Source organism: Enterococcus sp. LJL99 (genome assembly GCF_054871725.1).
In genome coordinates, this window is sequence record NZ_JBTXLT010000007.1 from 57,672 (window position 1) to 115,342 (window position 57,671).

Annotated in this window: 55 protein-coding genes (2 of these 55 cut by a window edge); 12 read left to right on the forward strand and 43 right to left on the reverse strand. The window is 33.6% G+C overall.

The window, feature by feature from the left end; all coding sequences use genetic code 11:
* A protein-coding gene (locus ACYSNW_RS11660; protein ID WP_461744682.1) for an ABC transporter ATP-binding protein crosses the window boundary here: on the reverse strand, window positions 1–238 show its 5' portion. 1,499 nt of this gene lie to the left of the window's left edge; 238 of the gene's 1,737 nt are visible here — the first part of the coding sequence; the start codon lies at window positions 236–238; its stop codon lies beyond the left edge, outside the window.
* Window positions 235–696, reverse strand: coding sequence for a MarR family winged helix-turn-helix transcriptional regulator (locus ACYSNW_RS11665; RefSeq protein ID WP_461744683.1), 462 nt, complete (start codon window positions 694–696; stop codon window positions 235–237). Before ACYSNW_RS11665 ends, ACYSNW_RS11660 begins: the two co-directional genes overlap by 4 nt.
* Window positions 697–859: 163 nt before the next feature.
* Here ACYSNW_RS11665 and ACYSNW_RS11670 point away from each other — a divergent pair, with 163 nt between their 5' ends.
* Together ACYSNW_RS11670 and ACYSNW_RS11675 are read left to right on the forward strand one after the other, a co-directional pair.
* Window positions 860–1,183 carry a winged helix-turn-helix transcriptional regulator gene (locus tag ACYSNW_RS11670; RefSeq protein WP_461744684.1) on the forward strand — a complete coding sequence of 108 codons (324 nt, stop codon included), beginning with the start codon at window positions 860–862 and terminating at the stop codon, window positions 1,181–1,183.
* A 172-nt stretch (window positions 1,184–1,355) separates the two neighbouring features.
* Entirely contained in the window at window positions 1,356–1,760 is a 405-nt protein-coding gene (locus ACYSNW_RS11675; protein ID WP_461744685.1) for a pyridoxamine 5'-phosphate oxidase family protein, read from the forward strand.
* 91 nt (window positions 1,761–1,851) lie between these two features.
* Here ACYSNW_RS11675 and ACYSNW_RS11680 read toward each other — a convergent pair whose 3' ends face one another.
* The 6 genes from ACYSNW_RS11680 to ACYSNW_RS11705 form a co-directional block, all read right to left on the reverse strand.
* A complete protein-coding gene (locus ACYSNW_RS11680; RefSeq protein WP_461744686.1) occupies window positions 1,852–3,189 on the reverse strand; it encodes a dihydrolipoyl dehydrogenase family protein in 1,338 nt (445 codons plus the stop codon).
* A gap of 15 nt (window positions 3,190–3,204) precedes the next feature.
* On the reverse strand, window positions 3,205–3,906 hold the full coding sequence (locus tag ACYSNW_RS11685) for a YoaK family protein (protein ID WP_461744687.1): 702 nt from the start codon (window positions 3,904–3,906) through the stop codon (window positions 3,205–3,207).
* 171 nt (window positions 3,907–4,077) lie between these two features.
* Complete coding sequence (locus ACYSNW_RS11690; RefSeq protein ID WP_461744688.1) at window positions 4,078–5,241, reverse strand: oxalate decarboxylase family bicupin; 1,164 nt, start codon at window positions 5,239–5,241, stop codon at window positions 4,078–4,080.
* Between the two features lie 214 nt (window positions 5,242–5,455).
* On the reverse strand, window positions 5,456–6,739 hold the full coding sequence (locus tag ACYSNW_RS11695; RefSeq protein ID WP_461744689.1) for a PTS sugar transporter subunit IIC: 1,284 nt from the start codon (window positions 6,737–6,739) through the stop codon (window positions 5,456–5,458).
* Between the two features lie 34 nt (window positions 6,740–6,773).
* A complete protein-coding gene (locus ACYSNW_RS11700; protein WP_461744690.1) occupies window positions 6,774–7,790 on the reverse strand; it encodes a Gfo/Idh/MocA family oxidoreductase in 1,017 nt (338 codons plus the stop codon).
* Window positions 7,787–9,127: a 6-phospho-beta-glucosidase gene (locus tag ACYSNW_RS11705; protein WP_461744691.1), complete on the reverse strand. Its 1,341-nt coding sequence runs from the start codon at window positions 9,125–9,127 to the stop codon at window positions 7,787–7,789. The genes ACYSNW_RS11700 and ACYSNW_RS11705 overlap by 4 nt, the downstream gene beginning before the upstream one ends.
* A 148-nt stretch (window positions 9,128–9,275) precedes the next feature.
* On the opposite strand from ACYSNW_RS11705, the gene ACYSNW_RS11710 reads away from it, so the two are divergent.
* On the forward strand, window positions 9,276–10,019 hold the full coding sequence (locus ACYSNW_RS11710; protein ID WP_461744692.1) for a MurR/RpiR family transcriptional regulator: 744 nt from the start codon (window positions 9,276–9,278) through the stop codon (window positions 10,017–10,019).
* Between the two features lie 142 nt (window positions 10,020–10,161).
* On the opposite strand, the gene ACYSNW_RS11715 is transcribed toward ACYSNW_RS11710, so the two are convergent.
* The 3 genes from ACYSNW_RS11715 to ACYSNW_RS11725 all read right to left on the reverse strand — a co-directional run bounded on the left by ACYSNW_RS11715 (window position 10,162) and on the right by ACYSNW_RS11725 (window position 13,636).
* On the reverse strand, window positions 10,162–11,436 hold the full coding sequence (locus ACYSNW_RS11715) for a PTS sugar transporter subunit IIC (protein ID WP_461744693.1): 1,275 nt from the start codon (window positions 11,434–11,436) through the stop codon (window positions 10,162–10,164).
* A gap of 139 nt (window positions 11,437–11,575) precedes the next feature.
* Entirely contained in the window at window positions 11,576–12,298 is a 723-nt protein-coding gene (locus tag ACYSNW_RS11720) for a glucosamine-6-phosphate deaminase (protein ID WP_461744694.1), read from the reverse strand.
* A gap of 18 nt (window positions 12,299–12,316) precedes the next feature.
* Window positions 12,317–13,636, reverse strand: coding sequence for a 6-phospho-beta-glucosidase (locus ACYSNW_RS11725; RefSeq protein ID WP_461744695.1), 1,320 nt, complete (start codon window positions 13,634–13,636; stop codon window positions 12,317–12,319).
* Window positions 13,637–13,826: 190 nt separating this feature from the next.
* On the opposite strand from ACYSNW_RS11725, the gene ACYSNW_RS11730 reads away from it, so the two are divergent.
* Window positions 13,827–14,576: a MurR/RpiR family transcriptional regulator gene (locus tag ACYSNW_RS11730; protein ID WP_461744696.1), complete on the forward strand. Its 750-nt coding sequence runs from the start codon at window positions 13,827–13,829 to the stop codon at window positions 14,574–14,576.
* A gap of 58 nt (window positions 14,577–14,634) precedes the next feature.
* Here the strand turns inward: ACYSNW_RS11730 and ACYSNW_RS11735 are convergent, their stop codons facing one another.
* From ACYSNW_RS11735 to ACYSNW_RS11750, 4 genes are all read right to left on the reverse strand, one after another.
* The gene (locus ACYSNW_RS11735) at window positions 14,635–15,363 is read right to left on the reverse strand and encodes a DUF554 domain-containing protein (protein ID WP_461744697.1); all 729 of its coding nucleotides are present in this window, start codon (window positions 15,361–15,363) and stop codon (window positions 14,635–14,637) included.
* 146 nt (window positions 15,364–15,509) lie between these two features.
* The gene (locus tag ACYSNW_RS11740; protein ID WP_461744698.1) at window positions 15,510–16,127 is read right to left on the reverse strand and encodes an NAD(P)H-binding protein; all 618 of its coding nucleotides are present in this window, start codon (window positions 16,125–16,127) and stop codon (window positions 15,510–15,512) included.
* Window positions 16,128–16,160: 33 nt separating this feature from the next.
* Window positions 16,161–17,210 carry an ATP-binding protein gene (locus tag ACYSNW_RS11745; protein WP_461744699.1) on the reverse strand — a complete coding sequence of 350 codons (1,050 nt, stop codon included), beginning with the start codon at window positions 17,208–17,210 and terminating at the stop codon, window positions 16,161–16,163.
* Window positions 17,200–17,880: a response regulator transcription factor gene (locus ACYSNW_RS11750; protein ID WP_461744700.1), complete on the reverse strand. Its 681-nt coding sequence runs from the start codon at window positions 17,878–17,880 to the stop codon at window positions 17,200–17,202. Before ACYSNW_RS11750 ends, ACYSNW_RS11745 begins: the two co-directional genes overlap by 11 nt.
* Before the next feature lie 144 nt (window positions 17,881–18,024).
* On the opposite strand from ACYSNW_RS11750, the gene ACYSNW_RS11755 reads away from it, so the two are divergent.
* The 4 genes from ACYSNW_RS11755 to ACYSNW_RS11770 all read left to right on the forward strand — a co-directional run bounded on the left by ACYSNW_RS11755 (window position 18,025) and on the right by ACYSNW_RS11770 (window position 22,065).
* On the forward strand, window positions 18,025–20,373 hold the full coding sequence (locus tag ACYSNW_RS11755) for an ABC transporter ATP-binding protein/permease (RefSeq protein ID WP_461744701.1): 2,349 nt from the start codon (window positions 18,025–18,027) through the stop codon (window positions 20,371–20,373).
* 509 nt (window positions 20,374–20,882) lie between these two features.
* Entirely contained in the window at window positions 20,883–21,185 is a 303-nt protein-coding gene (locus ACYSNW_RS11760) for a hypothetical protein (protein ID WP_461744702.1), read from the forward strand.
* A gap of 353 nt (window positions 21,186–21,538) precedes the next feature.
* The gene (locus tag ACYSNW_RS11765; protein ID WP_461744703.1) at window positions 21,539–21,640 is read left to right on the forward strand and encodes a putative holin-like toxin; all 102 of its coding nucleotides are present in this window, start codon (window positions 21,539–21,541) and stop codon (window positions 21,638–21,640) included.
* 323 nt (window positions 21,641–21,963) lie between these two features.
* Window positions 21,964–22,065, forward strand: a complete 102-nt coding sequence (locus ACYSNW_RS11770; RefSeq protein ID WP_461744703.1) for a putative holin-like toxin — start codon at window positions 21,964–21,966, stop codon at window positions 22,063–22,065.
* A gap of 1,016 nt (window positions 22,066–23,081) precedes the next feature.
* Here the strand turns inward: ACYSNW_RS11770 and ACYSNW_RS11775 are convergent.
* From ACYSNW_RS11775 to ACYSNW_RS11785, 3 genes are all read right to left on the reverse strand, one after another.
* A complete protein-coding gene (locus ACYSNW_RS11775; RefSeq protein WP_461744704.1) occupies window positions 23,082–24,842 on the reverse strand; it encodes a DUF2075 domain-containing protein in 1,761 nt (586 codons plus the stop codon).
* A gap of 278 nt (window positions 24,843–25,120) precedes the next feature.
* A complete protein-coding gene (locus tag ACYSNW_RS11780) occupies window positions 25,121–25,345 on the reverse strand; it encodes a type II toxin-antitoxin system death-on-curing family toxin (RefSeq protein WP_461744705.1) in 225 nt (74 codons plus the stop codon).
* A gap of 52 nt (window positions 25,346–25,397) precedes the next feature.
* The gene (locus ACYSNW_RS11785; RefSeq protein ID WP_461744706.1) at window positions 25,398–25,655 is read right to left on the reverse strand and encodes a hypothetical protein; all 258 of its coding nucleotides are present in this window, start codon (window positions 25,653–25,655) and stop codon (window positions 25,398–25,400) included.
* 558 nt (window positions 25,656–26,213) lie between these two features.
* On the opposite strand from ACYSNW_RS11785, the gene ACYSNW_RS11790 reads away from it, so the two are divergent.
* Window positions 26,214–26,624, forward strand: a complete 411-nt coding sequence (locus tag ACYSNW_RS11790; protein ID WP_461744707.1) for a YybH family protein — start codon at window positions 26,214–26,216, stop codon at window positions 26,622–26,624.
* Window positions 26,625–26,742: 118 nt separating this feature from the next.
* On the opposite strand, the gene ACYSNW_RS11795 is transcribed toward ACYSNW_RS11790, so the two are convergent.
* The gene (locus ACYSNW_RS11795; RefSeq protein ID WP_461744890.1) at window positions 26,743–26,835 is read right to left on the reverse strand and encodes an IS3 family transposase; all 93 of its coding nucleotides are present in this window, start codon (window positions 26,833–26,835) and stop codon (window positions 26,743–26,745) included.
* On the opposite strand from ACYSNW_RS11795, the gene ACYSNW_RS11800 reads away from it, so the two are divergent.
* A complete protein-coding gene (locus ACYSNW_RS11800; protein ID WP_461744708.1) occupies window positions 26,831–26,962 on the forward strand; it encodes a hypothetical protein in 132 nt (43 codons plus the stop codon). The genes ACYSNW_RS11795 and ACYSNW_RS11800 overlap by 5 nt on opposite strands.
* 341 nt (window positions 26,963–27,303) lie before the next feature.
* Here ACYSNW_RS11800 and ACYSNW_RS11805 read toward each other — a convergent pair whose 3' ends face one another.
* The 4 genes from ACYSNW_RS11805 to ACYSNW_RS11820 all read right to left on the reverse strand — a co-directional run bounded on the left by ACYSNW_RS11805 (window position 27,304) and on the right by ACYSNW_RS11820 (window position 32,595).
* The gene (locus ACYSNW_RS11805) at window positions 27,304–28,632 is read right to left on the reverse strand and encodes a PTS sugar transporter subunit IIC (protein ID WP_461744709.1); all 1,329 of its coding nucleotides are present in this window, start codon (window positions 28,630–28,632) and stop codon (window positions 27,304–27,306) included.
* Between the two features lie 123 nt (window positions 28,633–28,755).
* Window positions 28,756–30,195, reverse strand: a complete 1,440-nt coding sequence (locus tag ACYSNW_RS11810; RefSeq protein WP_461744710.1) for a glycoside hydrolase family 1 protein — start codon at window positions 30,193–30,195, stop codon at window positions 28,756–28,758.
* A 24-nt stretch (window positions 30,196–30,219) separates the two neighbouring features.
* A complete protein-coding gene (locus ACYSNW_RS11815; protein ID WP_461744711.1) occupies window positions 30,220–31,122 on the reverse strand; it encodes an ROK family protein in 903 nt (300 codons plus the stop codon).
* Window positions 31,123–31,557: 435 nt separating this feature from the next.
* Window positions 31,558–32,595, reverse strand: a complete 1,038-nt coding sequence (locus tag ACYSNW_RS11820) for a LacI family DNA-binding transcriptional regulator (RefSeq protein ID WP_461744712.1) — start codon at window positions 32,593–32,595, stop codon at window positions 31,558–31,560.
* A gap of 837 nt (window positions 32,596–33,432) precedes the next feature.
* On the opposite strand from ACYSNW_RS11820, the gene ACYSNW_RS11825 reads away from it, so the two are divergent.
* Together ACYSNW_RS11825 and ACYSNW_RS11830 are read left to right on the forward strand one after the other, a co-directional pair.
* Window positions 33,433–33,744 (forward strand): heavy metal-binding domain-containing protein, encoded by a 312-nt coding sequence (locus tag ACYSNW_RS11825; RefSeq protein ID WP_461744713.1) that lies wholly within the window; start codon window positions 33,433–33,435, stop codon window positions 33,742–33,744.
* A gap of 104 nt (window positions 33,745–33,848) precedes the next feature.
* Window positions 33,849–34,133 (forward strand): bacteriocin immunity protein, encoded by a 285-nt coding sequence (locus tag ACYSNW_RS11830; RefSeq protein WP_461744714.1) that lies wholly within the window; start codon window positions 33,849–33,851, stop codon window positions 34,131–34,133.
* A 114-nt stretch (window positions 34,134–34,247) separates the two neighbouring features.
* Here ACYSNW_RS11830 and ACYSNW_RS11835 read toward each other — a convergent pair whose 3' ends face one another.
* The 20 genes from ACYSNW_RS11835 to ACYSNW_RS11930 form a co-directional block, all read right to left on the reverse strand.
* Complete coding sequence (locus ACYSNW_RS11835) at window positions 34,248–35,708, reverse strand: glycoside hydrolase family 1 protein (protein ID WP_461744715.1); 1,461 nt, start codon at window positions 35,706–35,708, stop codon at window positions 34,248–34,250.
* A 6-nt stretch (window positions 35,709–35,714) separates the two neighbouring features.
* On the reverse strand, window positions 35,715–37,094 hold the full coding sequence (locus tag ACYSNW_RS11840; protein WP_461744716.1) for a PTS transporter subunit EIIC: 1,380 nt from the start codon (window positions 37,092–37,094) through the stop codon (window positions 35,715–35,717).
* 96 nt (window positions 37,095–37,190) lie between these two features.
* Complete coding sequence (locus ACYSNW_RS11845) at window positions 37,191–37,970, reverse strand: MurR/RpiR family transcriptional regulator (RefSeq protein ID WP_461744717.1); 780 nt, start codon at window positions 37,968–37,970, stop codon at window positions 37,191–37,193.
* 1,073 nt (window positions 37,971–39,043) lie between these two features.
* The gene (locus tag ACYSNW_RS11850) at window positions 39,044–39,496 is read right to left on the reverse strand and encodes a GNAT family N-acetyltransferase (protein WP_461744718.1); all 453 of its coding nucleotides are present in this window, start codon (window positions 39,494–39,496) and stop codon (window positions 39,044–39,046) included.
* Window positions 39,497–39,751: 255 nt separating this feature from the next.
* Window positions 39,752–39,979 carry an LPXTG cell wall anchor domain-containing protein gene (locus ACYSNW_RS11855; RefSeq protein ID WP_461744720.1) on the reverse strand — a complete coding sequence of 76 codons (228 nt, stop codon included), beginning with the start codon at window positions 39,977–39,979 and terminating at the stop codon, window positions 39,752–39,754.
* Between the two features lie 165 nt (window positions 39,980–40,144).
* On the reverse strand, window positions 40,145–40,606 hold the full coding sequence (locus ACYSNW_RS11860) for a hypothetical protein (RefSeq protein ID WP_461744722.1): 462 nt from the start codon (window positions 40,604–40,606) through the stop codon (window positions 40,145–40,147).
* 116 nt (window positions 40,607–40,722) lie between these two features.
* Complete coding sequence (locus ACYSNW_RS11865; protein WP_461744724.1) at window positions 40,723–41,007, reverse strand: hypothetical protein; 285 nt, start codon at window positions 41,005–41,007, stop codon at window positions 40,723–40,725.
* Window positions 41,008–41,183: 176 nt separating this feature from the next.
* Window positions 41,184–41,324 (reverse strand): hypothetical protein, encoded by a 141-nt coding sequence (locus tag ACYSNW_RS11870; RefSeq protein ID WP_461744726.1) that lies wholly within the window; start codon window positions 41,322–41,324, stop codon window positions 41,184–41,186.
* Between the two features lie 1,875 nt (window positions 41,325–43,199).
* Entirely contained in the window at window positions 43,200–43,562 is a 363-nt protein-coding gene (locus ACYSNW_RS11875; RefSeq protein WP_461744727.1) for a YybH family protein, read from the reverse strand.
* A gap of 671 nt (window positions 43,563–44,233) precedes the next feature.
* The gene (locus ACYSNW_RS11880; protein ID WP_461744729.1) at window positions 44,234–45,292 is read right to left on the reverse strand and encodes a DUF4179 domain-containing protein; all 1,059 of its coding nucleotides are present in this window, start codon (window positions 45,290–45,292) and stop codon (window positions 44,234–44,236) included.
* A complete protein-coding gene (locus ACYSNW_RS11885) occupies window positions 45,292–45,807 on the reverse strand; it encodes an RNA polymerase sigma factor (protein WP_461744730.1) in 516 nt (171 codons plus the stop codon). The genes ACYSNW_RS11880 and ACYSNW_RS11885 overlap by 1 nt, the downstream gene beginning before the upstream one ends.
* 271 nt (window positions 45,808–46,078) lie before the next feature.
* On the reverse strand, window positions 46,079–46,828 hold the full coding sequence (locus tag ACYSNW_RS11890) for an alpha/beta hydrolase (protein ID WP_461744732.1): 750 nt from the start codon (window positions 46,826–46,828) through the stop codon (window positions 46,079–46,081).
* Window positions 46,828–47,802, reverse strand: coding sequence for a LacI family DNA-binding transcriptional regulator (locus tag ACYSNW_RS11895; protein WP_461744734.1), 975 nt, complete (start codon window positions 47,800–47,802; stop codon window positions 46,828–46,830). Before ACYSNW_RS11895 ends, ACYSNW_RS11890 begins: the two co-directional genes overlap by 1 nt.
* A gap of 13 nt (window positions 47,803–47,815) precedes the next feature.
* Window positions 47,816–51,121: a GH36-type glycosyl hydrolase domain-containing protein gene (locus ACYSNW_RS11900; protein WP_461744735.1), complete on the reverse strand. Its 3,306-nt coding sequence runs from the start codon at window positions 51,119–51,121 to the stop codon at window positions 47,816–47,818.
* Window positions 51,122–51,137: 16 nt separating this feature from the next.
* Window positions 51,138–53,288 carry a beta-glucosidase BglX gene (bglX, locus tag ACYSNW_RS11905; protein ID WP_461744737.1) on the reverse strand — a complete coding sequence of 717 codons (2,151 nt, stop codon included), beginning with the start codon at window positions 53,286–53,288 and terminating at the stop codon, window positions 51,138–51,140.
* A 14-nt stretch (window positions 53,289–53,302) separates the two neighbouring features.
* Window positions 53,303–54,067: an endonuclease/exonuclease/phosphatase family protein gene (locus ACYSNW_RS11910; RefSeq protein WP_461744738.1), complete on the reverse strand. Its 765-nt coding sequence runs from the start codon at window positions 54,065–54,067 to the stop codon at window positions 53,303–53,305.
* Window positions 54,068–54,072: 5 nt separating this feature from the next.
* On the reverse strand, window positions 54,073–54,969 hold the full coding sequence (locus ACYSNW_RS11915; RefSeq protein WP_461744892.1) for an acetylxylan esterase: 897 nt from the start codon (window positions 54,967–54,969) through the stop codon (window positions 54,073–54,075).
* Window positions 54,970–54,973: 4 nt separating this feature from the next.
* Window positions 54,974–55,576: a DUF624 domain-containing protein gene (locus ACYSNW_RS11920; RefSeq protein WP_461744739.1), complete on the reverse strand. Its 603-nt coding sequence runs from the start codon at window positions 55,574–55,576 to the stop codon at window positions 54,974–54,976.
* 67 nt (window positions 55,577–55,643) lie between these two features.
* On the reverse strand, window positions 55,644–57,248 hold the full coding sequence (locus ACYSNW_RS11925; RefSeq protein ID WP_461744740.1) for a type 2 periplasmic-binding domain-containing protein: 1,605 nt from the start codon (window positions 57,246–57,248) through the stop codon (window positions 55,644–55,646).
* A 13-nt stretch (window positions 57,249–57,261) separates the two neighbouring features.
* Window positions 57,262–57,671: the 3' portion of a carbohydrate ABC transporter permease gene (locus tag ACYSNW_RS11930; RefSeq protein ID WP_461744742.1), read on the reverse strand. Its footprint extends 472 nt past the window's final position; the window shows 410 of its 882 coding nt (coding positions 473–882); its start codon lies off the right edge, out of view — the gene reads right to left on this strand; its stop codon occupies window positions 57,262–57,264.

A 57,671-nucleotide genomic window follows, 5' to 3' on the forward strand; every position in this document is an offset into this window, starting at 1 on the left:
TAGCTGCATAACGTCCTGACATCGCTCCTAAATAAAGAGCAATTAACGCGCAAACAAATAAAAGAGCACCATACATTAAAATAGCTTTGGTATCTCCTTTTTCAATTCCACGATCAATCATCATAGCCATAATCAATGGGATAATAATATCCAAAATGACTTCTCCAGTTACAAAAGCTGGAGTGATCAAGCTTTCTTTTTTGTATTCCCCTACATTAGCAAGTAGTTTTTTTATCACCCAGGTTTCCCGCCTTTCATCTCAATATTTTTACAATTTTCAGATATTTTATCCAAAACTAATAAAAAATTATCTAGTTCTTCCGTAGATAAGTCTTCAATCAATTTCCGATCGAACCCTTGTAGTTTGCAAAGATTTTCTTGAACCTTTTCATTTCCTAAGTCCGTTAAAAAAATCGCCTTTAAGCGATTGTCTTCTGCGCAATTTTTTCGTTCGATAAATCGCCTTTTTTCAAGTGTTTGCAGGACTCCTGTAGCTGTTGAGCGACGAATATCAAACTCCATTTCAATATCTTTTTGATAGACTGGGACTTGTTTGTTATTTCGCCGATGAATAAAATTCAATAATCTCATTTGCGTACTAGAGGACGGATTATCGTCTTCTTTCAAAAGTTCGGTTACTTTTCGATTGATCTCATTCGAAACAATCTTGATTCGAAGAGCTACTTTTTGTTTCACATTTCAACCCTCCAATATAGTTCGTTCCCTAACTATATTAACGAAAGAATTGAAAATGGTCAAGAAAATTACTTTTGAAAATTAAAAATTACTCATCTTCGTTCCATTTTGAAAACACTATTGAAAGCCATTTTTGTTATAATAAGTCAAACGGAGGGATAAAATGAAAATTCGAAAAACCTACACGTGCCCATTAGAGATCACCCATGACATCATCAGAGGAAAATGGAAACCAATTATTTTATGGCAATTAAGTAAACAACCAGCTTGTTCACTGAGCAAATTAAAAAAGAATATTCATGGAATCAATGAAAAGATGCTTCTTGAACAACTAGACGAGTTACTCAAATTTGAAATTATCGGAAAAAATAAATTTCTTGGCTATCCTTTAAAAGTTGAATATTATTTAAAAGAACGTGGCATAAAATTATTTGAAGCAGTAACTATTATGCAAGAAGTTGGTGAAAATATTCTTAATAAAGACTAGAGAGTGTCGGAAAACGATTGAAGAATTCGAATTTTCCAGAAATTCAGCTAAATCACGAAAATATTCACCACTATCGTTTTCAAGAACTCTCTAAACACATACCTACGAAAAAGTAAGTAATTTACTCATCCTTTCAGCCATGCTATGCTATTGCTAAATAGGAGGTACGCTTATGAAAAATGAACAATTTATCAGAGATTTGATCGATTCAGAGACAATTTGCTTTTTAGCTTCAATAAATGAAGACGGATATCCTGTTATCAGAGCCATGTTAAAACCAATAAAAATCGATGCAGACACATTTTATCTCCATACAAACACATCATCTGCAAAGGTACAACAGTTTATCAATGAACCTAAGGCTTGCTTGTATTTTTGTAATTCAACTAAATTTCAAGGCGTGACTCTTCTCGGCAAAATGGAGGTTCTTTTAGAAGAACGAGAGAAGCGTATGTTTTGGCAAGAAGAATTCAACATATACTACAAAAATGGTGGCGGCATAACTGATTTTACGGTTTTAAAATTTACTATGTACAGCGGGAGCTTCTATCATGACTTTATGACAGAAGACATCTAAAAATAATTTGAATATAAGAAAAAAAATGAACGCCACAAAATAAAGGATCTATTTTTTGCGCCGTTCATTTTTTATCATTCGTTTATTCCTCTTAACCCCAAAATCGTTCCAAATCATTAACAATAGATGGGTATGCATAAATTTGCTTTTTCAGATCAGTTTTTGTCCAATCGGCATGAATGCCCATAGTAATATAATTAATTAAGATATCCGCTTCTTGGCTAATCACGGTAGCACCAACTAACCGTTCATCACTTTTTCTGATTACCGTTTTTAATAACGCTATTTTTTCAGCTTTTCGTTTGCTGTCCATCCATTTACTTATATCGATTAATTCGATTTCAAATCGTGTTGGATCGGCTTCTGCTTGAGCGGTTGTAACACCCGTTTGAGCAATTCTTGGTTCACTAAAAATTGACATCGCACTAATTGGATAGTGAATAGGCGCTAAATTTTGTTTCAACAGATAAGAAACCAAATATTCTGCTTGATACACCGCATAAGTTGCTAATTTAGGAACCGGAGCATTCGTACAATCGCCACAGGCAAAAATATTAGGTTGGTTCGTTGCTAAAAAGTCATTGACCTTGATTCCATGCTCGTCACATTCGATTTGAGCATTTTCTACTTTTAATGAAGTCAGCATCGGTACACGACCAGCAACATTATACACTTTATCCACTTCATATAGATGACCCAAATTGGTTGAAACAACTAATCTTCCGTTAGCAAGTTGGGTGATCTCATTAACTTGCTCATTGAAATGAAAATCGATTCCACGTTTCTTATTGATTTCAAGTAGTTCTCCCACAAAATCTTGATCGAAATTTTTCAAGGCAAGAGCGTCATGTTGTAAAACTGTTACCTTAGCCCCGAATGCGGCAGCAATCGTCATAAAAGCAAAGGAAATAATTCCAGCTCCCACAAACATGATTTCTGCTGGTAATTCTTTTTGCGTTAAAAAGACTGAACTATCAGATAAATATTGACTGCCATTAAATTCAAACGGACGATCTATTCCTCCAGAAGCAATCACAACGTTTTTTGCTGTATAATGAATGCCATCAACAGAAATTTCATTTTTTGAAACAAATTCAGCGGTTCCGTAAATCGTTGTAATTCCAGCTTGTTTTAGCGCCAATTGATGCTTAGAGTCTTCTGAATCTTCCAAACTATCAATCCAATTCATGGTTTCACGCCAATTCAATTTAACTGGCGAGAGGATTCCATGCGCTTCAAATCGTTGGTTTTGTAAGTAATGTTCCGCAATTGTCACTAATTCCTTCTTACGCGTACTACCTACATTATTGACTACCCCGCCAAATTTATCTGCTTCAACGATTGCTACGTTTTGACCCTTTTTTTTAAGTCCATAAGCAACCGTTAATCCTGCTAATCCACTACCAATAACAATACAATCAAACAACATTTTTATCCCTCCAAATTAGGTTGGATCAACAGCGATTACCTTATCTTCAACTTTGATTACTTTAGAGTAAAAAGCAATCCCAATCAATACAACTGCTGTAAACCATAAAGATTTTTCACCATAAGCTGAAGTTAATGCTGTTCCAACTAGACCGCCGCCAGCAAAACCAATTAACACAGAAAAATATAACCAACTATTTTTCCAGGCATCTTTTGCTCCAGCGATTGCTTGAATAATATAGTTAAAGGCTAATTGAACCACTAAAGTTACCGCCACATTTCCATATAGCATCCCATCAATTTTATGAAACGCATTTCCTTGCATCCCAGCTAAAAATGAAATAATCATACAAATATGAGTAACGGTAAAATAACTATTGATTGGTGAAAAACCTACCCCAATCAAAAGGAGTGCTTCCACAAGTAAAATTTCAAACGCCCAAATTTTCTTTTGCTTAATTCCTAAAACTTCAATAATACCAGTTGCCATCGCACCTAAACCAAAACATAAAATAGTTAAAGCCACGACGCTTAGATGTTGCCAATTTTTAGTTGCAATGGTTTGCCCTAAAAGAATAATGTTTCCAGATTGAACCGTACTAAAGGCTTTGCCTACATAATACGTATACCCGTCCATCGAACCTGCAGCAATTGCTAGAAAAAAAGCAATCCATGGTAATTCCATTACAGGATACGTAGGTACCTTACGATTTTCCATAAAAAAGACTCCCTTCTCTATTTCTATAAAAAAAGACTGAGACAAATGCTTTATTATGCTTTGCTTCAGTCTCTCGATTCAAATACAAGATAAGGAAAAAGTAATTTTTGAAAGAGATTGAGACAAACACCCATTCTAAATTACTTGCTCTTTCCTCATCAATCGTTGTGATTATTCAGGTTTTTTATACCAAACAACCGGTTCTGGTTTGCTTGGATTTGGTAAAGATTCAGCAAATTGTTTTGTGACATTCAAATGATCTGCTACCATTTGCGCTGGCGAAGTTCCTAACCATTTATTCAATGAAATATCAGAGTAATCTGGATTTTTAAAGACTTCTACAAAGCGCAATGGTTCATCGCCAATATTTTGAACATAATGACCTGCAACGATTGGTACGACACCCACATCACCGGCTTGAAAATCAAACGTCCGAGCTAAACCAGCCGAATTAAACACAGTCATTTTCGCTTTTCCTTGAATGTAGTATTGCCATTCGGCAGCTTTTGGATGCCAATGTAATTCTCTCATTCCACCAGGTTCTACTTCAACAAAAGCTGCTGAAATTGTCGTTGCTGCTGGAAAAACACTTTGATCAACGATTTTTACTTTTCCTGCTTCTGAAATGATTGGTTCTAATTGATCAATGTGGAAAGTAAATGGCGATGGAACTTCCCCTTCACTACTAGGACGATTCACTTCAGCAATTGATCCTGGTACATTTGCTTTAAAAATATATTTTTCAGATTTAGGGAAACTTTCCAAATCACTAATCTGTTTTTTAAAGTTAGCCGCAACGATATCTTTTGGTGTGTGAGCTAGCCAATCAGATAAAAGGAAGGTATTATTCTCTGAAAAATCTGGTTCACTGAATACTAATAAAAATTCACAACCTTGATCTAATGCTTCAATTGAATGCGGAATCCCAGCTTCAAAGTTCCAAATGTCGCCTTCTTTTACATCATCAATGAAACTACGCCCATGTTCGTCAATCGCAGTTACACGTGCATTTCCATAGAGCATCAAGCCCCACTCAGCTTCTTTATGCCAATGCATTTCACGATAAGCACCTGGTTCTAAACTCATATTTACCCCTGCGACATCTTGGGAAATCGGTAATTCACGGTTAGTAATTTCTCTTGTCCAACCACCTTCTTCTAAACGTTGGTGTGCATCTGAATAACTAAAACGCAAGTTATCTACAGTACCATGATCTGTTGATGGTGGAACTAAAATATCTGGATTTTCTTGATCACGAGATAAATTTCGCGGACCATGATCAATCCATCCTTTTCCATCCGAATCTCTAAATGGCTCAACTCTGTTTTCTGTCATAAAAAACCACTCCTCTCGTTTAAGTACAAGTTAATAGTAGGTGATAAAATAAAAAAATTCAAAACAAATGACTTATTTTTCAAAATAAAAATTGTATTCTAAATTCAACTTTATATAAGTAAAGTTTAGAATACAACTATCTATTAAAAACATAATATTTATTTTTTTATCATTCCAACTCAATTACGTAAACTCTATATTCCTCTAAACCAATTTAATAAACCAATTCTTCTTTATTTTCAGCGATTATTTCAGTATTTTTTACGTTTGCTTCTTTTTCTTTTAACAACTCTTGTTTTTCACAAATTTTGAAGAACGGATAGTAAATAGCCCCACTTAACGCTAATGAAACCACACTCCAAATTACAGCGGGAATATTCCCTCCAGTTGCTAAATAAGCATTGATAAATGGTGGTGTCGTCCATGGCGGATTAAATGCGATTCTGCCGATTAAATTAGTTGCCATTAACACATAGGTTCCAGTACAAAGAATCAACGGTGTTAAAATAAATGGAATCATCATGATTGGATTCATTACAATTGGAAAACCAAAAATAATCGGTTCATTGATACAAAAAATCGCAGAAGGCAGAGCCATTTTTCCTAATGATTTATAGGACTTGCTTTTCGATAACATCATATTGATGACCAAGCCTAACGTTGATCCAGTTCCACCATAGCATAAGAAAGTGATATAAAAACCACCAACAAAAATATTCGGCAATGCTTCTCCTCTTGAAAAAGCTTCAGTATTTGCAGCAAACAAAGCTAGGAAAACAGGGTCACCGATACTGCCCATAACGTTACTTCCATGAATTCCAGCACACCATAATAATAGAATCATAAATATATACAGCAACATTCCTGGCAACGTATTTAGTCCTGTAGCTAATGGTGAGAATAGCCATTGAACAAAACTATTCACATCAAATTCCAATAACACACGAATGATCCAAGCCAAGCTAATAATTACTGCTCCAGGTACTAAACTGGCAAAACTTTTAGCGACTGCTGGTGGTACGCCATCTGGCATTCGAATGATCAAATTTCGACTAACAAAAAAATGAATAATAAGAACAGTAAAAATAGCAGTAACAATTCCTGTAAACAAACCAGATGCGCCCATCGTTGCAATATTTATACTCCAATCTTCTGACGCTTGAAGCATTAAAAAGGCAACCATAGCCAATACAACTGAATTAATTGGATCAACTTTATACGTTTCAGAAAGATAATAAGCAATTCCAGCACAACCAACTAAACCCAAAATACCGAAAGTAAAATTAATTGGAACACCCAATTTAATTCCAAAGTCACCTAAAAAATCACTCCACCCTTCAAAAGGTAGATTTGCGACAATCAAGAAAGCACTCCCAACAATAGTTAGCGGCATAGTAACCGCAACACCATTTCGAATAGCCACTAAAAATCGATTCTCACTTACTTTTAAAACACTTGGCATGATTTTCTCTTGAAAGATAGCAATAAATTTATCCACGTTTTTTCCTCCTTTTACTTGTGTCCCCAGTTTCTTACGGTAGCGCTTCATCCATAATTGTCATCACAGCAAAAATTTCATTTTCTTTAATAAAACTGGCTTTTCCTTTATTAAGTACTTGATAAATTTCATCATAGAATCGACCATAATCACCGAGTTCGGACTTTATGGTCTTCTCAATCCAATCTCCATTCGCATTTTGATACCTGACCGTGCCATACAAATCAGGTACGTCCACACCAAAATCAAAATTTCCTGGTTTTATACCTAATTTCAAATCATTTTCTTGTTGATCTACGCCATATTTCTCATAGACACCATTTAGACCAATCAGTCGATAACGAGGGCCTGACTTAGCTACTATTTGACTAGATTTCAAAATGACTTTCAATCGATCATAAAAAAGTTGCAGTTCATAATAATCATCGACTGTACTTTCAATCGTTTGTACATTTCTAATGTCATAAGTCACCTTATTTGGTTTTCCAAACAACGCAATGGCTTGATCCACCGCATGAATTCCTAAACCATAAAAGCTACCATCAAGCTTAGTCCCTATCCGTTCAGTATGATTAGGACGATAGTAATCAATATGTGCTTCTAACTCGACTAACTCTCCTAAATAATTGCGCTCAATCACTTTTTTCAAGGTTAAAAAATCACTGTCAAAACGTCTATTTTGAAACGGCATGATTACTAGATTTTTTTCTTTGGCTAAAGCTAACAAATGCTCTGTTTCTTGTATATTTTCACAAAATGGTTTTTCAACAACAACATTTTTTCCAGCCAGTAAACAGATTTCAGCTAATGTGAAATGAGTTTTCGGTGGAGTACATAAGGTAACCAGTTTTACTTCTTCATCAGCTAACATTTCGGCTAAATCCAAAGTAGCTTTAATCCCTTCGTTTTTTAGCATAGCAATATCCTCTGAAGTCAGAGCTGGATCACAAATATACTTCACTTGAATTTCCTTGCGCAATTCGATAAACGGCAAATGATACCTTTTGGCACTTTTCCCATACCCAACAATAGCCATTATCATTTTTTTCATTTTTCACTCTCCTTTCCTTTTAGATGAGTCAAATCAAATTGTGGTAAATAGGCTTCATTTGCTAAAAGCATCTCATCTAGAATTTTTTTAGCTTTCGTATCTGAAGAAACCAATGGATTGATGGTCATAGCAACGACTGCTTTCTTATAATCTCCAGTGACAGCCGCTTCACAAGCTACTTTTTCAAATGATTTTATTTGTTGAATAATTCCATTTAGTTGTGTTGGCAAGTTACCAGTAGTCAGTGGGATTGCGCCAGCTTTTGTGATTACACAATTAACTTCAACCACATCCGTCATTTCTAACTCTGCAATTGCTCCGTTATTCCTAGTATTAACGGTTTGAATATCTCTTTTATCGCTATAAATAGATAAAATCAAATCGCAAGCACATTCACTATAGCCCGCGCCGCCTCTTTTAGATAATAATTTAGGAACCTCCGTTAAATCTGCTTTAGCATAAATTTCAAATAGTTCTCTCTCTAATTTTTGCGCAACCACAGCTCTAGATCCCTGTCCGTTTGCCGCTTGCTGTTCTTCTTTCACTACTTCGTCGGTTTTCCAATAATACTGCAAATAACTCATGGGAATTGCCCCAATTCCTTTAAGAAAATCCGGATCCCAATTTGATACACCTGGATTGTCAATAGGAATCTCAGCATTTGCTAATCGACCGACAACAATATCTGTTACTTCTTTTCCATCTAACAGAATTTTTTTAGCAAAAACTAAATGATTCAAACCAACAAATTCAACATAAATTCTTTTTCTTTGGACATTCAACGCATCTGCAATTGCATGTTCAATATTTAGTGGCCCATTACAAATACTGATCATTTTTTCCCAATTCGTATGGTTTAAAATCGCTTCTGCTAACATTCCAGCTGGATTCGCAAAATTAATCAGCCACGCTTTCGGACATAGCGCTTCCATTTCTTTACAAATTTGAATCATCACTGGAATTGTTCGAAAGGCATTTAGTAGTTCTCCTGGACCGTTCGTCTCTTGTCCAACAAATTGGTATTGTAAAGGAATATTTTCATCTTTAACCCGTGACTTCAATTGTCCAGCTCTAATTTGTGTCAAAACAAAATCAGCCTCTTGTAGAGCTTCACGTCGATCTAATGTTGAAATCAATTGAATCGGATAGCCTGATTGATCAATGATTTTTTGAGCTAAATTAGTAATGATGGCTAATTTTTCTGCCCCTTCTTCTACATCGACTAACCAAATTTCTGTAATTGGCATTTCTTCATACCGATCAATAAACCCTTTAATTAATTCTGGTGTATATCCTGAGCCACCACCAATTGTGACGACTTTTAATTTTTTATTCATTCTTTCACTCCGTTCTCCTTATTGCCTATGAGCGAAGTATAACATCTTCTACCTATCGTTTTAATAGTCCTTTACACACTAGATATGTAAGCGCTATAATGATAAGTGTATCAGCTATGATACAAGACGTATTCAAAAGGAGAAAAAGATGCTATTTTTAGAAAAAACACCTGATTTATCTTCCCTTGATTATGATATTTATAACTATATTGTTGAGCATATTGATACTGTCGTTTTTATGAGAATTCGTGAGCTAGCAGAAAATACGCATACTAGTGTGGCGACGATTCAACGGTTTTGTGGTAAGTTTGAATGTGAAGGTTTTTCTGAATTTAGAATTCGATTACGATTGTTCTTAAAAGAAGAAAAAAATAAAGCATCAAATATTTTAATCGATACTTCTAGCCATTTGAATTTTTTGACCAGAGTCAATGAACAACATTTTCAAGAAAAAATCCAAGAAGCAGTTTCTATTCTATTAAATAAGGAATTAATTCTTTTCTTAGGTGTTGGTTCTTCTAATATCATGGCGGAATACGGTGCTTTGTACTTTTCATCCGTTTTTCAAATGGCTCTTCGCATCGAAGATCCCATCACCAATCCTAGAAATTATTTGTCAAAAGAATTATTAGAAAAATCATGTGTCATCGCTCTTTCTGTTTCAGGTGAAACGAAGGAAATCATTCATTATCTCAGCAGCTATAGTTTTAAGGATACGCCAATCATTTACATTACTAATAGCACTAATTCAACGATTTCAAAATTATCTACGGTAAATATTCCTTATTACGTAACTCAAGAAAAACTTTGGGAACAAGACATCACATCCCAAGTCGCCCCTTTATTTATTATTGAATATCTAGCAAAAGTTCTTCATAATTTAAAACAATGAGTACAAGTAAAGCCCCGAAACAAAACGAAAAGTCGATTTTGTTTTGGGGCTAATTATTATTTTCTATTAAGTTCATTTATTTCAAATAAGTTCATTTATTTCAAAAAATCAGTCATTCGAGCAGTCACATTCATCCTTGAGACTAATGAAGCTCTACGGCAGATTCAATTTCATTCATCGCTTCCTGTTCACTCTCTCCAGCTTCCAATAGTAACTGTTTTTTCTCTGCCATTTTAAAGAAAGGAAGATAAATAAAGTAAGCGATTGCAATTGAACATAAAGACCAGATGGCTGCTCCGATTGATCCATTTGTTGCTAAATATGGGCCGATAATCGGTGGGATCGTCCAAGGAACTTGAAAAACAATTTTACCTACTAAACCTATTTTCATTAATATAAAAGTTCCTGTTCCTAAAACCATTGGTGTTGCAATAAAAGGAATCATCATGATTGGATTCATCACGATTGGAAAACCAAAGATTACAGGTTCATTGATACAGAAAATGGCTGACGGTAATGACATTTTCCCCAACGATTTATACATTTTACTTTTCGATCGAAGCATTGCTAAAACTAATCCTAACGTTGCTCCAGTTCCCCCTAGACACATAAACAAAATCCAAAAACCATCTGCGATTTCATACGGAATTGGTTTTCCAGCTTGAAATGCTGCCGTATTAGCAGCCAAATACCCTAAGAAAATCGGCGAAGCAATTCCTGAAAGCACATTATCCCCATGAATACCACAACTCCATAAAAAACAAACCAATAGTGTATACACCAATAAGCCTGGCAATGTACTTAAGCCAAAAACAAGCGGTTTAAAAATAAACTGGATTACTTCGTTAATATCCACGCCAAGTAATACACGAATAATCCATACAACTACAATAATTACACTGGCTGGTATTAGACTAGAAAATGATTGGGCAACAGAGGGCGGAACCCCATCTGGCATTTTGATCACAATATTTTTTTTAACGAATAAACGGAAAACTTCAGTTGTCAATAATGCCACTATAATTGCTGTAAACATTCCCGTTGCGCCCAAAGATTCTAAATCAATTGAAAAATCATCTGTTAACGTTGCCAGTAAAAAAGCAATCGTTGTAATGATTGTATTGGAAATCGGGTCGACATTAAATTCCTTCCCCATGTTGTAACCAATTCCGATGGCTGAAATCAAACCTAAAACACCAAAAGTGACATTAACGGTTGCATTGAGTTGAGGAGCGATTGGTGCCACAAAATCTGTCCAAGCTTCGATAGGCAAGTTTCCAATAATCAAAAAGATACTACCAATAATCGTAAATGGAATCGTCAAGGTAATCCCATTTCGAATGGCAATCAATCGTTTATTCTCCCCAATTTTTAATAGGATAGGCAAAAAGTGCTTTTCTAATTTTTCTAGTATCATGATTGTCTTCTCCCTTATATTAATTTTTTTGTCCGTTAACCAAGTATTGAATCCATAATTGATAGAAAATCAAGCAACAAATGAAAAGCTATTGAGTATTCGTTGCTTGATTTTCATTTCGACTCATTGCTAAGAGTCTTTATAAAGCGGCTTGATCCACGACCACAAAGCAATTTGAATGTTCTCTAACAAATGTGACAGGCCATTTATCTGTGATTGGACCTTTCAACAAAGCTGAAATCGGTTCTTGTTTTTTGGAACCACTCGCTTCAACAATCAACGTTTCAGATTTTAATAATTGATTCAAACCTAACGTAATTCCTTGACTATGCTCCACTTCCCCTGAAAAATACTTTTGACCAACAGTTTGTGTGGATTCATCTAGCGCAACAACATGAGCCAATTCTTCCTTATTCACCCCTGGTTCATTAAAGCCAAGATGTCCATTTTCTCCTACACCTAACAACGTCAATGTTAAGTTCCCATGCGCTTGAATTACTTGATTCGCTTTCTCACATTCTGCTAACAAATCCTCAGCTTTGGCATCAAAATAATGGACATTTTCTAACGAAACTCCTGCTGGATCGAATAACTCTCTTTTTAAATAAGCAATACAACTTCCAGGATTTGTTTGGTCTAATCCGACCCATTCATCTAACTCAATATAATGAAGCTTAGTTAAATCAATTTCACCTTTTTGATGGGCTTCAACTAATAAATTCAATGTCCTTACGGGTGTATCTCCCCCTGCAAAACAATAGAGACCTGTCGGATTTTTTTTAATAACGTCAATGATTAAATCGGCTGCATAGTCACTTAATTCTTGATAATTTTGAGTCACTTCCAAATGAAAAGGATACATCTTATCTAACCTCCAGTTTTAGTTTTTAAATTGCGGTAAAAATTCTTTGTGAGCTTCCAATAACTCATCTAACATTTCTTTAGCTTGTGTATCACTGGCAACAAGTGGATTAACGGTCATCGCAAGTAACGCTGTGGCATAATCACCTGTCACTGCAGCTTTAGCAGCTAATCGTTCAAACGATTTGATTTGTTGCACAAGTCCTTTGATCGGTAAAGGTAATTCACCTGTTACCAATGGAATCGGTCCTTGTTTAGTGATGACACAATTAACTTCAACAGCAGACTCAGGATCAATATCAGAAATTGCCCATCTATTTTGTGTATTTACCGTTTGAATATCCCGTTTATCCGTATATATAGAACAAATCAAGTTACAGGCCGCCTCACTATAGTAAGCACCGCCACGTTGCTCTAATTGGGGTGGTTTGATAGCTAAGTTTTCATCTTTATAAAGTTCAAATAGCTCCTTTTCCACTTGTTGAACGACTTCAGCTCGCGTTCCTTCATTTTTTAATGCCTGTTTTTGTTCCGCCAACATTTTTGATGTTTGATAGTAGTAACGAAGATAACCAATTGGAATCATCCCAAGTTTGTTTAAAAATTCTGGTTCCCAACCTAAATCCTCAATATTTTTTAATGAAAGAGCATTTTCAGTATCTTCTGTCATCAAATGCAGAACCTGTTCTGTCTGATCTTTTCCATCAACGAAAATACGTTTGGCAAAAACCATATGATTTAACCCTGTAAATTCAACATAAATTCTTTTCGCATCGATGTCTAATAGTTGCGCAATTCCTTTTTCAATGCCGATTGGCCCATTACATAACCCGACCACTCGTTTTTGTTTGCTATAGCGCAATACAGCTTCTGTCACCATGCCGGCTGGATTGGTAAAATTGACTAGCCAAGCTTCTGGACATAGTTGCAACATTTCTTCGCAAATTTCTAAGATGATCGGGATCGTACGTAGTCCTTTGAACAATCCTCCAGGCCCATTCGTTTCTTGCCCAATCGTATCATATTTCAATGGAATCCGTTCATCTTTGGCGCGAGCGGCTAATTGACCTACACGAAATTGCGTAGTGACAAAATCAGCATCTTTTAACGCAGCCTTCCGATCTAAAGTTAAAATAATTTCAATCGGTAAATTGGCTTTGGCAACCATCCGTTTCGCTAAAGCTCCTACGATCTCTAATTTTTCTTTTCCGGCTTCAATATCCACCAACCAAATTTCTTTTACTGGTAATTCATCGTATCGTTTAATAAATCCTTCGATCAATTCAGGCGTATAACTTGATCCTCCACCAATCGTTGCAATTTTTAATCCTTGATCCATGTCATTCCCTCCAACTTGATATAGCGCTTTCTTTTCTATATACCGAGTATAGACGACTGAAAATAAAAAAAAAGAGCTTTCGCTCATACAGGTTTTTATCTCTGATTCTGTTTTTCGTGCCATTTCGGTTACAAGGTGTACCTCAACCAAAAAATGTGCTATGATTAAACTTATTTAAGGAGGTTCGACAATGCTTTTTCTTGATCATACACCTGATTTAACGCCTTTTGATTTAGAAATATACAAGTATATTTCTGACAATCTCGCCCAAGTCTCCTATATGAGAATCAGAGATTTAGCCAAAGCCACGCATACTAGTACCACCAGTATTGCTCGTTTTTGCAAAAAATTCGATTGCTCTGGTTTTGCTGAATTTCGTATCAAACTGCAACTTTATCTGAATAATCAGCAACAAAATGAACCAGTGGCAGCAGTTGATGAAACAGCTTATATCGATTTTTTATCACGAACCACTCAACCTCTTTATCGAGATAAAATAAAAGAAGCCGTTGCCTTACTTCAAAATAAAGAATTAGTTTTATTTATTGGCTTAGGCTCTTCAAATATTATGGCAGAATATGGAGCTTTGTATTTTTCTTCAATTTTTAATATTGCTTTACGAATCGAAGATCCATCAAATTATCCAATCGATTATTTGTCAAAAAATCTATCCGACAAAATTTGTATCATCGCTTTATCCGTTTCAGGAGAAACAAAAGAAATTATCAATTATTTGAATCATCTTAATTTTAGTAATAGCTCGATTATTTCCATTACTAACAGCGCTAAATCAACGATTGCACAATTATCTGATGTAAATATCCCCTATTATATCGCTAGAGAGTCTAGCCAAGGAGCGGATATTACTTCTCAGCTTCCTGCTCTTTATACGATTGAAAATTTAGCGAAAGAAGTTCGCCTTTCTTTCCATCAACAATAAAAGGACGCATCGATCACTGCTGAGTTTATAGCTCTGATCGATGCGTCCTTTTATTACTTTATAGCAACGGAATGATCCAATTGATCCAAATAAAACTAAATGGCATCACAAGAATCATTGCTGGAATCATGTCTGGTGTAGGAAACATTTTTACTTTAATCATGCGAAAACCAGTCGCTAACATCAAAAAACCGCCGCAAGCTTTGAAGTCCGCAATCACTTCAGGGGTTGTGTGAGGAAAAATGACTTTTGCCAATAAAAAAAGTAACGAAAAAATCAGAAATTGCGGGATTGCAATCACCGATACAACATACCCTAAGTTACAAGCAAAAATAGCCGCTGTAAAAAAATCCAAAATCGATTTTGAAATTAAAATCGTGCTATCCCCCGTCATTCCAGCATCTAAACTACCATAGATTCCAGTACCACTCGCGCAAAATAAAACAATGATTGTAACTAACTGGGCACTAAATTCTTCATTCGATAAATCCGATTGTTTGGACTTAACGAATGGGTCTATTAGCTTTTGCATCATTGAAGCGCCGTATTCGATTTTTTCTCCAAAATGAAAGAGCAAGCCGAAAATGGTTCCCAAGACAATGGACAATATCACAGCTGGCATATTTTTCATCAACCCAATCGCACTAATTCCCATCCCCATTGAACAAACCCCAAAAATTAACGTGATTTCTTTCTTTATTCGATCTGATAATCGATGCCCTAAAAGACCACCAATCACTCCGCCAAATAAAATAGAACATGTATTGATAATAATACCGATGGACATCCCTATTTCCTTCTTTCCTAACAAATTTCAAGTCCATACTTTTAAAATTTTATCAGGAAAAAATAAGACTGACAATGACTTTTTTGAGGAATAAATAAATTAGCCACTTGAAAGAATAACGTTTTTTTATAAAATTACACGGTTTATTATTTTGTATCTTTATTTTCAAGCAATAAATGAATGATTTCATTTGCCACTGTATCAACTTTTTCAGGTTGTAACTCTCTAAAAAAATAATTAATCAAAGGAATTTTTTTCATTAAACGAATCAACTTAGCGATAGCTGCGGTCCCTTTTCTCTGTTCACCATACATGAAATTCGGTTTAACAATCAAAGCCGATGGAAAATTTTTACGTACGATTTTTTCTGCTCTGATTTTTTGTGTCAAATAGCCACTAAAAAATGGTAGGCCAATTGCCGCCGAAATATAAACCAGCCCACGAGCCTTATTTTTCGCAGCAACTTCTGAAATCAGTTTAGCCGCTTGATAATGAAATTTTTCATACGTGATTCCCTGTGCTTTTTTCTCGAATAAAATACCAATTGAATCAATGACATAATCCTTTGGCTGAATAACTTCTGCCCACTTTTTTGGATCAAATACATCAGCTGAAAGCCATTCTACTTGATCCATCCATGGCTCATTGGATATTGGTTTCCCACTTCGCGAAATACTTACCACTTGAAACTGTTCAACTAACGCTGCCTTTAAAAGCGCTTGTCCCACAAAACCACTACCGCCAAAAACAATAATTCGACTCAAGTTACGCCCTCCTCACATTGCTTTTTGACTGTATCAATGACTGTACTGTTCAGAAATTGGTAATTGAATCACAACCACCGTTCCTACATTTTTTTTACTGTTCACTCTAATCGTTCCTTGATGAAGATCGATAATTTTTTGACAAAGAGAAAGCCCTAAGCCATTCCCTTGTGTTTTACGACTTGTATCTGCTTGATAAAATTTATCAAAGACTCGCTCCACTTCTTCTGTCTCCAAACCAATTCCTTGATCAACAATTTCAATTGTAATATTTTGTGAACTTTCCTTCAGCGAAACGGTGATTGTTCCACCAACTGTACTATATTTAATCGCATTATCAAATATATTTAACCAAACCTGATAAAGCAACTCTTCTTTACCGAAATAATCAACGGTTACTAAATCAATATCTAAATCTAATTCTGCTTTTTCCCATTTTGGTTGTAAAAAAAGAATCACTTCTCTGATTTGCTCATCGATGCGAAAGAATTTTTTCTCCATATCCATCGTTTGGTTTTCAAGTTTCGTTAACTGTAACACATTATCTGTCAATGTAGACAATTGTTGTGTTCCTTCCAAAATACGCTGATAGAATTCTGTTTTTTCCGTTTCAGATAAATCTGCAGTTTGTAATAACTGCACATAACCACGAATAATCGCAATCGGTGTTTTAAACTCATGAGAAACACTAGAGACAAAATCATTTCTAAATGTTTCAATACTGCCTAATTCCTTCACCATAATATTAAAATCTTCAAAAAGTTCCTTCACTTCATCGACTCTTGGCCCTTCATCCATTTGAACAGAAAGATCCCCTTTAGCCACTTTATTCATTCCTTTGCGTAATTCCGTAATTGGTTCTAAAATTTTGCGCCCCACTAAGGCAGAAACGCCGGTACTGATGACCACGCTAAACAACGTCATAAAAATCAATACAAATAAAAAATTTTCTTTTTGATCCCAAATATTCAAGTAGACAATCAAAAAAATCACAAGCAAAAAAGCGATGAAAGAAAGTAATACTAAAAAGAAAATCATACTAGCTAAATAAATCCATAATTTAGAACGCATTTTATGATTCATCGATAATAACCGCCTTGTAGCCTAATCCACGAACCGTAACTAATTGAAAATCGTTATTTTCTTCAAAACGAGTTCGCAAACGCTTAATATGGACATCAATCGTTCGCTCTTCTGTATCAGATTCCAAGCCCCAAATAGCGTCCATCAATTGTTGCCGAGTAAAAATTTTATTCGGATAGGCTAATAATTTATAAAGTAATTGAAATTCTTTTTGAGGCAATTCTAATGTCTCTTCACCCTGGACTACCGTTTGTTCTTCTTGATCCAAAACAGTCTTTCCAATGGTTAATTTTTGGGCATATATAATCTTGGCTCTTCTTAACAACGCTTCCACACGTAATACCATTTCATTCACATCGATTGGTTTGACCATATAATCATCAACACCAATCCGAAAGCCCTTCTTCTTATCTTCAAATGAATCTTTCGCCGTAATCATTAAAATGGGTGTTTTATCGCCAGATTGACGAACGAGGTCGGAAAGTTGATACCCATCCATCACCGGCATCATAATATCAGTGATAATCAATGCCACTTGTTTACTATAAAGAATATCTAATGCTTCCTCTCCATTCAGCGCACCGATTACAGTAAAATGGGCTTTTTCTAGTACAGATGTATAAAGTCTAAGTAAATTTTGATCATCTTCAATCACTAAAATTGTATTCATCTTAATCCCTCCAAAATTATTTTAACACGACTTTATGAACAGAACATGAAATAGTTCATATTGAGTTAACAATCGAGTGATAGGCTTATCCCTGTATTAAAGAGGAGTATTTTACTAATCAACCGGGAAAGAAGGCTTTATGACATGTTAGAATTAAAAGAAATAAAGAAGTATTATCAAGTGGGCGAGTCAACGACTAAAGCCTTAGATGGCGTTTCTGTCGCCTTTAGAAAGCAGGAATTCGTTGCGATATTGGGACCTAGTGGTTCAGGTAAAACAACCCTTTTAAATGTAATCGGCGGGCTAGATACGTATGATTCTGGTGATATGATTATCAATGGAAAATCGACGAAAAAATTTAAAGATTCTGATTGGGATGCCTATCGAAATAATTCAGTCGGATTTGTTTTTCAAAGCTACAATTTAATTGGACACTTAGGAATCATCGATAACGTTGAATTAGGTATGACTTTGAGTGGCGTTCCAAAAGAAGAAAAACGTAGAAAAGCTGAAGAAGCTTTAACGCGAGTTGGCTTAAAAGAACATATGCATAAAAAACCTAATCAACTTTCTGGTGGGCAAATGCAACGTGTAGCAATCGCTCGTGCCTTAGCAAATGATCCAGAAATTCTACTCTGTGACGAACCAACTGGTGCCTTGGATACAGAGACAAGTGTACAAATTATGCAACTAATCGAAGAACTATCTAAAGAAAAATTAGTCGTAATGGTCACACATAATCCAGAATTAGCACATGAATATGCGAGTCGAATTATCGAATTTGCGGATGGTAAAATTCAGCACGATTCAAAACCACATATCGAACGACCAAAAGATGATCAATTTAATCTGACACATACTCGGATGAAATTTATAACAGCTTTAAAATTGTCATTCAATAACATTCGAACAAAAAAAGGCAGAACCTTTTTGACTTCATTTGCTTCAAGTATCGGGATTATTAGTATTGCAATTGTTTTAGCATTATCTAGTGGTTTCCAAAAGCAAATCGACAAAACACAATCAGAAACAATGTCCAAATTCCCAATTACAATCTCAAAAGTAGCAACTGAACTCGCACCTGATCAAAATACTACGCGTGAAGGTGAAGATTCAAAAGGAGATTTTCCAGACACAAAAACAGTTACCGCGAAAATCAGCGAACAGGATCGCGCGCAACATACCAATAAGATCGATCAAAGCTATGTGGATTATGTCAAAAAAATTAATCCTGCACTAAGTAATAATATCGGCTTTTCACGTACGGTTGGTATGAATTTACTTCGTGAAACTGATGGAAAAGTAGAACCCGTTCAATTTTCAAATGCTGCACCAGATAACGCTTCTGGCTCGATGGCTTCCGCAATGTCTGCAATGACAGGAGTTGGTGTTTCTTCATTCCCAACACAACTAAAAGAAGACGGCGAAAATTTCTTAAAAGATAATTATTCATTATTATCTGGAGAATATCCTAAATCTGCCAATGACGTTGTTTTAATTGTTGATGACAAAAATACAACCAATATCAATGCGCTTAAAAACCTTGGTTTTGATGTAAAAGAAAACGAAAAAATCGATTTCTCTTCAATTGTTGGAACCACAATCAAATTAATCAAAAACGATAACTATTATACTGAATTACCAACAGGAAACTTTATTCCAAATACAGATTACGCTGCTGTTTATAATGCAGAAGGAAATCAAGAGATTAAGATCTCTGGGATTTTACGTATTAAATCTTCTTCTACTATGAATTTATTAGCACCAGGGATCGCTTATAGTGATGAATTAACAACTAAAATCGTTTCCGAAAACGAAAAGTCAAAAATTGTTGTCGCACAAAAGGATAGTGATATCAATGTAATGACCAATCAACCAGTTGATGCTACAGCGAAAGAAAACTTGCTTTCTTATTTAGGTGGATCAAGCATTCCTTCAAGTATCATGATCTATCCAAATAATTTTAAAGATAAAGAAGAAATCTTGAACTATTTGGACGCTTGGAATAAAGGAAAATCTAAAGAAGATAAGATTATTTATCAAGATTTAGCAGGTACAATGACTGAACTTACAGGTGGATTAATGGATGCTATTACGTATGTTCTAATTGCCTTTGCTGGTATTTCATTAGTTACGAGTATGATCATGATCAGTATCATCACCTATACTTCTGTTATTGAACGAACAAAAGAAATTGGCGTCTTAAAAGCATTAGGTGCACGTAAAAAAGATATCACACGCGTATTCGATGCAGAAACCTGTATCTTAGGGATTTCCTCTGGTACCTTAGGGGTTGTCATTGCTTGGCTAGCAACGTTCCCAATTAATGCTGTTCTTTATTCGATGACGGACCTTAAAAATGTTGCACAATTAAATCCAATTCATGCGATCATCTTAATTATCGTCAGTACCGTTTTAACGATGCTAGGTGGACATATTCCAGCACGTATGGCAGCTAAAAAAGATGCGGCGATTGCATTAAGAGCAGAATAAAAATAACTTCATATCAATCAAAATCTTATATTCCCCAAATACGTAGCATCATGTACGTATTTGGGGTTACTTATCAACTACTCTCTAGACTTGCGATAGCATCAAAAAAAAATTAAAACAAACTTAATTAAAGATACGACTTTTGTCTGATTTTTTCTAATCAGTTCTTGTGTAAAATTGATTATAGCAAATAGAGAAAAACACGATTCATCCATTACTAACAAAAAATAAAATACAAAATTACTCTTTTGTACTTACTCACATCTAGCAAGGAGGAATCATCTTGGATGTCACTGATTACTTTTTCGAATATTTATTAATCTCCCTAATCGTTGAAAATCAATAACGACGGAGTCAGAGTTTGATTCACATTAAGTTTAGCAACATCCTCAAAGAAATAGACTGTTTTCGTTGCTATTCCTTCCCCAAAACAAGTGATCTAAAAGAATCAATGATACCTATATTCTGCTTTGAATCCTTAAATCAAACAAAAAAAAGAAGGTTATGAAATGAAAAAAAAATTATACTTTGTAGAAAAGACAATGAATGTTGACGGCTTCTACCTAGAGTTTGAAATTGTTCATGTCACTAAAAACAAAAAAAAGGCACTCTCAACTTTTAAAAAAATGACCGAAGCTGAAGAAACTGGCGAATACGGTTATACATTAAATGAATATACCGTTGAATCCAGCAAACAAAAATTAGGTACTTTAATTAAAAATTTCTCTCAGTTACCGATTAATTTCTTTAAAAACTTACATATTTTAAATTTTATCCCTTTAAAAGAATATCAACCAATTGCAGTTGGATAACGTTCTTTTAATAATAAAGCAAAAAAAATAACCGTCTTATCTTTGGCACGATAACGGTTATTTTTTAACTAAAATAATCATAGCCACCGTCTTAAACGGTTCTACATAAAGAGAGGTATGTTTGCGCATAGCCCTCTTTTCTTTTTTAGTATACCATCTTTTTCAGAGAAAAAATACTAAACAAACAGCATTTGAAAGAAATTAATTACAAATATGGGTTTAAAATAGACAATTAGCACATTCTCATTTCTTGTTATGCTATACTCAACGAGTAGAAAAGTTATGGCGGTGGCTATCTTTTAGGAGGTGGTGCATATGTGTTTATGTACTAAATCTAAGAAAGGAGAAGCCTTTTGTCAGCAGTAGAAACGATCCAATTGATTATTAGTTTTGGTCTATTTACCATCGCTTTAATCAAATTGATTGTTGATTTGCTTAAAAACGACAAAAAATAACCGTCCTATCTTTGGCGAGATAACGGTTATTTTTTAACTAAAATAATCAAAGCCACCGTCTTAAACGGTTCTACCAAAGAGAGATATGTTCACGCATAGCTCTCTTTGCATTTTTAGTATATCATCTTTTTCAGAGAAAAACTACTAGATAAACAGCATTTGGAATAAATTAATTACAAATATGCTTTTAAACAAGACAATTAGCACATTCTAATTTTTTATTATGCTATACTCAACGAGTAGAAAAGTTATGGCGGTGGCGACTTCCGAAAGGTGGTGGTGCATATGTGTTTATGTACTAAATCTAGGAGAGGAGAAGCCTTTTGTCAGCAGTAGAAACGATTCAATTGATTATTAGTTTTGGTCTATTTACCATCGCTTTAATCAAATTGATTGTTGATTTGCTTAAAAACGACAAAAAATAACCGTCTTATCTTTGGCAGGATAACGGTTATTTTTTAATTAAAATAATCAAAGCCACCGTCTTAAACGGTTCTACATAAAGAGAGGTATGTTTGCGCATATCTCTCTTTTCGTTTATAGTATACCATTTTTTTCATTGAAAAACTACTAAGCAAAAATGAATTCAAAGAAATTCCACTTCATTTAGGTCTCATTTTGAAAAAAATATGCGCTTAAATAAAAGAAATTATATCTCTTTTCCATACATCTCAATTAAATTTTTTGTTATTTTTCCTTATATATAAGGAGAGACTTTTTGTTGTTATTTAATGATTAATTGTCGTTTTTTTGTTGTTAATCGTTCGAAAATTATGTATACTTATAGCTATAGGATAGAAATAACAAACAAAAGAGCAGATCCTCCTTTCATTCTCAAGTAATTAAGAATCTGCTTCTTTTGACAAGTAAATAAATCATTGGCGCTTTCCCGTTTGGCCACCAACCAACGGATAAAGTCTTGATTAAACTGCGTATTCTGCTTAATCACTTGCCAATAGGTATGTCTCTAAACTAGTTTCTTTTTGTGCACGTCAATTCTCATTTCCTTTCCAGCACAAAATAAGAAAAAAGAACGTTTTTAGCCTACCCATTGTGTGAACGAGTGCAGAAAGCTGTACTCGTTTTTTGTTTTTTCATCCTAGAAGCACCGAGAAAAAGAAATTGATTGTATTGATGAAAGGTAAAGTTTTATTTTATCTGAGCAAACATTCTAGAAAAAAATAAATAGGCACTTCATTCACTAGCACCACCTAGCAAATGAAGCCCCGAATAGACAGCGTATTCCATCTATCCAAGTTGCCTGATTACTAATGCCATAGCACTAGCTTCTTTATTGTACCTAATTTTTGTAAGAATTTCTAGACAGTTTTTGAAATTTCTTTCAATTTGATAAAGATTCTTATGGTTTTAGTCGTCATTTCAACGGTAGAGGCTGCAAACTCTACCGTTTTTTCTTTTTCTTTGGTGTGTTAGTAATTGCTTAATTGGTAATACTAGCTTTTTTTAAAGCCTTTCTTAGTTCTTTATCAACCGCGTAAATATATAACCCATTCACCCCACGGGTCAGAAGTACATTTAATTCATTTTTCAACAACGTATCAGAAATATATTCTTTCGTATTGTCTTTTAATTTTCTTCTTTGGGTCGCTTTTCTATTTTTACTTCCCTCTCTATCAAATACAATTTGATTGTTTCTATACTTGACAGAAGGACCAATGATTACCCCTGCATAATTTAGATCGAATCCTTGAATAGTAAAGGTTGAGCCTACTTCATTAATAGTTTGCTCTTGTTCTGCCCAAGATAAATTTCTATTTTTCTTTTTTTGCTCTTTAGATTGCGTAAGTTGTAAATTCCAAGGCAATGACCAATCATCGATAGTCACTAGCCAATGATCACCAACTTCTGGCTTTTTATTATTGACATACTCCCAATCAAAAGTAGCAATCATTCTAGAAATCCCGCAATCATTATTTTTGGCTCTTTGCTTAATCATTTGATACATTTTATCTGGGTCATCAAATATTCGTAGATCATAATTTTTATCTTTTGGTATTGGATTAACTATTTGATAATCAATTAAATTGCGAATCCATTGCACCGTATCTTCATTAGCATTTATTCTCATTTGATTAGAAAGTTGAATAAGATTATTATTTAGATTTGCTTGATGCTGTAGTTCCAAAAATTCTTCTTCTTCCCAATATTGTTCTGTACTCAATACTTGATTTGGATCAAAAACAGCTACCACAACTCTTGCACGTTCAAGTAAATCTTTTAATTGATTTTTACCTTGATAAGATTGTTTTCCTTGTGTCCATAACAAATGAGCTTCATCTACAATGACAACATCGACAGGTTCCTCTATTGAATGATTATTAATAAATGTGGTTGGTTTACTTACGTTAACTTTATCTCTCTTTTTATTCGTCAATATTCCTAATTTCTGAGCAATTTGTTCATATACTTTTAATTGCTGTTCATGATTGACTAATAAAAAACTAGTTAAATCTTTACTGATAAGTTTTTCACCTTTTAACTGATTCAATTCATAAAATAAACTACTCATTAGAACGGTTTTACCTGATCCGGCTTCCCCACTCACTAAAATAAGCTCTCCGACTTTATTTTTAGATAATGCTTCTACTATTTTCAGTAAAATAGTATCTTTTGCATTAATTTGCTCGTAGGTTAATTTATGAAATGGAGATGCCTTAAAAATCGCCGAATCTTTTATAACACTTTCAACTGGAAATAAGTCTTTATTTTTCCTTCTCAAACTAGTCCATATTTTCGAAAAAATTGTATCTAATTCATTAACCGTGTAATAATCATTTTGTGGATTAGTTCGGGCATTGATAACCTCTTGTACACTTTCCACACTGGATAAATATTGTAATAGTTTATTCTCTATATCTAATGTCAACGATTTATTAAAATGTTCATGCCCAATCACAAACATTTTAGATGAAGTAGAATTTAATAAATTTTCCCATTCACTCTTTTTTTGACTATCATCTTTAAGATGCTGTATTGTTCTCTGATAGATATCATTGGATTCTCCAATGTATACAGAATATTTTTCATTTTTTTGTTTATCATTAACAATATAAACAGTTGGATAATTCAATAATAGTTTTTGCTTGTTTTCTTTTTCAGTAGAAATAATTGTTTTAAATTCTTCTAACTTATTTTTATCATAGTCTATTTCATGAATAATTGGATTAGGAATATTTTTCATATTTTTTCTCACTCCTTAAAACTTAAAAAATATAGTTTTATTATAACAATTTATTACATAAAACAGAATATAATTTTATGGAGACTATTCTATTAAAATACTTATTTTCATTTACCTAACTTAAATAGTTATAAATTAATCAATAAAAATATGAAGTTTTTACCTACTCAATAGCTATAATTAGTTCAAAAAAATCATCCAATATTTATAAAAATAATACATGATTTAAAGAATTCATTTTAATTAATACATCTATTTAAGAACATTTATAATCTTGATTATACTTCACATCTTATGCTATTTTTCAATAACCAATCTACTAGTTTTTCTTTTAAAACATCATTCACAGCAACTTCCACAGTTATATCTTCCAATTCTTTATCTTCTACTTTCAGCAACCAGTTATTTCGTTTGAAAAATACAAGTAATACTAAAACTGCTGTTCGTTCATTCGCATTATGAAAGCAGTGACTTTTGATTAATTTTTCAAATAAAATATACACTTGATTAATGCGTAATTAATCGTAATAACTTCTTTTATCATTAAATACTTAATTATCTTTCCACCAAGTTTTTGAAGATTCGGTCATGCTGATTCATAACATAGTCAATCTCTTCATAAAAAGTTTTTGTAACATGTTCAACTTTTATTTTTAATGTTTTTTCTGATAAAACTTGTTCCTTTCGAATAAGAGAATCTAATTTATCAGCTTCATTCAAAGGCAGTGTTTGGCTCACTTCTTTTGAAAAAGAATTAGTAGAGGCATTCCCTTGTTTACGTATTTTTCTAGATTTTCTACTTATTTCTGTCATTCCCCATTCCTCTTATTATTTTTCAACTAAAGCCATTTTTTCTATTTACTATTCTTATAAAACTATTTAAAAATCTTTATTAAAAATAAACAAAATCGAAGCCTTTCTCTGGTTCACCTACTTGATAACCCATCATTTTAGTAGCTTCCTGTTTAAAAAGTGAAAACCATTGCTCACACTCTTTTTGTGGTAACTTAGCATAGAAACTTAAGCCACTTGTTCTATCGAAACATCAATTATACGTTCGTCAGCTCCATCCAAAACGGGAAGATTCTCTTAATAATACTTTTCTAAAGAATCGAAAATAGCGTTTCGAATGGAGTCATATTTTTCCGGAGAATACGCTGATTCACTCTTAAACCACTTGGATTGATCATAAAATCATACAGGTATTTTTTCCCGCTATTCATAACAAGGTATAATTAATTATAATCTATTAAATTGAAGAGAGTTAAAATAATATCACTCAAGCATGCATTATGGATATATCTTAATCCATAGAAATGACTATGTATTTTAATTGTGATATGATTGAGAAAAATTTTGGAGGTATACTAAATGATTGACAATGAAAATGTCGAAAAGGAAATTAAATCAATTATTGATACATGTGATCGTTTAATTCATGAAGAAAGATTTAATGAATTAATGAATTATTATAGTGATGATGCAATTCTTGTGGTTAAGCCTGGAATGGTTGCTCAAGGAAAAGAACAAGTTAAAGAAGCCTTTATTAAAATTTCACATTATTTTGATAATTCAATAAAACCGATTGAAGGGAAAATGATTTATCTTATTGCTGGAGATACAACATTAGTCCTTGCCCAAACTATGTTAGAAGCTAGTGAGAAAATTACCCAAAAATCTGAATTTTCAATGGATCGCAGAGCAACTTATGTTTTTAAAAAAATTGAAAATCAATGGGTATGCTCAATTGATAATTCTTATGGTACAACATTGCTAGATTAAAAAATTTTTTAATCGAATAAAATTAATTTAAAAAAAATTCTAGTTTTTGTAAATACTAAAACTAACATGTCATTGAGTGTGAAACAAAATGTGGTACACCTCAAAAGTTGTACGCAAATCAACCAACTGATTGGCTGGTATGAATTCGGTATTGACCCGGATTCATGCCAGTCAATTTTTCTTTATTTCGATGATGATTATAATAAATGATATATGTTGTAACAGTTGCTTTTACACCACCGTTTGTTCAGTTATTAAGAAATAAAGTGGATGAGCCAAAAGGAAACATCACGTTTGTTTTATCGTTTGTAACCAAACAAACAGTGATGCAGAAGTAGCTCTTTCGGAAATTTTTTCTTATTTCTCAGAGCTAATGACTTTTGTCCCAACCTCCTCATTCACTTCTCTATCTACAAAAAATTTATCAAAAATAGAATTCGTACACTATTACTTCGCAAATCATTTTTGATAAACTTATTTTTTAATCAAAAGAAGACACACAAAAATTATTAAAGAAATTTCTGTGTGTCTTCCTATCTAAGGATTGCGCTCAGTAGAAATAAAAGAAGCGACTTCTATTATACTATTTTGGGGTTGAGTAACTCTTCACTTTTATTTTGAGTCTTCTACTGAAAACGTAAAGTTTTGAAAAAATTTGTTCACTCATCTAACTCTTTTTTTAATTGTTTTCTTCTTCTAATACTTTTGCTTTATTTGCTGCTATTACAAATGGAGAATAAATCAATACACTAACAGCAAGACAGACAAACCCGATAAATAACGCTAAGATATTTCCGCCTGTTCCAAGAAATGGCATTAGTGGTCCCGGCGTAGTCCAAGGAATTCCGAGAACGACGGGTGGAATGATTTTAAACACAACTGTTGCCATATAACCAATCAAGATGTTGACAATTGGAGTCAATATAAATGGAATCATATAAATTGGATTAAGAACGATTGGTAAGCCAAATATGACCATTTCATTGATATTAAATAGACCAGGACCTAATGAAAGTTTTGCAATGCTTCGTGATTCTTTATTTTTAGAGAAAATCAACAACGCAATAATTAAGCCCAAAGTACAACCTGAACCTCCGTATTCAGTAAATGCTGTAGATAATCCACTATAAGTAATCGGATAAGGAGCGCCCCAAGCTGTATTGTTCGCTGAAAAATGCAAAAGATTGGCATTTCCGGCTTCAGCAAACATGGTATCACGTACTGCTGCAATCGTGTTTGGTCCATGAATCCCCATAAACCATAGCAATTGACTGATAGTTGCTAAAACTAAAACTGATAACAAGCTTTGGCTCATTTTTGTTAGAGGTGTTTGAAGTAGGCTATAGACCAATTCATGAATTCCTCCTGGTGCAACTAAGCGAATAAAATAATTAATTATTGAGAAAAAGACCGTAGTAATAATGATGGGAATAAGAACTTTGAATGATCGTGCTACGGCTGGTGGCACTTGTTCTGGCATTTTGATTTCTAACTTTTTAGACTCTGACAATTTAGACATTAATTCACCTACTAAAAGTCCAACTAAAATTGCCACAAATAATCCTTGTGCACCTGTATATTGCATTGTAATATAGTTTACACCATCATTATTGAAATAGTCAGGGTAAATAATAAAGTAAACTGAAATAGCGGTTAAACCTGTTAACAAGTCGTCTCCATTTAGTGTTTTCGCCAAATTTCTTGCTACTAAAAATACAATAAGAATCGAAAATATATCTGCCGATCCCTTAACAACTGGCGCAAATATTGCTTGAAATTCAACGATTCCTGGGAATATTTTACCAAATTGCAAGAGTTTAAACATAAAGCCATCTGGTGAAAGAAATACACTATTAATCAATACCATTAGAGAACCTGCCATCGTTAATGGAAAGGAAAGAATAAACGCATTTTTCACCGCACTCACATGTCTTTGGCTATTTAGTTTGGACGCGATTGGCACCAATATTTGTTCAATTAAATGTTGAAAATTCCCTTTAAAAGCCATCTTTTTCACTCTCTTTCATTCGTTGTTTTATTTTTTACCCTATAATATCTAAGAGATGACGCTTTCAACTTTTTTAATAACGAATTATTATCCATAGTTAATTGCGTGGTAGTACACCAAAATTTATATAGTTTCCCCATTTGACGCAATCATATCTTTATACCAATAATAACTATTTTTTCGAATTCTTTTTAATTCTTTTACATCCTGTTCATCTCGATCAACATAGACAAAGCCGTAACGCTTTTGGTACCCATTCAACCAACTTAATAAATCAGTAAATGACCATGTACAATAACCCAATAAATCGACACCATCTGTGATTGCTTCTTTACAAGCTTTAATATGTGCATTCAAGTAGGCGATTCGATAATCATCCTTAATTGTATTATCTGATTCAAGTTTATCGAATTCCCCAAGTCCATTTTCTGTGATTAAAATCGGTAAATCGTATCGGCTAGTCAGTCGTCTTAGCCCAACTCTTAATCCAGTAGGATCAATTGTCCAATCCCAATTCGTCGTTTGTAAAAAGGTATTACTTACATTTTTATAGACACCAGGAATACCACTTTCTTTACTTGATCCCTTTTTCCCAGTTGTATTCATTTTATTGGATTCACCTACACCATCCAAACCATTGCTTTGAATTGTACTTGTTTGATAATAATTAATTCCGATAAAATCCGGTTTAGCTGCTTTGAGCAACTCAAAATCTCCTGGTTCAGTGGCCAATGTGATTCCTTCTTTTTCATAATACTTGAGCGCAAACTTAGGATATCTCCCTGAACAATAAATATCTAGCCACCAATTACTATTTAGATCTTCCGCATTTTCAGCGGCTAATACATCTTCAGGTGCACAACTAAATGGATAAGCTGGACTATAAGCAAAGCTAGGCCCGATTGACCCATTTGGCACATACTTTCTAAATGACTGAATCACTGTTGCATTTGCTAAGCTCGCTATATGGTTTGCATTCAACATTCGTTGTCTATCTTTAACTGCAGGCGGATGCATTCCTGTTAAATATCCGAGGCTAACAAAAATATTTTGCTCATTTAACGATACCCAATACTTGACTTTTGATCCAAATCTTTCAAATAAGGTAATGCAATAGTTATTGAAGTCTTTAATCACTTCTCTTGATTCCCAACCGCCATATAAGTCTTGTAAATGTTGCGGTAAATCCCAGTGATATAACGTGATTATCGGTTCGATTCCATTAGCTAACAGAGCATCAATTAATTGCTCATAAAAAGCAAGTCCTGCTTCATTGATTTCTCCACGTCCCTTAGGATATATGCGTGTCCAAGCAATTGAGAATCGATAGGCCTTTAAACCCATTTCAGCCATCAATGCAACGTCTGTTTGGTATTGGTTGTAATGATCAACCGCTACATCTCCATTCGTATTTTTGAATGTAGTTCCAGGAATTCTAGTATACGTATCCCAGATACTCGGACCTTTTCCATCCGTATCATATGCCCCTTCCACTTGATAAGCCGCTGAGGCAGAACCCCATAAAAAATTCGAAGGAAATTGATCTAATTTACTATATATCATTATGTTTTCTCCTACATTTATACATTAGATTTTATTCATATCAGTATTGATAATGGCGCCTAATAAGTTCGCATCGTTATTGTACTTACAACGATCAATTCTTGTAGTAATTGCCGCATTTTCAAGGTATTCAGCACATGACTTTTGATAGTACTGATCCACTTTTTCAATCAACCAGTCTTCCTCTGATATTCCCCCACCAAGACAAATCACTTCTGGATTATAGAAAACAGTAATCAGAATCAACATGGCCACCACATTTCCTATCCATTCATCAATAGCTTGTTCTGCAATTGTATTACCTGCTAGGTATTCTTGACAAACGTCTTTTCCATATAGAACTTTCGCTGTCTGGTCATTTTTGGCATTATAAATTTCTAAGAGTCCAGTGATTGACGCAAGATCACCCATTTTTTCGAGTTTACCAGTTGTTTGATTGATCATTGGAATCTGGTGAAATTCACCTGCAAATCCATCTGTACCGTTTACTACTCCGAATTGGTCACATAAACAACCGCCGACACCTGTTCCAATGATTAAAAACGCGGATGATTTAATCCCCCGTGCATTTCCTAATTTAAACTCACATAAACCTGCTGATTTTGCATCATTAATAGACATCACTTGTTTGTTTGTTCGTTTTCCAATTTCTTCGTTAATATTCGTCCCATACATAATAACGACGTTAGGGGCTGCAAGAGAATTTACATTAGAATCTGCATCAATTAATCCTGGTGCACTAACGCCAATCTTTTCAACTTTATCAAGTTCTTTTATATTGGAACAAAGATAATCATAAAACTTTTCAGCTGTATTGTGCCTAATCGACTGAACTTTCCATTTTTTGATAATCTGATAATTTGTATCAAATTGCGCATACTTTATAAATGTTCCGCCAATGTCTATTCCCAAAAGAACCTTCTCCATGATACTCCCCTTACTTTTTATTCATTTAAAAAACGGCATAAACGCGCGTTTATTTTTTTAAAATAAATCATTCACGTTACTTTCCTTAAGACATATACCCGATTATTTCGCCTATCTTTTAGAAATTCCAAGCTTGTGAACGCGCGTTTATTTTTGATTACTAAAACGAAGCATACTATTTGATGCCGTATCCATCTAGCTTTTCTATTGCTTTACTTCAGTTCAGATACTTATGAAGCTAAAAAATTATAACCATGCTATTGCTTGTTAAATCTCAAGGCAGTCCTCCTTCTCCTATTTCACATTTGTTCACTCACTTAATCCCTTCTGTGAACGCGTGTTTACAAAAGTATAAACTGAAAGCCGTTACATTGCAAGAACTTTCTTAAAAAAAAGAGAAGGTTTTCATCAAAAATGAAGAAGAATTCTTTTTTGTCATTCGCTGCAACTTTCTCTTTTCATTAATTTAACTGGGACAACATGCAATGATTGACGACTTTCTTTTTCAACAAATTCAATTATTGCCTTAGTTGCAATATCTGCCATTTCAACTAATTCCATCCTCATTGAAGTAAGTGGTGGATTAAAATACTTGGATGCTTCAATATCATCAAAACCGATGACTGAGATATCTTCCGGTACACGTAGTCCTTCATCCTTGATTGCTTTGATTGCCCCAAAAGCAATTTTATCATTACTAGCAAAAATTGCTGTAAAAGGAATATTTTTAGTAAAGAGCATCTTTGTCGCTTCATATCCCGCTTCTTCAACAAATTCACTGTCGATAATAAGTTCATTATCAATTTCTATTCCAGCATCTATTAACGCTTGTTTGTATCCTTTCACTCGATCTTTTGAAGAAAACTTTTCTAAGCCCCCAGTAATATGCACAATTCGTTTGTGATTCCTACTTATAAGATAATTGGTTGCTTGATATGAACCATTATAATTATCTGCATTTACAATGATTGATTTCTGATAAGTTAGATCTTCTGCGTTGAATGATTGGTCTACTAGTACAACCTTATATCCTCGATCAATAATGTTTTTAATCGATTCATCTCCATCATTTTGACCAATAAAAATACCACCAGAAATAGTTTTGTTATAAAAAACTTCTTTGATTTTTTCATAACCAGCTGGATTATGAATGATATGAACGAGTACTATATAACCCGATTCACTCGCAGCCTCTATCACAGAACTAACAAATTCTAAATAATAGGGGCTTTTCGTAATTCTATTTCTAAGTCCTTTTTCTTCATGAACAAAATCAATAACAAATAATCCAATAATTTTGTTTTTGCTTCCAGCAAGCATACGTGCGGAAGCATGCGGAACATAATCGTATTCTTTTATAATTTCCAATACTTTTTTCCTAGTTTTCTCTGGAACATTGGAATACCCATTAACGACTCTTGATACCGTACTCCGTGAGACCCCCGCAAGTTTAGCAATTTCAGTACTATTCATAAAATCCCTCCTCTACCAATTACTCTCTGCTTTTCTAAAGTAGAGTACCTGATATAAAATTAGAAGTCAAGCAACCTTCAATTTTATCATACTTCTATGGATAGGATAGTCTAAACTAGACATACATTTCTAGATATAGAAAAAATAATTTATTGAAGTGAACTATATGACTGATCTTTGAATTAGTTAATCAGAGAGGAACCAATAATTATAAAAAATATTTTTCAAGAAAGAAAAATTTCAAGAAATGCAGTGTTTTAAAAATAATATTATCTAATTTAGCATAAAAAGAAGATTACTATAGTTAATATAAAGAAATATTCTATAAAAAGAAATAAGATCTTTTTAAATAAGTTACTTAATTACTATCCAGAAAATATTACAGGTACTAAAAACAAACAGAAAGAGGATACTTTCGCAGGATTTAAAGAAAAAATCAATTTAGTGGAATTACAGGTCGTATACAGGAAAATACCCTTGGAAAAATTATAGAATATATCAAATGATGAAAAAATAAAGAATTTAACTATAAGTGCACAAGATTATTATTCTTTAAAATTTTATGGAAAAATGGATTCAATGTTTTTAGCAAATTACGTAATTCATTTTTTGATGAACAACAAAATACTATTTAGTTAGAATTCTCGGATAATATCAAAAGCGTTCAGAAAGAATGAACTTAAGAAATATTATTCCGTTTAAAAGAAAAACGATTGTAATTAGTGAAGATAAAGTATTAGAGTTAGACACAATAAGAATCTCATCAAAAAAAGATGAACAAATAGTTCCAATAAACGTTTTATATGCTAAAATTATTCTATGAAAAGAGGAGATTAAATGTTAATAACTACTACGGAATCTATACCAGGAAAGAACTATGAAATTATTTCTGAAGTCTTTGGTTTAACAACTATTTCAAGGAATATGCTTCAAGATTTAGGAGCAGGATTAAAAAGTGTAGTTGGGGGAGAAATTAAAGCCTATACAAAAATGCAACGAGAAGCTCGAGATACAGCTATTGAGAGGTTAATATCTGAAGCAAACGAACTAGGTGCTGACGCAATTGTTATGATGAGATTTGATTCGGGAACTATTCAATCAGATATGCAGTCGGTTATTGCTTACGGAACAGCTGTGAAGTTTATTTAACTAAAAAAAGATTCCTAAAAGGATTTTGCCTTTTAGAAATTTTTTCTAAATTTTTTAAAATGGTGAAAAAGAGGGATAGTATGAATAAGAAAGATACAAAATAATTGATTGCTGATTTGTATAATAGTTTTAAAGATAATCAAGGAAGTAACTATTTAGAATTAAAACAGGTACTACTAAAAGTATATAAAAAATTAGATACATCAATAAATGAAGAATCATTGATAGCTAGATTAACTAATTTTATTTATTTTAAAACACTAACTGAAAAATGGAAATTTACTGCGGAACAAAATCAAATTATAAATGAATTAAGTGCTATAGCTAAATCAGCTGATGTGAATAACAACTATAGAGGTGACCTGGGTAGCTTATCTCAATTCAATTAGGTCTAAGCAAATCGAATTATCAAAAACGATCGTTTTTGGCATAGATTATTAAATATAAAAAGAGAGCAATCGTTTTTTGACTGCTCTCATACTTCAAATGATTTACTATATTACCTATTCTAAGTCGCTTCCATTTGAAGCAATAACTTTTTTATACCAGAAAAAAGAATCTTTTTTATAGCGATTATAAGTGCCATTTCCTAAATCATCAGCATCTACGTAAATAAGTCCATAACGTTTTTTAAACTCTCCTGTCCCTGCTGAAACGATATCGACAGCACTCCAACAAGCATAGCCAATTAATTCTACACCATCCTCGATAGCTTGTGCCATTGCTTTAAAATGATCTCTCATATATTCGATTCGATGAGTGTCGTGAATTGTTCCATCCTCTTCCATCGTTTCATAAGCACCGATTCCATTTTCTACAATCATTAATGGTTTTTCATACCGTGCATAATATTCGTTCAACAGCCATCTCAAACCGGCAGGATCAATTGTCCATCCCCATTCTGTTGCTTCCAAAAGTGGATTTTGCATACCAAAATCAGTAGATCCTTCGTGTCTTTCTAACTCATCTGTTGAACAATCTGTACGATAATAACTGAAGCTAATAAAATCAACAGTCCCATTTTCAAGCACTCTGTGATCTTCCTCAGGAATGGAAAGATGGATATCATTGTCTTTCCAATAACGTTTCGCCCAATATGGATATTTTCCTTTGCACATTACATCCATGCAATAGTAATTCCAAATTTCCATGTCTCTTTGAGCAGCAGCAACGTCTCCCGGTTTACAAGATAATGGGTAAAAAGCAAAACCACACATCATACAGCCTACTTCGTTCTTTGAATCAATTTCATGTGCTAACTGAACCACCTTAGCACTAGCGATAAATTCATTGTGAAGCGCTTGGAAACGTCTGTTTATATCTTCAGTAGTTGCAGATGGATCATGCATTACAATTTTTCTATGCTTAGGTAAGATTCCAGATGTGATCAATTCACCATATGAAATTGTTCCGAAATTGATTTCGTTATGTGTTAGCCAACGAGTAACAAGTCCTTTATATTCTGTTAAAATAGTTTCTGCATATTTCAAAAATAAATCAATTACTTCTCTGTTGGCCCATCCGCCATATTTAACACAAATGTTCCAGGGAATATCATAATGAGTCATTGTAACAGTAGGTTCAATATCATGCTCTATACATTTTTCAAATAATTTTCTATAGTAGTCTAAACCAGCTTGGTTAGGTTGCTCATCATCTCCATTTGGAAAAATGCGCGACCAATTGATTGATAAGCGATAGGTTTTAAAACCCATTTCGGAAAATAGCTTAATATCTTCTTCAAAATGGTCATATTCCATACAACCTTTATGACTTGGATAAAAATATTTGTCCGTATCAATTGTATCTGTTACTAAACGAGGGTGCTCTCGATCACCATTCGTACAATGATCAAGCACAGATGCTCCTTTTCCATCTTTATTCCAAGCACCTTCTACTTGTGTAGCTGCTGTAGCTCCGCCCCATAAAAAATTTTCTGGAAATACATAATTATTCGTATTCATATTAGTTTAGTCCTCCACTCTTTCATTTATTCCAATAATTTTAGTCGCAATAAAAGCGCTCACAAAAGCAATAAACATAGTACCTATTGCCATTATCAAATTTGTATGACTACCATCTGGATTAATAAATGCCACTATACTTGCCACACCTGGTGAAACAAATGCATATTCAGCTACATGTGTGAATCCAGCGAATAGCCCGCCAATACCACCACCGATTGCGGCACTGATAAAAGGTTTTTGATACGGGATCAACACGCCAAAAATAGCTGGTTCTGTGATTCCGAAAACCGCCGTTAATCCCGAAGAAAAAGCCATGCCTTTCGTATCTTTATCTCGTACCATCGTCATTACTGCAATTGCCGCGCCACCAATAGCAAGGTTACCAGCCAGCATTCCTGGCATAATGAAATTTTCAAAACCGTTCTCTGAGAAAGCTAAGAAAATAGCTGCATACAACCCTGTTCCTGTTCCTGTAAAAACCAAAACTGCAGATGCGGCCCCGATGACTCCTACCGATAGCCATCCAAGATTTGTATTTAACCAAAGTAGACCTATTCCAATCAAGTGGCCTAACCATGTTCCAATAGGCGCTAAGAATAATAACGTCACTGGTACAGTGATAATCATTGTTAACAATGGCACCAAAAAGAATTTTATTTCTTTCGGAATATATTTATCTAGAGGTTTATAAACAATAGCCATAAATAAGACTCCAAAAATTACTGGCAAAATAGTACTAGAGTAATTCGCAGTGGTTACGGGTATACCAAGAAATTCAAGATTATTTACCCCATTGATATCTGGCGAAACTAATACAGCACCAAGCAGTGCACCGAGCATTGGGTTTATTGTTAACTTTTTAGCAGCATTATAGCCAATAAAAATTGGTAAAAATGAAAAAGCTGCAGTATATATTGAATTTAACACAATATAAGTTCCGGTTTCTGTTGATAGGTTAAAAAATGTTCTACACATCACCAAAACAGCACTCATCATCCCACCGGCAACAATAATTGGAAGAGATGGTAAAACTGTTCCAGCAATGAAATCCGTCGCAATCAAATAATAATTCTTTTTCTCTTTCTTATTAGGTACATCATTTTGAACAGCTTTATTACCAGAGGTATCATTGTGTCCAAAGTTGCCTAACTTACTAAATTCTAAATATACAGCACTCACATTTGTACCAATAATTACTTGATACTCATTTTCATTTTTAACTAGTCCTAATACTCCTTTTATCCTCTTTATCAAGGATTCGTCGACTTTACTTTCGTCTTTTATCGTTAAACGTAGTCGAGTTGCACAATGAGTCGCAAATAGAATGTTCTCTTGACCACCAAAACCAGATAGTATCTCTTTACTTAATTCCGTATTTAACATAGAAAAACCTCCTTGCTAAGGTATTGTTTTATCTGCAGATTTTAAATTCGAATTCATTTATATATTAACAAATACAAAATAAAAAAAAGGAGCAATTTATGTCCCTTTTTTTCTTAACTGATTTCTATATTCATGATAAATTACATCTAAATAGTATTCAATTGCTAAAGTATGATAAACTGTTTTACTATTTAGGTTGCCTACTTTTACCACAGGAAAAACCAAATCATACTCTTTTAAAACGTTCCCATCATCCATAGATGTTATGATAGCTTTCGAGCATTCAATACTGTTAATCAAATCAGCTACTTGATACGTAAAATTCCCTAAAACAGAAATGACTATTATCAAATCATTAGGTTCTATTCTTTTAAGAATTTTACTTTCAGAAAAATTGTAAGCAACGATTCGAACCATTTTCCCCGAATAAATCATCTCTTTTTGGAATTCTAAACATCTAGATCCATAAATATCAGATATTAAAAAAACAATTTCTCGAGAATTTATCATAGCATTGGCAATATCATGAATTTCTTTTTTATTTTGACTTTTTAGATTAATCGCCATTTCAGATATTTGATCTGCTAGATAGTCAGGATAACTATCTCTTTCATCGAAATTTATATAATAATTATATTGCTCAGGTTCTTTTTTTAAATGGCGAAAGTTATCAAAACCAATAAACTTAGCAAAGCGTCGAATGGATGTTCTAGTAACATAACATTCAGCTGCGGCATCAAAAATATTAATTTCATCTAATTTATCAAAATGTTTCAAAAAATACTTTGCAATTATTACCCTAGAATCGTCTTCATCGTAATTATTAATAATACCTAAAAGTGAATTTAACAACCCATATTTATTTAAATTGCTCATAGTATTTCTCCTTATCATTTATATATAATGCTAAATAAAAAATCATAGGATAATAGTTTAACCTAATAAGGATCTACTAATTAGTAGATGAAATTATATAAGCAATAGTTTCATCTAGTCTATACCGGGTCCGTGATCATATTTTTTACCATTACCTATTGTGTAAAACTGACCACCTGATACATAATGTACAGTACGCAATTCATCAGGTGCATCATCAAAAATTCAGTGTCCATTACTAAATACTCTATCATCACTCTAAGCCCCAACAATTTCTCCCATGAATAAATCATGTTCTTGTTCATTTTGTTCGTTAGGTATGATTTTCCAAATTAACTAACCTGCACATCCCTCGACTAAAGGAAGCTTAAATTTTTTATCAAAAAAATCAGAATATTTTTAAGCTTGTTATCTGTATTGTTATCTATATTTTTAGCACTATGCTCTCCGACATAGAGGACTGTTTCCATCTGTTTAGCAGTTGGAATATTGACTACATAATAACCACTGTTTTCAATTAGTTGTCGTGTAAATGCTTGTTTTCCAATGTTTTAGCCGAAATCATAGTAGTAGGTCCCACTTGTAAAAGACGATATGCTTTGTTCAAATCTATAGGTTTTATCGCCATTATATATCCTCACTTTTCTCTATTTTTTTGTTTCTAAAAGCTATCTTTCAATTTAAATCTATAATACAATTAAGTGATTAAAATTACCAGTATGTACTTTTTTTGTAAGATACTATCTAAAAAGGGAGCATACATGAGAATTAAAAAAAGTATAAATGGAACTCCAATTAAAAATAATGAATCTTTTGATGATTCATTATCGTTCGTTTTAGATAATCGATAATTAACAATTTTTAAAAAGTCAATTCTGCAATTCTAGTCAAAAGAAAGACACCTACAAAAAGTAGGTGCAGTTCTCCGCTTTTAAAGTCGGACATTAGTCCTCAAATAATGATACAATAGAATTGTTAATTTTAATCTACTTTACATAAATCGCATTATAACAAGTAGTTTATTTCCGTCAGTAATGGAAAGTAGTAGTTCACTCGTACTTTTAAAATTTATACTAAAATCTTTTCATCATTTTTAGTGTTTCTGTTTTGTACCCCATACTTTCGTAAAGTCCAAGTGCTCTAGTATTTTGGGAGAATACATTGAGACCAACTGCAAAATAGCCATTTTCTATTGCCCATTCTTCAGCTAAAGTCATTAATTTTTTTCCCAGTCCTTTTCCTTCCACAGACTCACTAACGACAATCCTAGAAATGTAGCCATATTTTTCTCCGCTAATCCAATCAACATCGGGTTCTAACTGAAGAAAAGCAATAATATTTTGACCTTCTTTTACTACTAGAATAGTATTGGATTCTTTTTCTAAATCCTTTTCCATTAAACATGCCTGTTTTTCTTTAAAGCTTTCTTCAGTGACGCCTTCAGGAAGAGTCACTGAAGAAAGTCTCGAGACTAGTTTTAACAGCATTTCTCTATCCGTAGTTTTATTATAATTATCAATTTTCATGTCTATCTCCTTTAAGTTACTCATTTTGCTAGATTAATTATATCAGTGTTTTACTATGAAATGTATTAATCTTAAAACTACCAAACCCTTAGTTATTTAACTCCTTAGCTAACATAATCCCGATTATAAAAAGGTACCCACCAGTCAAGTGATTGGTGGGCTTACTTTGTGATTTCCAATTGGCCTACCTAAACACCCACTGGTATCCCTCATTTTTCACCTCAAAAAGATTGTGAAATTTTAAAGTAGAACGATTTAGTCTTCGTTATTTTTGTCTTCATTTTTAAGTTCTTCTGTCGTGTTCAAATTCTCTATTGTAGTTGGTTTTTCTTTATCACCTTTTTTTCGATTGACAAACACAAATAAAAATACTAGTAATATTATTGCTATACCGACAAATAGTAGCCACTTCATGACAACCTCACCTGTTTGTGGAAATATACGCACACCCCCAATTTCATTAATTATACATGCTAAATACACACTTTAAAAGTTGCTATTGCAGCGTTCTATTTTTGTGTATCGAGGTATACCCATAATGCACACCTTGCTTTTATTTAAAATGTTGATTATCTATATTTTCATGTTTCTAAAAATTATCGAAATAAAAAAACTCTTTACGCATATTAGCGTAAAAAGTTTTTTAAATTATTGTTCGTAATAAAGTACTCTTTGAAGCGCATTATCTATGATTTCTGCATCTTCAGGATGTTCTAGTCGTAAACCATTAGAAGCCGATATTGCCGCTGAAAGACTAGATTGAACAGACTGTTTCACATGAGGATCTTCAATAGAATTTATATAGTCAATTTGTTTTTGTCGAACATCATTTATAAAACTATAATAATAATCCTCTAAACTTAATTCACTCTCTTCGCTTTGTTCTATTGGCAATGATTCTTCATCACTATTGCTTGATTGTTGTTTAAACGACGACGTAATAGTTGATTCTGAAGTAGAACTATAAGTTGTTGAGTCCTTCTTTTTTTCTGAACTAGATATTTTTGTTGAAGATTCTTTCTCTTTACTACTAGAATCTTCCGAATTTGTTACAGACCCTTTTGTACAACCTACTAACAAAAATGAAAAAAGTACAAATGTTCCAATCATTTTTTCATTTAAATCTGACTCCTTTTTAAAATTTCTTACTAACTAATTATATCATATATAATTAGTTAGTAAGATTTAGTCTATCTGTAATTTTTTCCCATTATCAAAAACCGTCGTTAAATACTTATTTGATCATGGTTCTTAAATTTCATACCTTCTTGATATCCTGAATAATAAGCTTCGATGTCTTTTATCTTGTGAGAGGTATCTTTTCCTGTAACAAGCCCCAAGTCTTCTATATGATTCTCTACAACTTCAGGTAGTTGAAGTGCTAATTCATAGCCATTGGTTATTACTTGTTTTCTAAAAATACTATCCAAACCAATTAAATACCCTTGAATGTAGTCTTGTTTCAATTGCCATTTACGCTTTCTTTTTCTCTTGATTTCTGGTTGTTGCATGTACTTTTTAGCGCAATAGGCAATACTACCAAAAGTATTTTCTGCTTGTATCGCATAAGCTTGGCTAATTAAGTATTCAATAGCTTCTTGCTTTGTTTTATCTTCACTGAAGATAGCATTTGTATATCTCTGTGAACTGTCACATTATAATTCTTCTTTACAGATTGCTTTTGTCATTACCTTAACACCTTTTCAAAATAGTATTTAGTTGTTCCATCAAAAAGGGCATTAATCAATTTTCCAAAAACATTGAATCCATATTTTTTATAAAATTCTAACACTTGATAATCCTGTGTGCTTACCGTTATATGTATCATAATTACCTTCCTTTCATTTTTAACATTCATTACTATTACTAATTGTTTTTATTTTCCTAAGTGGCTAAATTCATTATATAATCCGCCCTAATAAATCAACTTATTTTGTTCGCTAATTTATTAAAAAAATATTATAATGATAACAAAAATAGAGATATGCGCTAACATACCTCTATTGTGTAAACCGTTCAAAGCGGTACTTTAAATTAATAATCTAAAAAAATAGATTGTCAACCTACCAAAGTTGAGACAGTCTATTTTTTGTTGTTCTTACTACTGATATGAAAAACTAATGTTGCGAATGCTGCCACAAACATCAATGCTTCATAAACAGTCAAACTTATTCCTTTCTGGGAGTAAAGCAACAAATCAACATAAGGCATCCCCCCATTTCTTTTGGAATTAGCCAACTGCCTAAAACTTTCTACATTGATTAGTATATCATACTTAACTTTATTTTCTTTCACCTTTCTTAGTAGCTTTTTAGTAAAAATCGGAACTTTTTATTTGTCGTTCTTGATATTCAATATCAATCAAAAATTTTGTTCATAGTCACGTTGTATTAATTTATGATAGAGTGTCGCTTATCCGGCAGTCTTTCGACTGAAAGGGAGTGCATGTTGTAATCAAAGAGTTTCTTTGCTTCCCTTGTACATCATATTTTTCAACCTTTATAACAATAACATTCTTTTTTACTAATCGTTTTTGAATAGGAAATAATATAATAAACTAAACCACATAAGAGAAAACGAATCTAGTTAGTCTAATTATCAATAGTACCAACTAGAAAACAAACAATATAACTTAAATAATTGATTTTTTCATTTGTTACCATTTTTTCATAGTTCCCTACCTTTACCATCCTTTTTGAAACACACACCTATCATTAATCCGATACTTAAATCTAATACAATACCTATCAGTAATCCTAGTGCCAAGTTATCTAAGAATAGTCCAAAAATCATTCCTAGACTAATCCCAAACAGACTACTTATACTTATACTTATACTTATGGCAAATTCATTGTCCTTCTTTTTCATTTAACATGATTATTTCCTACTTCTCAATTAAATTTTTTTGTTATTTTATCTTATATATAAGTAACGACTTTTTGTTGTTATTTAATGATTAATTGTCGTTTTTTTGTTGTTAATCGTCCGTTTTTTATGTATACTTATATCCATAGGATAGAAATAACAAACAAAAGAGCAGATTTTCCTTTCATTCTAAAGTAATTAAGAATCCGCCTCTTTTAACAAGTAAATCAATCATTGGCGCTTTAGCGTTTGGTCACCAACCAACGGATAAAGTCTTGATTAACAGTAGACCCTGCTTATCAATTATGCCAATAGTATATTTAAGAAACTATTTTCTTTTTGTGCATATCAATTCTCTACTCGTTTCCAGCATAAACCAGAAAAAAAGAAGTTTCTTTAGTATACCTATTGTGTGAACGAGTGCAGAAAGCTGTACTCGTTTTTTTGTTTTCTATCGTTTTCTATCCTAGAATCACTGAGAAAAAGAAATTGACTGTATGAACGAACAGTCAAGAAAAAATAAATAGGCACTTCATTCACTAGCACCACCTAGCAAATGAAGCCCTGAATAGAAAGTAGACCCTCTCTATCCAAGTTGCCTGATTACTAATGCCGTAGCACTAGCTTCTTTATTGTACCTAATTTTTGTAAGAATTTCTAGACAGTTTTTGAAATTTCTTTCAATTTGATAAAGATTCTTATGGTTTTAGTCGTCATTTCAACAGTAGAGGCTGCAAACTCTGCTGTTTTTCTTTTTCTTGGTGTATTTTTGTCTCTAAAGCTCTCCATAATTCGAAATTTTCTTAGGTTCGTTTTCTTTTATTTGATAAAAAAATTATCAGTTACTTAAATGTTCATGCAAAAGTAACCAATTCGAATTTTCTTTTACAAAAATATTGGTGGCTTTTCCTCCACCTTCAACAAACTTATTTTCTATAAATCCTGAATACTTATAATTATAGATACAAGTAGCTACTTCTTCTGTAACAATTATCCATTCTACCTCACTCACTTCATACTTTTCATTCACAATAATGTTCCATGCATTTTCAAAGTATGAGCGAATATCTTTTGTGCTCTGGCATTTTTTATCTGAAAAAAAATAAACAGCATTTGATGATAAGCATTTTTCTACATTATCAAACTTATGGGAATTTGTTGCTTCGATATAAGACATCAGTGCTTTTTCATACTCTTTCATTTTTATCTCCTCCAATATTTATTATTTTAACATAAAAAAAGGCAATCAATTTTCGATTACCTTTTCGGCTTAATTAAAGAAATAAAACATGATACTTACTTAAGTTGTATCAATACAATTTTCGTTTTCACGTTCATAACTAAGAACAAATCAACCAGCTCCTTAATTGATCAAAGATCACTAAACTAGCGTCTGTTCTTTTTAAGTAATAAAAAGTAGCCTAGTACGCCACCTACTAATGCAGCAACAGCAACACAAACAATTCGATTCATCCAAACATTGACATCCTATTTATGTAATAATGTTAATGCATGATTTGCCACACTAATAGATACATAGATAATAACTAAATAAGATACAATTTCTCTCGTTTTACTCATTATTACTCCTCCTTTTTGATTATTTTATCAGAGTAATATAAATCGAAGAACTATTTTTCCAAAACGGTTTAGTTCACTGCCTAAGCGGTATATTTTTAGCATAACAACCTCCTCAAAAAAATGATTTTTGTGATATGCCAAAAATATAGCCTACTATCCGTTCGATTTTTCTCAAAAATAAGCCCATTTATTTTAGTTTCTAATACAGAACAAACAACATAATTCAATAAAAATCTCGGTATCTACTTTTTTAGCTTAATACTTTCGCTTCAATTTGACACTCTCTGTAACTTAATTTTTTTCTAATACTATTTCTGTCGCTCCCAAATGTATAGTCACTTTATCGGTAATATTATACGCGTTATAATCAAAAGTCATTTGATGATAATTCTTCCCATCTTTTGTAACATCCGTGAACATTTTACTCACAAATTGTTCTTCTCTGCCATCTATCGTTACAGAAATAAAGTTTTCATCAATTCTATGATTCATGTCTGGCACCTCTTCTTCACTAAACGTCACAATAAATGACGTCGGAAGCTCTGTGCCTTCAACTTTACCTTTCCATTCATCATCTGTTGGTAAAAAAGAAACCTCATTAAATTGTTTTATATCACTTGTTTCAATCGGTAACTCCCATTCTCCTGAAACAGATTGAACATCAAAATCAAGAACTTGCTCACCTGTTGCTTGTGGATCGATAGGTATCTTGTTCATTGACTGAATTTGAGTGATTTCAATCACTGCATTTTCTAATATGGGTAAGTTTTCCCCTTCATACTCTAACCCATATTCCAAATCGATTGTATTTGCTTCTTTATCAAAATAAGAAGTAGGTCTGATCACATGAGGAAAAGCAGCTATCTCTTTATTTTCTGATAAATTTGTTTTAAAATCTGCTAGATACGTGCCATCTCCATTTTTTATTGCAAAATACATTAAATAATCTCTTTCTTCTTTACTTTGAAGAATCGAATTCTTAGGAAGTTTAATTTGAACATGGATACCTAATTCATTTTTTGTAGCGTAAACTTCTTTTAAGCTTACTGTCAACTCTTGATTTTTTGATTCCACATTTTGTTCAACAATGACTCCTTGTTCTTTTAAATTTTCAGAAGTAAATTTACCAAATCGAAAGAAATTACTCATTGCGTTACTAATAGGAGTGAAAGCTATAACTAAAGAAATAACAGCTGCAATAATTAGCCATGGTAGAATTCGTTTTTTTCTATGTTTTCTTTTCATTTGATTTATTTTTCCATAAGCTTCGTTAAGCGCTAGACGACTTTCATGAGAAATTTCCCGCTCTTTTTGTAACTCTTTTTTTAATTTCACTTCAAATTTTTCCATTATTTTTCGTCTCCTTCAAAATAATCATATTCCCTTTTCAATAATTCACGTCCCCTAAATAATCTTGATTTGATTGTCCCTACGGGCTCACAAAGTATTTCACTAATTTCTTTGACCGAAAAACCAACATAATAATACAGTACAATCGGTATCTGATAAATTGAATCCATTGTTTTTACCATTTGGTTAATGGAAAACTGTTCGAATATTATATTTTCTTTGACTGATCGAAGTATCTTACTTTCTTCTTTTTCTTTTACTTCAATCATTTTTTTGCATTGATTAATCAAGATTTTACCAATCCAAGTATTAAAATACTGAGGTTTTTTCACCTTTTCTATATTTTGATAAGCACTTAAAACCGTTTCTTGCAAAACATCTGCTACATCTTGTTCATTATGCAAAAAACGATAAGCCATATTATAAAGTACTTTTTCATAAGATTGAATTAATTGAATAAACGCTTCATGGTTTCCCCGCTGTGCTTGCTTCACTAACAAAACATTGTCTAACAATTCTATACCCCCATCCCTTTTTAGTATTACATATATTAGAGTTAATAAAATGCCCTTTGGTTGCATGGTTAGAAAAAAATTTTTCGTTTGGAATAAAATAGGCTTGTTTTGTAACCGAACTATTGTTTCGTCCAGTTACTCCACTATAACAGTGAGAATAGAAACTATTTTTACGAAAAAATAAACCCTTCAGTAAAATAAAAAAAAATAATTGAAGATTACAAGAACTTGAAACGCAAATTCTGTAACCTTCAATTATTTAAACGATGAACTATTTTTCAAGGAATTCTGCGAAAAAAGCTAAAACTCTTTGAATTTCTTGATTCCAAAATTCCCAAGTATGTCCTCCGGGTCCTTCTTCATATGTGAAATTCGCCAACGCATCGGTTGCTTTCTTTTTAAACGTTTGATTATCTTCGTAAAGAAAATCTTCTGTTCCACAAATTTGCAAGAAAGCAGGCGCCTGTTCTGTTTTTAATTTATCAGAAAATAGTTGGAAAAGATTATCTGTACTCGCTGATAAATGAGCGATATCACCAAAAACAAGTCCAAATGATTTGTTTCGGCTTTGATCTCGTTCCCACAAAGAAACAATATCTAACGCACCTGACATCGAAGCAGCTGCTCGAAATTTCTCTGGCGCTTGCATGCCCCACTTAAAGGCGCCATAGCCACCCATTGAAAGTCCTGCTACAAATGTTTTAGCAGGATCACTTTTTACTCCATACCATTCTTTGATTCTTTGAGGTAGTTCAATCGCAATAAAATCCCAATAATCATCCCCATATGCCATGTTGGTATAATAGCTAAGCTCCACTTGAGGCATAACAATCATAAATGGATAATCTCCAGCAAAACGCGCTAAAGAAGTAGCATCTAACCAAGCATTACAATCATCGGAATAACCATGAAGTAAATACATTACAGGTGTATCTCTCGTCATATTTTCTGGTAAATAAATGTTTAAACTTGTTCCTTTTCCTAATACCTGCGAACGAAAGCTCATTCGTGCAATAGTCATTAAATCCCATCCCTTTCAGAAAACGATCCACCCTCAATAAAGCTAGTGTATATGTGTTCATCTTCTGTTTCTTCTCCGTTGATCAATTGAATGATTTTTTCAGCAGCTAACATTCCCCAACGTTGTTTTGAATAAGAAATTGTTGCTAATCTCGGTTGCACAAAAGTACTAATTTCAATATTATCAAAACCGATTAAGCGAATGTCTTTTCCTATTTCATAAGGTGTTTCTTTAAAATATTTATAGACACCAATCGCCATTTCATCATTCAGTGCAAAAATATCGACTGGTAACGTCGGTTGTTTTTCCATAATTGCTTTCGCTGCCAGATAGCCAGATGGTTCTGTAAAATCTCCTGAAATAACTTCGTAATCAATCCCGAAAAGTTCTAATTCTTTGGTACTTGCTTTCAATCGTTCTTGACTATCGTAACCTTTTTCTGGACCTGAAATCAAAAACATTTTTTTCGTGTTACAAGCAACTGCTTTTTCGATTGCTAATGTTGCTCCGCCTTTATTGTCTAATAAGACTTTACGAATATTTTGATGCGAAATCAAGCGATCTAAGATGACTAAATAATGACCACGATCCGCAAATTGATTGATTTCTTTATTTTTAAACGTCCAATCTAAAACAATCGCTCCATCAATCATTCGTTCGGGAATAAACAAATGTGATTTATTCCCGCTACAAACGATCATTTCATAATCATGAATCTCTAAACCCTTTTTGATTCCATCTAATAGTTCGCCATAAAAACTACCGCCATAATCAGCGAGATAGACACCAATTATATTGGTTTGTTTTCGTTTCAACGTCCGAGCAGCCATGTTAGGAACGTAATCCAATTCATCGGCAATTGCTTGTATTTTTTCTCTAGTTGCTTCTGTAACTTTTGGACTACCATTCAATGCATAAGAAACAGTCGAGATTGATACACCTGCTCTTTTTGCAATTTCTTTAATTCCTACCATGTCCCCTCATCTCCTAACAATAAATTTCTAATTTATTTTCCTTTTCATTTAAAATGTTCACTAATTCTTCTTGCGCAACGATTAAGCCACCAGATCGGTAAGGATTTTCTTCACGTGCTACAGATACTTCTTTCCCATTAATGACAATCTGAGCTTGATTCGTATTTAAGTGGAAGGTCATCTGAACATCTTTGCCCGCCAACTGGTATGTCATTTCCAAGCCATCTAACTCGCTTGGTAACACTGGATCAAAAATTACTCGTTCAGAATCTTCACGAATTCCTAGAACATTTGTTAATAATTGATTTAAATAGATTCCTGGTCCGCTAGAATAAATACGCCAGCCGCCTTTTACCCCAACACTGCCATCTTTTAATTTAGCGAAGTTCTCTTGCGCATCATAACGTGTTTTAAAATCACCGTCTGAACTACTGAAATACACATTTGCTTGGCGAATTTCAGCATTATCAACATGCTCTTTGATTTGAATCGGATTGATTACATTCAAAGCGCGCCATGTCTCATCCGTTTTGCCTATTTTAGCCATCGCTTCAGTAAAACGAATATGCGCGTGTACGTATTGTAAACCAATCTCACGACCAAAGTTTGCTGCTTGTTCAGCACGTTTGAAGTTTGTGCTGACACCGCCATTATAAGTCGCAGGACGATTCATCAAACGAACGCCATCGGGGAATTGTAAATGCTTTTTAATAATCGCATAATGATGCTCCACTTGTTCAGCCGTCAATAATTCAGCAATCATACTACGAGTCATCGGTAATAAACGATATTGAATCCCTGTTTTTTGATCTGATGGATGAATCATTTTTTCCACATGTTCTGTATCTTCCATATAAACAAAACCAGGAATCGTTTCACCAGATAAAATGTATTTTTCAAAATCTTTTTTGATATTTTGCGCTAATTCAGCTAAATGATCACCATATGCTTGATCTACTTCTTTCAGTAAACTAGCTAATTTGTTGACCACTTGATAAGTCAATGCAACGGTCCAACTACTTGCCATGTAGGTTTTTAATTTACTGTCGTATGGCTGTAACGTATCATCCCAATCGCCATCACTGTAACAAGACAGGTAAGTTCCTTCCAAAAAGTTATCTTCAATAAATTGAATCTCTTTTTTGACATGATCAAATAACGTATAAGTTTGATCCGTTTTTAAGAATGTTTCACGATTAGTATAAGGAATTTTTTCATCTAAAATACTAAAGTCTTTTGTTTTAGCCAAATAATCGGCAACAATTTTCATCGGCCAAACAATCACATCTCCGTGACTTTCATCCGCTTTTTGTTTTTCATAACGATCGAACATAAACCATTGTGGCCAATTTCCATCATTTTCAAACTGATTCGCATAAACATTTTTAATGATTGAACGTACAATCTCTGGTTTATTTACAGCAAAGAAGAATTCAGTCGGTCCTTGCGAAACATCACGTGTTCCCCAAGCAGCTCCGCCATACTGTTCCAATCCATGTGGAGACAAGTAATGGACTAACATATTATGCGTATACCAACGAGATAAGACATTCATTGAAGCTACTGATTCTTTTTCATGTGTTAATTGGAAATTATTCAGTAAACTATTAATATACGTCACATAATGATTGTTCTCAGCTTCTTGTGTTGTTGCTACATTTTGATAAGCTGCTCCAGTTAGCGTTCCTTGGATGTGCATTGAAAATGCTGCTTGTTCTTCAATCACAAACGTTGTTAACACTTCTGATGATTGGCTTGATAAGAATAGACGCTCATCCGTTATCTCAAAAGGTTTATCTAATGAGAAATAATAGGTCAAATCAGGATATTCTTCATGAATCACAGAACGATTGTTTGCTTTTACCGTTACTAATTCAGCTTCTTTACTGATTTCATAGGTTGGATTCTCTTCTTCGCCATTCATCACTAATTGGTTCGTGATAGCAAACGTGTAATTAACCCCATTTTGACTTGTTACAACTGTATGGATTTCTTTTGTATCGCACAATGTAAACGTTACAACTTTGATTATATCATTCTCTAATTTGTAATACCATGTCGCTGAGTTTAATCCCATTTCAAAAGCAGATGGCATTGTTAAAATTCGCCATTTGTTTCCTTCTTTAAGATAAATTCGTTGCCCAGACTGTTTCATAATATTCAATGAATTACGACTATTGCTCATTAATTTATTCATGCTCGTATTTCCTAATACGATTTGAGAATTGAATAATCCGTACATATAAACAGTTGTACTTAACAACGGTTTATCAACAGTTAAATCTGTTCCACTTAAAAGAATATGACCATGAGCACGTTCCATCGCAACTTCTTTTTCTTTAAGCACAACATGGTGATAATCATCTGTAAAGAACGAGACCACTTTACCAGCCACTTTTTCAACTAAGTTTTGTTGTGGAAATAATGAATTACGTTCTTCATCCGTCAACGATTTTCCTGTTAAAGGCACTCCTAATTGTTTTGTACTTACCACTTTTTCAGTAGATAATTCTGAGAATTTTAACGCATCATAACTTTTTTGAATTTCTGCTTTAGGAACAAGTGGTGCTTTAATCACTGATTCTTGATTGGCAACTGTTGCGCCATAGAAGACCACAACTGTTTCCTTCTCTGTTAGATTATATTGCTCTGTTTGTAAAGCAATATAGGCAAATTCATATTGATACACTTCATTTGCTAACGTTTCTTGGCTCAGTGCTTTCGGTTGGTTGGTTTCTTTGTATTCACGTCCAAAGAATTGATACCCATCGGTAGAAAAACCAACTAGATGATTTAAACTTCCTTGTTCAACCACCGGGAATTTTCCATTTTGTGGTTGATTTTGTCTAGAAGACACAACGATCGTGCCATCTTCTTTGGTGATGTGATGATCCACATATTGAGACATATAAGCTTCATTCGCCTGAACGGCACCTTGCGTTGCATTTCCGATATCTTGTCCATAGATTACATCTACTTTTTGACCAGAACCTTTTAAGCTCACTTGCCAGAACCAAATACCAGAAGGCGCCAATAGAAAGTCCACTTGATAGGAAACACCTAAAAATTCACCTAGCCAAGCTAAGCGCTCGTCACTCGAATGGAAGGCACTTGCCGAATTTGAACCAATCATCGGTGTACTGTGAATGCCATTTTCATCATGGATTCTTAAATATAATTGGTTACAACTACCATCAAGGGCATTTCCGTGTAATTGATTGATCATTATTTCTTGATTTTGAATGTCGTAAAGGTCTCCTGTCTCTAAAAACGAGACAATCGTTCCATTATTTTTAAATGTTCGTTTTTTATGAGTCATCTAAATCTCCCTATCTCTATTTCACTAATTTAAAGTTTTCTGTTTGTACAGCTACACTACTTGAACCAACCATTACTTCGAATATTCCGCTATCGCTTGTAAATGTTTGATCACTATGAACATAACGTAAAAGTTCTTCCGTAATTGTAAAGTTAACTGTCTTTTTCTCATGTGCAGCTAAGCGGACTTTTTTAAAGCCTTTTAATTCTTTAACTGGACGAACCACTTCGCCGACTTTATCACGAATATACAGTTGAACAGTTTCTTCTCCAGCTATCTCAGATTTGTTTTCAATCGTAACAGAGACTTGAATCGCTCCATCAGGTTTTAATTCGTTCGTATCAAGTACAAAATCCGTATATGCAAATGTACTATAGCTTAACCCAAAACCAAATGGATATTTGGCATAATTTGATACATCTAAATATTTACTTACATATTTTTCGTTTGGATCTGGTTTATAGGGTCTACCTGTATTGTCATAGTTATAGTAAACAGGAATTTGTCCGACTGTTTCTGGGAATGACATACTTAAACGACCACTTGGGTTATAGTCACCATATAAAATTTCAGCTAAAGCAGCGCCACCTTCTGTTCCAGGGAACCAAGCTTCAACAATCGCTTTCGCTTCATCGATTCCTTGTAAATCTAACGGACGACCATTGTATAAAGTAACAATAATATTATCGTTGACTTCATGAATTGCTTTAAACAAATCTAATTGTGCTTGCGGTAAACGGATATCACTACGGCTTGAAGCTTCACCACTCATCCAATCTTCTTCTCCTAATGCTAAGACTACTTTATCAACTATTTTTGCTAAAGCAATAGCTTCGTCGATGGCTGCTTGACTTGGTGCAAAATAATCAAATGCTTCTTTACCTGTTACATATTCTGCTTTCAACTCTTTTGCTCCAGCAACTAATGAAACAGCTTCTTCTTTTTTCCCTTGCCAAGACCAAACACCTAAGACATCATCTGAGTTGGCTGCAGGCCCAATAATAGCTACTTTTTCTGTTTTCACTAATGGTAAAATGTCTTCATTTTTCAACAGGACAATCGACTTTCTCGCAACGTCTCTTGCCGCTTCACGATGTTCATTAGATAAAATAACTTCTTTTTCTAAGGCAGCATCTGCTCCTCGATGTGGATTTTCAAATAAACCTAAATCATTTTTCAATGTTAATATACGTAAAACTGCTTCATCTAATAATGCTTCGTCTATCACTTTTTCTTCGATTAATTCTTTTAAGTTTTCTGTATAACAAGTTGTCATCATTTCAATATCGACACCCGCTTTAAGGGCAAGTTCAGCTGCTTGTTTCTTATCTTCAGCCACACCATGAGCAATCAATTCAATCACAGCACCCCAGTCAGAAATAACGACACCTTCAAAGCCAAATTCTTTTCTTAAGACATCTCTAAACAACCATTTATTTCCAGTTGCTGGAACTCCATCAACGGTATTAAATGAAGTCATCACCAATTTAGCTCCCGCATCTAATGCTGCTTTGTATCCTGGTAAATAGCTATCACGTAATTGTCTTTCTGACATATTTACTGTATTGTAATCACGACCACCAATCGCTGCGCCATATGCAGCAAAATGCTTCACACAAGCGGCTACACGGAAGAAATCATTTTGTAAATCATCTCCTTGATACCCTTTTACAAAAGCTTCCGCAAAACGACTGTTTAAAAATGGATCTTCTCCTGTTGATTCCATCACGCGTCCCCAACGAGGATCACGAACTAAATCGACCATTGGTGAAAAGGTTACATGTAAACCAGAAACGGCTGCTTCTTTTGCCGAAACTTCAGCTACTTTTTCAGCAACTTCTATATCCCATGAACTACCTAATCCTAAAGGAATCGGGAAAATCGTACGGAAACCATGAATGATATCCGCCATTAAAATCGTTGGTATTCCTAAACGATTATTTTCCATATATTCTTTTTGTACACGAATCGCTTCTTTTGCACCCGAAATTCCCAATGTTGTTCCAGCATTATTGATATCTTCATGCGTTAATCCTAGATTTGACATGGGACCTGTCTTTTCTTCGGCTTTTTCAGAATAAAATTCTGCCGCTAATTGAAGTAGCTGACCTATTTTTTCATCGATTGTCATTTGTTCTAATAATTCATTTAATTTCTTCGCTTCCATTAAAAAATCCACCTTTATTCTTCAATTAGTAATTCAGCTTCCAACGGAAAATGATCGGAAGGAAAACGTCCGTCACAAGAATCCGTTAAACAACTAGTTTTTTGTGTAAAAAATCCTTTAGTATAGAGATAATCAATTTCTTCTAATTGATCCCAAGCCATCGTATAATCAAAATTCTGATATGAGCCTTTGGGTCCGTAATGACCTTCTTGAGAATGTTCTTTTACATTCACAAATAATTTTTCGAGATACGGATGAATCCGTTCATTTGGTTCAGCATTCAAATCGCCCATCAGAATCGTTGGATGAGAAGTAATTTTTTCTGCTAAACGATCAATGATTACTTTCATGCCTTCATAACGGGCTGTTTCTGAAACATTATCCAAATGAGTGTTGATAATCAAGAACGTTTGTCCTTGCTGATTTTTTAAAATTGCCCATAGACAAAGGCGAGAATACTCTGCTTCTGGATGAATACTAGGTTCCTCTGGTGTCAATGATAGCCAAAAAGAACCTGATTCTATTAGTGAAAAAATCGTTGGCTTGAAATAAATTCCAATCCCTTCACCCTGGCCATCTCCATCACGTTCAACTGTCAGTGATGTATATTTTGTTAATGTAGTCAAATCAGCTACCTGTGTAGGACGGATTTCTTGAACACCAAATAGGTCCCAATCATGATAGTTAATCAAAGCCAAAACTTTATCTGCGCGATACTTCCACTGCCAATCCTGGTCGTAATCTGTATCAACACGCAAATTATAGGTGGCGATTTTCATCTTTTCTAACTCCCTTGTAACAATTTTTGAATCATTCCCATTTCTCTGCGGATTTGCTTTCCTTCGCCTCCACCATGACCTTTATTTAAATAAATCATCAATTGCTTAGCTCCAGAAATCTGCTTATAACTTACAAGAAAATCTTCCATCGGGCAGACAGTATCTTTGCTTCCTACAGAAGTAAAAATAGGTCCTGTAACTTCCTGTGCAATATTTTTAAGATCAAAATAAGCCATCGCTTTAAGAACTTCTACTTTTTTCTCAGGAAATTGTTCAATATATTCCTGAATTACATGATAACTACCGGTTTTCATTTTGATTCGATGGGGAATATTTGAATGACTGGGAACATCTGCAAATGTCGCAAAAATTGGATAGTCAGTCAACGCATTGACTAATAAAGCAATTCCTCCACCTTGCGAACCACCTCTGAGAATAACTCGTTGTTGATCGATCTCTGGCAATCTATTGACAACTTCCACTGCTCGCAAACTATCAGAAAGCAGACGTTTCATATAAAAATCTTCTTTTTTTAAGATCCCTCTGCCAAACGGTGCTTTATGATCAGTTGTTTCATAAGGATGAGAATCTTTCGTTCGACCGCCTTGATCCCGATTGTCGATCACTAAACAACCACAACCGACCGCCGTCCAATGAGCAAAATGAAACGGTTCTTGAATCGCATTCATATAACCGAGATAGTCGATCACGATAGGGAGATTGCACTTCCCTTTTGGTAATAATAAATAGCCAAAAATAGTTTCATTATATAAACTTTGAAATTGAATCGTATAAACGTCCACTTCATTCATTGGATAATTTATTTTTTTTCTTGAGAATTCAAGTGGAATCTGATTGATTTCTTTTTTTACCTTTTGCCAATAAGTAATCATATTCATCATTGCTTCACTCATTATTTTCTTGGTCCTTTGCTAATACTTTGTTAAAAAATATGACTTGCAATAAGACAAAACCTGAAACACCTAGACACAGAAACAAGAAAATATTGACCTTATTCAGTACAACAAAAACTAAAAGTGGAATAGTCAATAGAATAATTGCATTCGCTGTATTGCTTAATAATGCGTACATTGTTTCATGTGCTGTTTCTTTGATTGAAGCAGAAAATAAGCAAAATAATACAATAAAAACAGTTAGAAATAACGCAGCCAAACTTGTTAAAATCACAACTAGGATACTAAAGTAAGACGTGACTGACATTAATCCAAAAATGAATAAACCGATACCTGCACTATAGCCAATAATAAGACCTTCTAAAAGTAAACCACGTTTGATATTGGCAATAAAAGTCTGAGAATAGCTCCGCCAAATAGGGATATCTTTTTCTTTATATAGTTGATCGATTGTTTGGTAAAGAGCAATCAAAGCAGGACCACTCATAATAATCGTTAATGCAGGCACTAAAAACAAGAAACTCAAAATAATTAGATCTGCCATAAATGAAAAGACACGATAGTACCAACCTTCATAAGAAAATAGTTTATTCATAATAATTTTAAAAGAGGAAAGATCATTGTTACATTCTCTTTCCTCTTCCCTTCCTTTCTATAGATGATTACTCAAGTTTTTTACGGTTTTCAGCCATTTTTTCAGTTTTAACATCTTTTACGTCATCCCATTTGTTTGAGTCTAAGAATTTTTCAAAATCAGAAAGTGTTGAGTCGAATGCTTTTTCATCTTTTGAACGAATCAAGGAAATGATTGTTCCATCACGTTTTGTCTTAATCGCTGTATTTGAACGAGCTTCTGCTGTACCAGCATCTGGATCTGTATTTTCAATAACAAAATGAGGATATAATTTCCCTTCACCCCACTCTTGTGGTTGAGTTAATGATGTTTCAGTTTTAACTTTTAATTCATTGACGCGGTCATTATTAAAGTAATTGAAGCGACTAATACCATACTTTTTGTTGTACGCATCGTTGTCATTTTTTTCCATTTCCTTAACAGACTCGAGGTAATCGATTTTCCCATCCTTATTATATTCATACGTAACGCCTTCAATACCAAATTTAGTTAAAATTTGTCCTTCTTCATCGATCAAGTAAGTGAATAATTGTGTCACTTTAGCTGGATCAGTAGCATTTTTACTGACATAATTAATCAACCAACCTGAAATCCCTGTTGCATTCATTGTTGCTTCACGTCCAGATGTACTTGCAGGTCCATCAATAGCGATATAGCGTGAGCCAGTGTTTTTAGTAAATTCAGTAAAATTACCACCTTGACCACTTGTACCAGAAACTAAAATCGTTGCATATTGTCCTTGTTTTACTTTTTCATCATAAGTTGGACCATCATCTGTAAAGCTATCGTCACTCATATTGCCATCACGATACACTTGATTGAACGTTTTTAACCAAGAAATATATTCATCATCTAACGTACGATCGTAAAATTTGCCATCTTTATCTTCTAATGGAACACCTAGGAAATCTTGTAATTTATCAGAGAAAGGACCAGAAGGAGCTCCTTCACTAACTGTTGTAAAGCCCATTGGTGTCAAATCAGGATATTTTTCTTTGATTTGCTTCATAACTTTAACAAAATTTTCTTGTGTAGAAACATCTGGTTTACCAAGTGCTTCATAAACGTCTTCACGAATAACAAAGTTATCATTTACTGGGACATTTCCACTTTCGTAATCTGCTTCTGTATTTGAATAATTAGGATAACCATATGTTTTGCCATCTTCAAGTTCAAACCATTTAAATGTTCCTTCAGTTACTACATCTAATAAATAAGGATCATAATCTTTTGCTAAATCATTCAGTGAATAAGCCCAAGTATCCGCTTTGACAGCCGCTTGACTTGTTTTGTCAGTTAGAGTGACGATGTCTGGCATATCACCACTAGAAATCAATGCGTTTAATTTTGAATCATCTCCTGAAATAAACTCAACATCGATATTTAAATCTTTTTTGATTTTAGCTGTTGTTTCGTCTTTACCAAAAGGTAAGGTCGTCCATGGAGAATTGATATACCACTTAATCTTAGTTGTTTCTTTCTTAGTATCAAGCTTCCATGCTGGTGTTTTTGCATCTAATTCATAACGATCTTTGATTGAAAAATCTGATTTTGCCGAATCTTTCGAACCACCACATGCTGCCAAACTAAAAATTGCTGTTGCTGCCAATAAACCGCCTACTAATTTTTTCATGATATCCCTCTTTCTATTCTTTTACTGCACCGGCCATCATACCGCCGATAAAGTGTTTTTGTAATAATGGATAAATAATTAAAATCGGTACTGTCGTAATAACAATCGTCGCTAGTTGAACACCTCGTGTTGTGGCTTGTACCACATAATCGGTACTACCACTTTCTGTCATTGAACTTAGATTAGACTGAACAATGATTTCATATATTTTCATTTGCAATGGATAGAGAGATTGTTTTGTGATATATAATTTTGTTGTCATGAAATCATTCCATTGACCAACTCCGTTAAACAAAATGATTGTTGCTAAAGCTGGTTTTGTTAGTGGTAAGAAAATTTTAGAAAAAATTTGTAACTCACTTGCTCCGTCGATTTTTGCTGATTCCTCTAATGAAGGAGGTACCTCACGGAAGAAATTCATTA

Coding starts and splice junctions, on each gene's coding strand:
- ACYSNW_RS11670 (WP_461744684.1), top strand. CDS start 860: ATGAAAATTCGAAAAACCTACACGTGCCCATTAGAGATCACCCATGAC.
- ACYSNW_RS11675 (WP_461744685.1), top strand. CDS start 1,356: ATGAAAAATGAACAATTTATCAGAGATTTGATCGATTCAGAGACAATT.
- ACYSNW_RS11680 (WP_461744686.1), bottom strand. CDS start 3,189: ATGTTGTTTGATTGTATTGTTATTGGTAGTGGATTAGCAGGATTAACG.
- ACYSNW_RS11685 (WP_461744687.1), bottom strand. CDS start 3,906: ATGGAAAATCGTAAGGTACCTACGTATCCTGTAATGGAATTACCATGG.
- ACYSNW_RS11690 (WP_461744688.1), bottom strand. CDS start 5,241: ATGACAGAAAACAGAGTTGAGCCATTTAGAGATTCGGATGGAAAAGGA.
- ACYSNW_RS11700 (WP_461744690.1), bottom strand. CDS start 7,790: ATGAAAAAAATGATAATGGCTATTGTTGGGTATGGGAAAAGTGCCAAA.
- ACYSNW_RS11705 (WP_461744691.1), bottom strand. CDS start 9,127: ATGAATAAAAAATTAAAAGTCGTCACAATTGGTGGTGGCTCAGGATAT.
- ACYSNW_RS11710 (WP_461744692.1), top strand. CDS start 9,276: ATGCTATTTTTAGAAAAAACACCTGATTTATCTTCCCTTGATTATGAT.
- ACYSNW_RS11715 (WP_461744693.1), bottom strand. CDS start 11,436: ATGATACTAGAAAAATTAGAAAAGCACTTTTTGCCTATCCTATTAAAA.
- ACYSNW_RS11720 (WP_461744694.1), bottom strand. CDS start 12,298: ATGTATCCTTTTCATTTGGAAGTGACTCAAAATTATCAAGAATTAAGT.
- ACYSNW_RS11725 (WP_461744695.1), bottom strand. CDS start 13,636: ATGGATCAAGGATTAAAAATTGCAACGATTGGTGGAGGATCAAGTTAT.
- ACYSNW_RS11730 (WP_461744696.1), top strand. CDS start 13,827: ATGCTTTTTCTTGATCATACACCTGATTTAACGCCTTTTGATTTAGAA.
- ACYSNW_RS11735 (WP_461744697.1), bottom strand. CDS start 15,363: ATGTCCATCGGTATTATTATCAATACATGTTCTATTTTATTTGGCGGA.
- ACYSNW_RS11745 (WP_461744699.1), bottom strand. CDS start 17,210: ATGAATCATAAAATGCGTTCTAAATTATGGATTTATTTAGCTAGTATG.
- ACYSNW_RS11750 (WP_461744700.1), bottom strand. CDS start 17,880: ATGAATACAATTTTAGTGATTGAAGATGATCAAAATTTACTTAGACTT.
- ACYSNW_RS11755 (WP_461744701.1), top strand. CDS start 18,025: ATGTTAGAATTAAAAGAAATAAAGAAGTATTATCAAGTGGGCGAGTCA.
- ACYSNW_RS11760 (WP_461744702.1), top strand. CDS start 20,883: ATGAAAAAAAAATTATACTTTGTAGAAAAGACAATGAATGTTGACGGC.
- ACYSNW_RS11775 (WP_461744704.1), bottom strand. CDS start 24,842: ATGAAAAATATTCCTAATCCAATTATTCATGAAATAGACTATGATAAA.
- ACYSNW_RS11785 (WP_461744706.1), bottom strand. CDS start 25,655: ATGACAGAAATAAGTAGAAAATCTAGAAAAATACGTAAACAAGGGAAT.
- ACYSNW_RS11790 (WP_461744707.1), top strand. CDS start 26,214: ATGATTGACAATGAAAATGTCGAAAAGGAAATTAAATCAATTATTGAT.
- ACYSNW_RS11800 (WP_461744708.1), top strand. CDS start 26,831: ATGATATATGTTGTAACAGTTGCTTTTACACCACCGTTTGTTCAGTTA.
- ACYSNW_RS11805 (WP_461744709.1), bottom strand. CDS start 28,632: ATGGCTTTTAAAGGGAATTTTCAACATTTAATTGAACAAATATTGGTG.
- ACYSNW_RS11810 (WP_461744710.1), bottom strand. CDS start 30,195: ATGATATATAGTAAATTAGATCAATTTCCTTCGAATTTTTTATGGGGT.
- ACYSNW_RS11815 (WP_461744711.1), bottom strand. CDS start 31,122: ATGGAGAAGGTTCTTTTGGGAATAGACATTGGCGGAACATTTATAAAG.
- ACYSNW_RS11820 (WP_461744712.1), bottom strand. CDS start 32,595: ATGAATAGTACTGAAATTGCTAAACTTGCGGGGGTCTCACGGAGTACG.
- ACYSNW_RS11825 (WP_461744713.1), top strand. CDS start 33,433: ATGTTAATAACTACTACGGAATCTATACCAGGAAAGAACTATGAAATT.
- ACYSNW_RS11835 (WP_461744715.1), bottom strand. CDS start 35,708: ATGAATACGAATAATTATGTATTTCCAGAAAATTTTTTATGGGGCGGA.
- ACYSNW_RS11840 (WP_461744716.1), bottom strand. CDS start 37,094: ATGTTAAATACGGAATTAAGTAAAGAGATACTATCTGGTTTTGGTGGT.
- ACYSNW_RS11845 (WP_461744717.1), bottom strand. CDS start 37,970: ATGAGCAATTTAAATAAATATGGGTTGTTAAATTCACTTTTAGGTATT.
- ACYSNW_RS11850 (WP_461744718.1), bottom strand. CDS start 39,496: ATGAAAATTGATAATTATAATAAAACTACGGATAGAGAAATGCTGTTA.
- ACYSNW_RS11860 (WP_461744722.1), bottom strand. CDS start 40,606: ATGATTGGAACATTTGTACTTTTTTCATTTTTGTTAGTAGGTTGTACA.
- ACYSNW_RS11865 (WP_461744724.1), bottom strand. CDS start 41,007: ATGCAACAACCAGAAATCAAGAGAAAAAGAAAGCGTAAATGGCAATTG.
- ACYSNW_RS11870 (WP_461744726.1), bottom strand. CDS start 41,324: ATGATACATATAACGGTAAGCACACAGGATTATCAAGTGTTAGAATTT.
- ACYSNW_RS11875 (WP_461744727.1), bottom strand. CDS start 43,562: ATGAAAGAGTATGAAAAAGCACTGATGTCTTATATCGAAGCAACAAAT.
- ACYSNW_RS11880 (WP_461744729.1), bottom strand. CDS start 45,292: ATGGAAAAATTTGAAGTGAAATTAAAAAAAGAGTTACAAAAAGAGCGG.
- ACYSNW_RS11890 (WP_461744732.1), bottom strand. CDS start 46,828: ATGACTATTGCACGAATGAGCTTTCGTTCGCAGGTATTAGGAAAAGGA.
- ACYSNW_RS11895 (WP_461744734.1), bottom strand. CDS start 47,802: ATGGTAGGAATTAAAGAAATTGCAAAAAGAGCAGGTGTATCAATCTCG.
- ACYSNW_RS11900 (WP_461744735.1), bottom strand. CDS start 51,121: ATGACTCATAAAAAACGAACATTTAAAAATAATGGAACGATTGTCTCG.
- bglX (WP_461744737.1), bottom strand. CDS start 53,288: ATGGAAGCGAAGAAATTAAATGAATTATTAGAACAAATGACAATCGAT.
- ACYSNW_RS11910 (WP_461744738.1), bottom strand. CDS start 54,067: ATGAAAATCGCCACCTATAATTTGCGTGTTGATACAGATTACGACCAG.
- ACYSNW_RS11915 (WP_461744892.1), bottom strand. CDS start 54,969: ATGATGAATATGATTACTTATTGGCAAAAGGTAAAAAAAGAAATCAAT.
- ACYSNW_RS11920 (WP_461744739.1), bottom strand. CDS start 55,576: ATGAATAAACTATTTTCTTATGAAGGTTGGTACTATCGTGTCTTTTCA.
- ACYSNW_RS11925 (WP_461744740.1), bottom strand. CDS start 57,248: ATGAAAAAATTAGTAGGCGGTTTATTGGCAGCAACAGCAATTTTTAGT.